The following is a 57671-nucleotide window of genomic DNA, read 5'->3' as shown; positions in this document are numbered from 1 at the left end:
CGTCGGTCCGTCCGGCTGCGGGAAGTCCACCACCCTGAAGATGATCAACCGGCTGATCGAGCCGACGTCCGGCCGGATCAGGATCAACGACGAGGACGTCACCGACATCGACCCGGTGAAGCTGCGCCGCAAGGTCGGGTACGCGATCCAGTCGTCCGGACTCTTCCCGCACATGACGGTCGCCGAGAACATCGCCCTCGTACCGAAGATGGTCGGCTGGTCGAAGTCGAAGGTGAAGGACCGCGTCGAGGAGATGCTCGACCTGGTCGGGCTGGACCCGCGGGAGTTCCACGGGCGCTACCCGCGCCAGCTGTCCGGCGGCCAGCAGCAGCGGGTGGGCGTGGCGCGGGCGCTGGCCGCCGATCCGCCGGTGCTGCTGATGGACGAGCCGTTCGGCGCCGTCGACCCGATCACCCGCGACCATCTCCAGGACGAGCTGATCCGGCTCCAGCACGAGCTGCACAAGACGATCGTCTTCGTCACCCATGACTTCGACGAGGCGATCAAGCTGGGCGACCGGATCGCCGTGTTGCGGGAGCGTTCGCACATCGCGCAGTTCGACACCCCGGAGGCGATCCTCACCAACCCGACGGACGATTTCGTGTCCGGGTTCGTCGGCGCGGGCGCGGCTCTGAAGCGGCTCAACCTCACCCGCGTACGGGAAGTGGAGATCGCCGACTTCCCGACGGTGACGGTCGACGACCCGCTCCAGGAGATCTTCAACAAGCTGCGCTCCGGCCCGCACAACGAGCTGCTGATGCTGGACCGCAGGAACCGTCCGTACAAGTGGCTGCGGCGCGGTGACCTGATGCGGGCCCGTGGCTCGCTGGCGCGTGCCGGGCAGCTGGTCCACGACACGGTGACCCGGGACGGCACGCTGCACGACGCGCTGGAGGCCGTGCTCATCGACAGCGGCGGGCGGGTCGCGGTGACCGGGCGGCGCGGCGAGTTCATCGGCGTCGTCGACATGCAGACCCTGATGAACTCCGTCCATGAACTCCTGGAGGCCGACCGGCTCACCGCCATGGAGCACCAGCACGATCTGGAGGAGCTGCGCGCCCATCAGGCCGAGCGGGACCAGGAGGGCGGTGCAGGCGAATGAACCCCAACCAGCCGGTCCCGCCCGACCAGCCGATTCCCCCCAACGGTTCGATTCCCCCCATCGTTCCGGTGCCTCCCAGGACCGGTGAGCAGTCGATGCCCGCCCGGCCGCCCGGCGAGCTCGAGGTCAGGGGCCGAGCCTTCCACGACGAGGAGGAGGAGCCCGCACCGCCGCCCGCAGGACCGCCGCGCCGGATCACCTGGCGCAAGCTGGTGCTGGTACCGGCCGCCCTGGCGATCGTCCTCGTCGCCACGTACCTGTGGATCACCAACGTTCCTCTCGACTCGATCGCGAGGAACTCGCTCTCCGGCGGCAATGTGCAACTGCGCTGGTGGCAGCACGTCAAACTGACCGCGATCTCCACCTTCTGGGTGCTGATCATCGCCATCCCGCTCGGGATCGCGCTCACCCGGCGCAGGTTCCGCAAGGGCGCCCCGTTGGTCACGGTGGTCGCCAACGTCGGGCAGGCCACCCCGGCGATCGGGCTGCTGGCGCTGCTGGTGATCTGGCTGGGCATCGGCCCGCGGACGGCGATCATCGGCATGGTGATCTACGCGGTGCTGCCGGTGCTCTCCAATACGGTGGCCGGCCTGAAGGCGATCGAACCGAACCTGGTCGAGGCCTCACGCGGCATCGGCATGTCGGCGATGGGAACGCTCACGAAGGTCGAACTGCCGCTCGCCGTACCGCTGATCCTGGCGGGCGTACGGACGGCCCTGGTGCTCAACGTCGGCACGGCGACCCTGGCGACGTTCGGCGGCGGTGGCGGGCTCGGGGACCTGATCACCTCGGGCATCCAGACGCAGCGGATGCCGGTGCTGGTGCTCGGTTCCGTGCTGACGGTGGTGCTGGCGCTGCTGGTGGACTGGATGGCCTCCCTGGTCGAGGTGGCGCTGACGCCACGCGGACTGGAGGTGGGGTGATGCGTACGGCGGGGGCGTCGCGCAAGATCCGGGCCGGTCTCGTCGGTGTGCTGGTACTCACCCCCGTGCTCGCCGGCTGCGGGCTCAAGAGCGGTTCGCCGATGGCCGACGACGTCCTGCCGGGCTCCGTCGGCCGGGGCCGGCCGCTGGACGGCGCCTCGCTGACCGTCACCTCGAAGAACTTCAGCGAGAACATCATCCTCGGCCAGATGATCGGCCTGGTCTTCAAGGCCGCCGGTGCCGAGGTCCTGGACCGGACGAACCTGCCCGGATCGATCAGCGCGCGCGAGGCCATCATCAAGGGCGACGCCGATGCGATGTACGAATACACGGGCACCGCCTGGATCACCTACCTCGGCCATGCGAAGCCGATCACCGACCCGCTGAAGCAGTGGGAGGCGGTCCGGGACGAGGACCGGAAGAACGGGGTGACCTGGCTGCCGCAGTCCACCCTCAACAACACCTACGCCCTGGCCATCAGCAGGAAGAACAACGCGAAGTACCACCTGAGGACGCTCTCCGACGTCGCCGCGCTGGCGAAGAAGAACCCGTCGGCGGTGACGATCTGCGTGGAGAACGAGTTCGCCTCGCGCGACGACGGGCTGCCGGGCATGGAGAAGGCGTACGGGATGTCGATCCCGCCCGGCAACATCAAGAAGATGGACGCCGGGATCATCTACACACAGGTGTCGAAGTCCAACTCCTGCCTGCTGGGCGAGGTGTTCACCACGGACGGCCGGATCAAGGCGATGGACCTCGACGTCCTCGCGGACAACAAACACTTCTTCCCCAACTACAACGCGGCGCCCGTCATCCACACCGCGACCTTCGACAAGTACCCGGAGATCGCGGGGCTGCTGGATCCGGTCAGCCGACGGCTGACCACGGAGGTCGCGCAGGAGCTGAACGCGAAGGTGGACGTCGACGGGCAGGACCCGCACGTCGTGGCCAAGGACTGGCTGATCCAGGAAGGCTTCATCAAGAACGGGTAGGGGCGTCCGGCCGAGAAGTTACAAAGAATTCGTTGCAAAGAAGCGTTGCAAAGAGACCTTTGCATGTCTATCTTCGAAGCATGGCAGCGAACGAAGCCGACGGCGGGAAGCCGCTCGACCCGAACATCCACCGCGTCGACGCCCGCACCCTGCGCGGGCTCGCCCACCCCCTGCGAATCCGCCTGCTCAACACCCTCCGGGAGTTCGGCCCCGCCACCGCGTCGGGACTGGCGGACCGGCTCGGCGAGTCCAGCGGCGCCACCAGCTACCACTTGCGCCAACTGGCCACGTACGGCTTCGTCGAGGACGACCCGACGCTCGGCAAGGGACGCGAGCGGTGGTGGCGGGCCATGCACATGGGCGTGGCCTTCGACAGCAGCGCGAACTTCCTCCGCGACCCCGACCCGGAGGTGCGCGGCGCCATGGGAGTCGTCCTGCACGAGATCGCCACCATGCACACCCAGGAGCTCAACACCTGGCTCGGCACCATGCACGAGTGGCCCGATGAGTGGCTGCGCAGCTCGGACCTCAGCAACTTCAAGATGCGGCTCACCCCGGAGCTCTCACTGGAGCTGGCCGAGAAGATCCACGACCTGATCGACAGCTACCGGGACCGGGTCCCCGAAGGCACCGAGGGCTCGGCCGTCGTCCGCACCCATCTGCACATGTTCCCGCGCCCCACCGACTGACCGCACCGCCCGGCCGCACCGCCAGACCTCACCGCCTGTCCGCACCGTGACCTCACCGCCCGAGAGGACTTCGCCATGCACTCCGACATGCACCTGCCGCTGCACCACCTCCGCTCCGCCGAACTGCAGCAGCGCGCCTCCGAGTTCCGCTTGTCCCGCCGGTCACCGCGGCAGAGCCTCCGCATGCACCTGGGTTGGGCCCTGGTCGAGTTGGGCCTGCACGTCCTGCCGAACCGCCACGGCCTGCCCGCCCCCAGCACCCCTCGCACGGCTTAGCCATGGACGGGGGGAACCGCAAACCGCTCGCCGCCCTTCTCGCGGCCAACTCCATCTCGACCGCGGGCACTTCGCTCACCCTGATCGGGGTCCCGTGGTTCGTCCTGCAGACCACCGGCAGCGCCGGACGGGCCGGCCTCGTCGCCTTCTGCGCCACGCTGCCGATCGTCGTCTCCGCGGTGATCGGCGGGCCCGTCATCGACCGAGCAGGACGGCGGCGGGTCTCCGTCGCCTCCGACACGGTGTGCGGCCTCGCCATCGCCGCCGTCCCGCTGCTGCACTACGCGGGGGCGCTCGAGTTCTGGATGCTCTGCGCTCTGATGGCGCTGAACGGACTCGTCCACACACCCGGTAACACCGCGCGCTACGTCCTCCTGCCGGATCTCGCCGAACACGCCGGGACCACGATCACCCGCGCCGCCAGCCTCTTCGACGCCACCTCGCGCGGCGCCAGGATGACCGGGGCGGCGCTGGCCGGGGTGCTGATCGCGCTCGTCGGCGCGGAGACCGTACTGCTGCTGGACGCTGCGACGTTCGGCGCGTCCGCACTGCTGATCGCGGCAGGCGTACGAGGTGTACGGTCGGCCGAGCCGCGCAAGTCGGCCGCGCCGGTCTCGCTGCGTACGTACCGCGCCGAACTGCGCGAGGGCTATGCCTACTTGTTCCGCAACCGGCTGCTGCTGGCCGTCGTGGTGATGGTGCTCTTCATGAACGGCACCGACCAGGGCTGGAACGCCGTGCTGCTGCCGGTGCACGCCGAGCGCGAACTGGGCGGCGCGACCCAACTGGGGCTGCTCACCGCACTGTTCGGGGCGGGCGGCCTGACGGGCGCACTGGTGTACGGGGCGGTGGGGCACCGGTTCTCACGGCGGGCGGTGTTCACGGTGTGCGTGGTGCTCTGCGGCGGGCCGAGGTTCGTGGTGGCCGCACTGACGGACACGACACTGCCGCTGGCCGTGACGATGCTGCTCGGTGGTCTCGCGGGCGGGGTGCTGAACCCGATCCTGACCACGGTGACGTACGAACGCGTACCGCAACGGCTCCGCAGCCGGGTCTCCGGGGCGATCACCGCGGGCTGCGAGCTGGCACTGCCGGTGGGCGGGCTGGTGGCGGGGCTGCTGGTCGAGAGCGTGGGTGTGGACGGGGCGCTGCTGGCGCTGGGCGGGGTGTACCTGCTGGCGACGGTGAGCCCGATGGTCTTCCCCGTGTGGCGCACGATGGACGACAGGCCGTCCGAGGGAGTGCGGGGCGGCGCCCCGGCCGCCGAGGTGAAGGCGGACGTCTCACGCGAGTAGGCGGGCGGCCCGCACGCACCGACCGGGTCGGACCGGGCCGGGTCAGGTCGGGTCCGGCCGGGTCAGGTCGGGTCAGGTCGGGTTGGAGCGGGTCGGCATCGGCCGAGTCGCGCCGGGCCGGGCCGGATCGCGGCCCGGCCATCAGCAGCTCGGGACCTTGTGGCCCTGCTCCAGCGCCTGCAGCGAGGACACCGCGCTCTTCAGCGTCGTGACGGGGATCAGCTTGAGCCCCTTCGGGAGCTCGGCGCCCGCCTCCTTGCACTCGGCCTTCGGGACGAGGAAGACGGTCGCGCCGTCGCGCTTGGCCGCCTGGGTCTTCAACGAGACCCCGCCGACCGCGCCGACATTGCCGTTCGCCTCGATCGTGCCCGTGCCGGCGATGGTGCGGCCACCGGTGAGATCACCACCGGAGCCGTTGCCGTCGAGCTTGTCGACAATGCCGAGCGCGAAGAACAGGCCGGCGCTGGGCCCACCCACATTGGCGAGATTCAGGGTGACGTCCACCGAGCCGGGGCGCTTTCCGAGGTACGTCAGGGCCGCGTCGACGGCGGCGTTCTGCGACTTCCTCATGTCCTCGAGGTTGTGCTTCTCGATCTCCTTCTCGGAGCCGCCGGTCGGGTAGACCGAGTCGCGGGGCAGGACCGCACGGTCCGTCCGGAACCAGCTGTCGATCACGTCTCCCATTCCGACGTCCGCGGTCGGCCCGGTCGCAATGATCGTCGTCATCCGCAGCTGACCGCTGGTGGACCGGGTCGGCGTGCCCTCGATGCTGATCACGGGCGTGCCGCGCACGTTCCCGAGCACGTTCGCGGTCGTACCGGGCTGCGCCAGCGTGAACGGCAGCGGCGCGAAGGCGGCGACGCCGAACAGGGCGACGACGGGCAGGGCGCAGAGGGCGACGGTGCGGGGGCGCGAGAGACGAGTGACCACCCGCCCAATCTAGCCGCCGGGGGCGGAGGGCGGGTGCGGCCACCCCCGGCCCGCCCGGCGCCCGAGGACACCCGACCGGCCGGACCGGCCGGACCGGCCCGTCCGGTGCTTCAAGGCCCGTGCCTTCCTTGAGGACAGCACAGCCACCGGACGGCGCCGGTCACTACCGCAGCGCCTCCGCCACCTCACGGGCCGCGTCGACGACCCGTGGGCCGACCCGCTCCGGTACCGCGTCCGTGAGCATCACCACGCCCACGCTGCCCTCGACCCCCGTCACACCCAGCAGCGCCGCGGCGGCGCCACTCGCACCCGCTTCGAGTTCGCCGTGGGTGAGGGTGAAGGCGGGTTCGGCCACCGGCTTCGCCCGGGCGGCAAGGATCGCCCGGCCCGCTGCCCCGCGGTCGAGGGGATGGCGGAAGCCGGCCCGGTACGCCACGTGGTAGTCGGTCCAGGTCGGTTCGACGACCGCGACCGCCAGCGCGTCGGTGCCGTCGACCAGGGTCAGGTGGGCGGTGGCTCCGATGTCCTCGGCGAGGGACCGCAGCGCGGGCAGCGCTGCCTCCCGTACGAGCGGATGCACCTGGCGGCCCAGGCGCAGCACGCCCAGGCCGACTCTGGCCCGGCCACCCAAGTCGCGGCGTACCAGGGCATGTTGTTCCAGTGTGGCGAGCAGACGGTAGACGACGGTGCGGTTCACGCCGAGTTTGTTGGACAACTCGGTGACGGTCAGACCGTGGTCGGTGTCGGCAAGCAGCTTGAGGACGCGTAGTCCCCGGTCGAGCGTCTGGGAGGTCTCCGCGGTCACGACGCCCTCTCCTCTTTGGTGAGTGGCGGCACTCTCACGGAGGTTGCGTCGCCGGTCCCAGCGGCGACGCACGGAGAGGCCGCCGGCGGCCAAGGCACCGGCTGCGCTCCGCGGCGGCGTTGCCACGGGGCGTTCACTTTTTTGGGACAGTAGCGAGCCAGTCCGCTCAGCGGAAGACCTCGTCCAGAATCCGGGCGCCCGCGGAATTGCGGTTGTGCCTCGGAAGCATAAGTGCCGGTCAGCGCGGCGCCGACCGGATTCTGGGCATCTACGCGCGTCCAGGTCGGCCGACGCCTTCGCGACGCTCCGTGTACGGAAGTGAACCATCGTTAACTCACCGTGAACGAATGTGGCGCAATTTCTCTGTCCGTCAGGACCTCGCCGGCCCGGATCACCGCCTCGCCGGGCCCCGGACGGCAGAGCCGGGCGTCGGTCCGGGGCCCCACAGCCCCCGCCCCGACCGACACCCGACACCCGTCAACCGGGCGGCCTCACGGCCTCACGTCATGCGCGTGGCCCACTCCTGCACCTTCTTGATCCGCTGCTGGATCTGCCCGGCCGTCGCCTCCGCGCTCGGTGGACCGCCGCAGACCCGCCGCAGCTCGGTGTGGATCACACCGTGCGGCTTGCCGCTCTGGTGCGTGTACGCCGACACCATCGTGTTGAGCTGCTTGCGCAGCCCCAGCAGCTGCTTGTGGGTGACCACCGGCCGGGCCTCGGCCGGCTTCTCCAGCAGGTCGGCCTCCCCGGCCGGCTTCTGCCTGCTGTGCGCGATCTGCCGGGTCTGCCGCTTCTGGAGCAGCAGCTGCACCTGGTCGGGTTCGAGCAGCCCGGGGATGCCCAGGTAGTCCTGCTCCTCCTCGCTGCCCGGGTGCGCCTGCATGCCGAACTCGGCACCGTCGTACAGCACCCGGTCGAAGACCGCGTCGGACTCCAGCGCCTCGAACGGCAGCTGCTCCTCGGTCTCCTCGTCCTCAAGCCGCTCCGCGTCGGCGAGGAGCTTGTCCTCCTCCGAGAACGGGTTCTCCTCGTCGCTGCCCTTCTTGGGCTTGTCGAGGACGTGGTCCCGCTCGACCTCCATCTCGTTGGCGAAGTCGAGGAGCATCGGGATGGTCGGCACGAAGACGGAAGCGGTCTCGCCGCGCCGACGCGACCGTACGAAACGCCCGACGGCCTGGGCGAAGAAGAGCGGGGTCGAGATGGTGGTGGCGTACACACCGACCGCGAGGCGCGGCACGTCGACGCCCTCCGACACCATCCGGACCGCGACCATCCAGCGCGAGTCGTCCTCGCTGAACTTGTCGATCTTCTTCGACGCGGCCTTCTCGTCGGAGAGGACCACGGTCACCTTCTCGCCGGTGACCTTCTTGAGGATCTTGGCGTATTCGCGTGCCGACTCCTGGTCGGTCGCGATGACGAGCCCGCCCGCGTCCGGAATGCCCTTGCGCACTTCGGTCAGCCGCTTGTCGGCGGCCGAGAGGACGTTCGGGATCCAGTCACCGGTGGGCGACAGCGCGGTCCGCCAGGCCTGCCCGATCGCGTCCTTGGTCATGGGCTCGCCGAGCCGGGCGGCGATCTCGTCACCGGCCTTGGTGCGCCAGCGCATGTTTCCGCTGTAGCTGAGGAAGATCACGGGACGGACGACGCCGTCGGCGAGGGCGTTCCCGTACCCGTACGTGTAGTCGGCCGAGGATCGCCGGATCCCGTCGTTCCCCTCCTCGTACGCGACGAACGGGATCGGGTTCGTGTCGGACCGGAACGGCGTACCGGTGAGCGCGAGCCGCCGGGTCGCCGGGTCGAACGCCTCCTGGCAGGCCTCACCCCACGACTTCGAGTCACCGGCGTGGTGGATCTCGTCGAGGATCACGAGGGTCTTGCGCTGCTCGCACCGGTTGCGGTGCAGCATCGGACGGACCCCGACACCCGCGTACGTGACCGCGACCCCGTGGTACTCCTTGCTCACGGGTCCCGCGCTGTACTCGGGGTCGAGCTTGATCCCTATCCGGGCGGCCGCCTCCGCCCACTGCTTCTTCAGATGCTCGGTCGGCGCGACGACGGTGATCTGCTGCACGACATGGTGGTGCAGCAGCCATGACGCGAGGGTCAGCGCGAAGGTGGTCTTCCCTGCGCCGGGCGTGGCAACCGCGAGGAAGTCACGCGGCTGCTCCTGGATGTACTTCTCCATGGCGCCCTGCTGCCAGGCTCGCAGCTTGCCGGCCGTGCCCCAGGGGGCGCGGCCGGGATAGGCGGGTGAGAGGTGGTGGGAGGCGGTAGTAGTCACGGTCTCCGGTTCGGGGCTCTCGGGTACGTGGGGCGCTGTCCGCACGGGCCGGGACGGGCTCGCACGCGATACGACAACCGGGCCACCCTACCGGGGGCCCGGCCGGAACCCCGTATGGACGAACCAAGGTTCGGCTCCGTTGAGACCCTCTTCACAGGGAGTTCTACGCGGCGAACACGGGCAGTTCCGCAGCGATCCCGGGCATGTCGAGGCGGCCCGGCGCTTCGTCGGTGAACCACGGATTCAGACCGGCCGTGCGTGAACGATATGCCGTGGGATCACGCGGCACTACGCCTTTTCCCGCACCCGGCCCGCCACCCACGCCCCCACCAGCGCCACCCCCGCCATCGGCAGGAACACCACCGCGAACGCCCCCGGATGCGCCCCGGACGCCCCCGCCTCCACGGCCTCGTGCGCCGCCCCCACCGCACCGCCGCCGAGCGCGGCGAACGCCGCGCCGCCCGCGGCCAGCAGCAGCACGTTCGACAGCCCGTCGGAGATCTGCAGCGCGGCGGAGTTGGCCCCCGCCTCCTCCGGCGCGGACAGCTTCAGCAGCAGCACGCTCGTCGAAGCGATCACCATGCCCATGCCGAAGCACCCGACGGCCCAGGCGACGGCCACCGTCCACACCGGCACCGACGCGATCAGCACCGACGGTGCGCCCGCGATCGCCGCCACGACCAGCACCATGCCGCCCACCATCAGCCGCTCCCGGTACGGCTCCAGGCGCGGCCGGGCCTGCACGTACGAGCCGAGCGCCCAGGTCCCGCCCCCGGCGGCGAGCGACAGCCCGGCCATCGTCGGGGACAGCCCGCGCTGCGTCACCAGCATCAGCGGCACGAAGGACTCGGCGGCGATGAACGACCCGGCGGCGATCCCCCGCAGCAGCACCACCGACGGCAGTCCGCGCGCCGCCCGCCCGATTCCCGTGGGCAGCAGCCCCCGTACGGCAGGAACGAGCAGAGCGACGCCCGCGGCGGCCGGAACCAGCGCAAACCAGTTCCGCTCCTGCCCCGCGTACTGCAGCAGACCGGCCCCCACCGAAATACCGAGCGCCAGACCGATGCGCCGGCGGTCGTACGGTTCGACGGGCGCCGACGGATCGGCAGGCCCGGACGCCATGCGCCGGATCGCGGGCAGCGCGAGGGCCAGCGGGAAGACCACCAGCACCGGAATCCCGACGAAGACCCAGCGCCAGCCCAGATGCTCGGTCACGCTGCCGGAGGCGAGCGGCCCGACGACGGACGGGACGACCCAGCTCGCGGCGAAAGCGGCCATGATCGCCGGCCGGATCCGCTCCGGATAGGCCCGGCTGACCACCACGTACAACGCCACGATCACCAGCCCGCCACCGAGCCCCTGCACGGCCCGCCCGGCGATGAACATCCACATGCTGCCCGCCGTCCCCGACAGCAGCAGCCCGGCCCCGAAAGCACTGATCCCGGTGGCCAGCGGCGCCAGCGGCCCGCGCCGGTCCGCCCACTGCCCGGAGAGCACCATGGCGAAGAGACTGGTCGTGAAGTACGCGGAGAACGCGAACGCGTACAACGGAATGCCGTGCAGCTCACGGGCGGCGACCGGCATCGCAGTCCCGACGGCGGTCGCCTCGAAGGCGATCAGGAACACGACGGAGACGATGCCGATGCTGAGCGCCCGATAGGTCCGACCCAGCAGCCCTTCGGATTCGGCGACGGGAGTGTCCACAGCATGGGGCGAGACATCGGCGTCACGCGGTTCGAGGGCGGTCATGAGCCCAAGAGTAAGGGTCAAGATCCGCTTTGGCCCCTGGCGCGAGTCGGTCGCGCACTGGTCCCTTGGTCGTAGGACCGTGGCGCGGAACGGGGCGCCGACCATGAACGGCGTATGGCAGTCGCATTGCACCGCGCCCCGCACGCTTGAGCACCCGCCCCCATCGCCCCTACGGTCGACACATCGGCAGGAAACGCAGGAAGCGCACGACCGTGTGCCCGAGTGGTTCAGGGGCTCGACTGCAACTCGAGTTACACCGGTTCGAATCCGGTCACGGTCTCCGGTCCGGGAGTCACGCGGATCTGCTGAAGGTGGGGAAGGGGCCCGTTCGGGCCGCTTCCCCACCTTCATTTCCCGCCCACGGTTCGACCCACGGCCAGGTCGGCCCGGAGCCAGAACCGGAGCTACGACGGCCCATCGGCAACGAACGAGCCGAGCCCGACCTCGGTACGGATGAGCCCTTCAGCCTTCAGGTGGGTCAACGCCTTCTGGGCCGTCGAGGCCGCAATCCCGAACTCCGTCGACAGCTCCACCACGCTGGGGACCTTTCCGCCCACCGGGTAAGCGCCCTCCGCGATGCGAGCAGTGATCACTGCCGCCACCTGGCGCCACACAGGGCGCGTTCGGTCAAGATCCTCACTCATGCAGTTGACGCTAGATATCCGCGGTACACCGCGCGACCGCAGTCTACCGCGGTAGATTGCGGTAGTCCGCGGCCAGCACTCGCCCCCGCGACCGTGCGACCGGCCCGGGGCATGGCCAGCAGCTACTGAGGAGCTGACGACGTGAGCCGGATTAGCCATGTGCGATTACTGCCCTGGTGCGGGGCGGACGGGCAACCTGCCCACCTGGTCACCGACGGCACCGAGAGCCGTCTTTCACGCCTCGCCGACAGCATCGAGGCCACCCAACTTGATACAGGAAGAGAGGTACTCGAGCTCTCCCGCGCCATGCTCCAAAGCCTTGAACGCCCCACGGCGGGCGAGCTCTTCTACGTGACGCAACGGCTCACGGAATGCTTGACCGATGCCCTGCGCGTCGCGGAGAGCCGTGGCCTGAGAATTCCCGCGTACGAGGCCTGACAGGTTCAAATCTCCGAGCAGTAGTCGCGGGGGTGGGGGGAGCATCTCGCCCGCACCCCCGCGACGGTGGACTTGCCGGAGACCATTACGCCGTCAATGAGAACGACTGCCCCTTGGTCTTTTTGCGTTGCCTGAAGCCCATGAAGCCAATCCGGCGATCGTGCACGCCGCCCCTCGCAGTGGCCACGAAGCTGCAGTAGCGGCGAGAACGAATGACCGTGACAGCGGCAGCTGCGCCGATCCTGGTCAGCCGGACCCAGTGACGTTAGTGAGTGGTCAGGTCCTCCGAAAACGCCGCGGGTCCGCGGGCGCCATGGCGCCCGCGGACCCGGGTGGTCGAGCAGCGGATCGGGTCAGTAGGAGAACTGCTGGATCTGGCTGCCGTCGCCTGCGTATGTCCAGCCGGTCCGGGTTGCCGGGTCGAGCTGCATGACGCGCTCGTGATGGAATTCGAGCCGACCGTTGTAGTTGCCGAACTTCGCGTACTCGACGCCGGTCACGGTGCGCACCGTCTTGCCCGTCTTCAGGTCGACGACGGCGATGCGGCCGGTGGCGTTGTTGTCGCTGAAGCCGTACTGCTGAATGCCGCCCGTCGGCTTCAGGTCCGGGTACCGGAAGGCGAACAGTGCCAGTTGGTGCTCGCCATCGACGGCGAGCGCGACGGGTGCCTGCTGCATTCCGAGATCCACCGGGTCCCCGCTGGGCAACTGCGCGAAGTACCCGGTGCCGGGGAAGTGGACGCTAACCGAGTGGTACCACGTTTCGTAGAGGTTGCCCTTCTGGTCGGAGGCGAGGCCCGTGGCGCAAGGGATTCCTCCCTGGCTGTGGGTGACCGTTCCACTGTCCAGGTTGATCGCTGCCATCGTGCCGGACCCCATCGAGGCCAAGCAGTTGGCGTCGAGCCCGAGCAACTGCGAGGAGAAGACGCCGGTCGACTCGTCCACGTCCAGCAGGCTGTACATTTCACGGCCTTCCGGAGGGGGGTCGAGCTGGAGGGCGGTGCCCAGAGCGCCGGTCGCCGTGTCCACGGGGAGCACGAAGCTCGCACGGTCGCTCGAACGGTAGGCAAGCACCGCTGCACGGTGGCGCTTGGTGTCCACCCGCCCGCCCGTCACGACGTACTGGTCGTCGACCCGGACGGGGCTGCCGATCTCGTTGCCGGTGCTCGTGTCGTAGGTCTCCAGCCACTGCTCGCCGGTGGTGGTCTGCTTGTGCAGGACCAGCGCGTGGTGGTCGGAGTCGACGCCGAACACCTCGTAGATGGAGCCGTACGCGGGGTCGCTCGTCAACTTGCGTCCGTAGGTTCCGGTGACGGTGTCGTAGTCGTACACCGAGCCTTCACCGGTGGGGCTCTCGACCGCCGCGACGGACGTGCCGCCGGGAACGATCTCGAAGTTGGTCAGGTTGGTGCCGTCGGGGGCCAGTCCGTCGTCGAATCCCAGCAGCGACGTCGGCGAGGCCTGCCCGACTATCTTGCCGTGCTCGTCGACGGCGAACACCCGCAGGTCGTAGTTGACCGATGAGGGCAGCTTGAGCGCCAGTGCGTCGAGCGTCACCGTGCCTCGCGTGCCCTTCAGCGAGCGGTCGAGCGTGGCCGGGCTGTCCACTCCGTTGTGGTCGCGGGTGGTGCCGTTCTGGTTGCTGACCAGGTTGTACGAGTAGTACATGTTCGGCCCGGGCGCGGAGAACTCCAGCAGCGTGCCGGCGGCACCCTCGACCTTCGATACGTCGTAGTGCACCGAGAACCGCGATGCCGCCCGGTTGGCCCACAGCAGGTGACCGAAGTCTCCGGAGGCCTTCGCGGCCAGAGTCGGCGCTTCCGGGCGTTGCGAGGGGTCACTGCCGTCGACCCGGATCGAGGCGAACTCGCCGTACAGCGGGCCCCTCTGGGAGTTGCCCGTGGGGTTCTCGAGGACACCGATCCCGTAGATGCCGCCACCGGCGGAGAAGGCGGAGGCCGGGACGGTGACCGTGCCGCGAAGTCCCGTCAGCGGGGTGGTGTAGGAGGCGGAGAAGATGGGCGCCATCGCGGGGCTCCAGTGGCCGACTCCCGACACGACCAGCTGGGGCGAGCTGAGGTTCCGCACTCCGGTGAGGTCGTAGCTCACCTGCACGGAGTGCCCCGCCTTGACGACGGGCTGGACCACCGGGGCGAGCGACTCGAGGTAGCTGCCGTCGGTGGGGCCGAAGGTCAGCTCGTGGGTGGCCGAGGCCAGCACCTGGTGGCCGCGGCGCACCTCGAAGGTGAGCGAGATCTGCCGGTCCGTCTCGGAGACGACCGGCAGTCCGGCCGCGGTCAGCATCTGCGTGGGGGTCAGCCGGATCGCCGGCACATCGGAGGTGAACTCGTGATTCCCGATGCGCAGCGCGTAACTGACGCCCTGCCGGCTGGACAGGCCGGTCACGTCGGCGCCGATGGTCACCGGCCCCACCAGGCCCTCCCCGGTGGCTATGGGGCTCGGCTGCCTGGTGCGGCCGTCCGCCTCCACCGGTCCGGCCAGGTCGATGTAGCCGGGGTCGGTGCCTTCGCTGTACGCGCCACCGAGTCCGCCCACGGTCTGGCGATGCGCCACGGAGAGCCGGACGATGCGGGGTGCGCCCGTGTCGGCACGGCTGCCGTCCGCCTTGGCCAGGACCGCTTGCACCGCGGCTGCGATGTCGAGCTGCGGGCCCACGTGCAGCGGCTGGTCGATCTGCGGCGGCGTGGGCACGGCCCGGCCGGTGCGCTCCAGCAGTGAACGGACGTCCTGGGGCGACGGGTGCTGCCCGGTCAGCCGGGAGGTCTGCAGCACGACCGCGGCGGCGGCCGCGATCTCGGGCGCGGACGCCGAAGTGCCTCCGCTGAGGACCTCGGCCACCGACTGCGCGGTAGCACCCTGGTGCTCGAAGGCGGGGATGCCGTCACTGGGCGCCGAGACGTCCACGCGCGTGCCGAATCCCGAGGAGAAGACCCCGGAACCGTTGAGCCTGGTGGTCGCCCAGGTCCCGTTGGCCGACGCGGCTCCGCCGTTCTGCGGCGGCACGGACAGTGTGTCGTCGGTCGTGGTACCGCCCGCAGCGATCGCTCCGGAGTCCAGCACCTTGCTGGGCGTGGTCGACAGCTCGTCGTCGTCGATCCGGGTGGTGTCGGCGGCCTTGCGGGTCACGTCGGTCGCGGTGCTGCCGCCGTCGGGCCCGACGGCCGCGTTGGTGAACAGCCTGGTGCCGTCGTTCGACGAGACCACCACGGTGATGCCGTACTGCTTCACGATCGATGCGATCACGGCTTGCTGGACCGGGTCGTCCTCCAGGTAGCGGCCGGGGAGCCCGAAGGCGTCGGTGCCGACGCCCAGGCTGGCAGTGATCACGTCAGGCCGCGGAGTCTGCCGGGCCGCGGCCAGCAGCGCCACCGCGATCTGGCTGAACGTCGGCTGCTGCGGGACGACGAGCCGGTATTTGGCACCCGGGGCGATGCCCAGCAGGTCGGAGGGCCCGCTGCCCTGCATGCCCGGGCGCTGCAGATCGTGCGGAAGCGGCGCCATCACGGAGAAGTCCAGCAGGACTTCACCCAGAACCGGGTCCTGCCCCTGGGTCGAGCCGGTCGGGTCGAGCGCGCCGGTCGAGTCCGCGGTGTAGGTGGGGATCAAGGGCATCGAGGGGATGTCCAGGTACCGCTGGCCGTTCTGGACGACGGTCGTCGGCCCGTAGTTGCTCGGGGTCGACGAGTCGATGAGGTCGCCGACCGAGACGTTGGTGATGGTCTCACCGGTGCCGGGCAGCTGGTCGAACTTCCGCTTCAGCACGCTGTAGGCGCCCGTGGCGTTCACGCCGCCGGCGTTGAGGAAGCTCTGCACCGAGGTGCCGAGAGCCTCGTTGCCGGGCACTCCGTCGGAGCCGGTCGCACCGCTGTCCTGCGCCTTCGCCGACAAGCCGGCCTTCCCCACCATGGCACTCGCCGCGGCGGGCAGCGGCACGGCACCGGTGTTCATGGGGGAGACGGTCTGGTCGGGCTCGGCGTAAACGACACCGGGTGTGGCGGCCAGCTTACGGGCGGCGGCCGCGGCGTCACCGCCGGCGAGCTGGACGACCTGAACCTTGGACAGGTCGATCGCCCCGGAGCCCAGCTTCGCCTGGGCGGCCGAGTGCAACTGCTTCGCCCGGGCGGCCGACAGCGCCGGCAGCAGGGGACGCATGGAGACCGCGTGGGCCCGCTTGAGCGCGGTGTTGACCGCGGTGTCCGAGGTCAGCGGGGTACGGACCTGCAGATTGCGCTGCTTGCCCAGCGACGTGCCCGTCACCTGGGTGGCCGAGCCGAGTACCACAAGGACCTGGTGAGGGCTGTTCTTCGCCGACTGCGCGGGCGTGGGCTTCAGGAACGAGCGCCACGGACCGAGCGCTGAGGATCCGGGTATGGAAGGCAGCGCGGCCCCCGCACCGGGCTGTGACGCTGATGAGCTGCTGCCAAGCGGGGTCTTGAGGGCCGGCGACTGGCCGGAATCAGTGGCTGCAGAGCCGGACCCGGGGGAGCTTGAGGGAATCGCTGCCGCGGGTATCGTTACGGCCGCGGTGATGGCCACGAGCGCGACACCGACGGCACCAAGCCGTCCGACGCGCGTGTGGGCATACGTCATGGGACACCTTTCTCAGGGAGCGAATCCGCGAGCACGGATCCACACCGAAAGGCGCTGCCCGCTCGAACGTGTCAGGACAGCGCCAACTTCAGCGTGAAAGATGTCAACCGCGACCAACGACACACAAGATTACGAGACCGGCGGATCTCTGCCGGGTGGCGGAAGCCGCCACAGAAATTGGCGGGACAGTATGGAATTTGACCTGCTCGGGCTTGCGGAAGAAACAGAACACGTCTACGTGGCACTGGTCCGGCAGCCTCGCTGCACCTCTTCGGAGTTGGCCGACGCTTGCGGCATGTGCGCGTCCACTGTGGGAAGACTGCTGTCCAAACTGGTCAAGCTCGGGCTCGCCGTGCAGGACGCCCGACGCCCGCCACGCTTCACCGCCACTCCCCCGGATGTCGCCGTCACCCCGCTGATAGACCAGCGCGAGCACCGGCTCAAGGAAGCACGAGCCCTGGTACTGCGGTTGACCGAGGCTCACCGGGAGGCGGCCCGGATCAGCCATCCCGACATGGCCGTCGAACTGCTCACCAGCCGTGAGCACATCAGCGCCGCCGTGCACCGGTTGACTGTCGACGCCAGCCACCAGGTGCGTGCGTTCGACCGCCCGCCCTATGTCGACGGCCCCGGCAGCAACCTCGACCGCCAGCTCCAGCAGCAGCGGCGCGGCGTGATCCACCGGGTGATCTACGACCGCGAAGCGGTGGCCTGGCCCGGCAGGCTGAACAACGACATCGTGCCCAGCATGAAGGCAGGCGAGCAGGCACGGGTACACCCTGAGTTGCCCCTCAAACTCTTCATCAGCGACGACCGGGCGGCCATCCTCCCCTTCAGCCTCGGACCCGGTGGCCAGTCAGTCGCCTACCTGGTCCACCGCTCCCCCGTGCTCGTAGCCCTGGAATCGCTCTTCGAGGCACAATGGGAGCGCGCAGTGCCGCTGTCGGACGCCCCACTGCCACCCGGCGACGCCACCACCGCGGCGGAATCCGAGGACGCAGAGCCCGATGAGGAGACTCGGTCCCTGCTTACCCTGCTCGCCTCCGGCCTCACCGACACGGCCATCGCGCGCGCCCAAGGCTGGAGCGAGCGGACTACCCAGCGTCGCGTCCACCAACTCATGTGCCAACTCGGCGCCTCCACCCGCTTCCAGGCCGGCCTCACCGCCATCCGACGCGGCTGGCTTTGAAACGAGCACCGGCAAGCCTGACCCCGGTACTACAGCCTCACTTCCTGAGCGGCCGATCGCGTCCGGTCGGAGGCGGTCACTGCCTCGGAGGCGTGATGCGGAACAGCGGCCTGCGGAGCATGCCTGACGCTGCCACCAAGCGCGAAACGATCAGGTTCTGTCACCAACTCGAAGATCTGCGGTGCAGTACTGGGCTGCCGCCGCTCGCATTGCCTCGATGGCTTCTGTGACGCCCCTAGCGCACAAGGCCGCGGGCCCAGTCCTCAAGGCCCCCACGACGGTCGATCAAGGTGTTGTCCAGGTCGGAAAGTGCCAGCACACAGCGAAGCTACGCGATGGGACGCCCGTCTCAGTTTCCGTCTCATTCACCGCCGTACGCGGCCGTCCGGAGCCGTTCCGGCTGCTCCATTGATCACAACGTCCGTACGAGATTGAACGCGCGCGAACGCCCTTGGATCATGCCCTGACCAGCCCGGACAAACCTGCAAAGCGAGTTACGCCGCTTCGATTCCGGTCGCGGCCTCCAGCGGGAGCACACGGGACGACCGCCCCCATGGTGCGAGGGCGGCCGTCCCTTGTGCTCCCTGCGTTACGCGGGGTCCAGTGACGGCTGCGCCTCGAGTCCCCCGTCCCCCTCACAGCCCAGCTGCTTCGCCATGGCCAGCGACACGGAGTGCGCCACGGTCGCGTAGGCCCTCTTCAGTGCCTCGACGTCACCCTCGGGCTCCTTCGGCATGCCCATACGCTCGACGTTCATCTCGACGTACGCAGGCTTCTGTACGGGTCCGGGCAGCTTCCGGCTCCGGCAGACAAACCGGACGTAGGCCTCGTCGTGGGCGGCCGCCGCCGACTCCCCGATCTCCAGCCGAGTAAACCCCGAGGGGGGCTTGGTGTCCGCCCCCGTGGCCTCGTAGGACAATCTCCAGGTAACGCGGAGTTCGTAGCCAGGCGTCCCGACCGGGGTATAGATGCGGCAGACGTCTCCCTTGTTGCCGACGGGTTCGGGGATGAGGCCAGAGACAATGCCGACCACCTCCTCTGCGGCGTGGGCCACCGTGGACTTCTCGGCGGACGCCTCGAACCGCGACGAGCCGGTGATGACCTTCAGCGCCTTCCCCGCCCCGGCGGACACGGCGGCGCCTCCGCAGAGCCGCTCGGGGGCCACGGACTGCTCCCGGGCCGCCTTCGCGGGGTCGTCCCCGTCCCCTCCGCAGCCGGCGGCACCGGCCAGCAGGGCGGCTGCGACAACCGTGCGGGAGAACCCTCTGCGGATACGCCTACCACTCATGAACATCAGCATCTTTCTGTGTCATTGCCCCCCTCATCACTTCAGCCGGGGAGGGCTGCCGGGATCTCCGGCGTGTCGGCGCATGCCGGCTCGCCCGTCAGGGCGCGCGCGAACGTCGTCAGCAGCTTCTTTCTTCGTCAGCCGGTTTCCGGGTCACTGCCCTGTTGGTCCTCGCGGGAGTTGCCGGTCGAATAGCCGACCCTCATCGATTCCTTGAGGTCCTGACCGAAATCGCTGTTGATATCCACATTGTGGTGGGACATGAACTGCTCCATGGGCGCCTCGGCCATGGATTCGCCGGAGGAGTACACCTTGGTTTTCTCCTCCCTGGTGAGTTCGTCAACCTTGTCCTTGTGCTCATCGACGGAGTTGTCGGACACATCTCCGATGACCTGGCCGATGACCTGCTCCACGGCCCCGCTGGCCGTGTCCGTCGCCAGCGGAATGAGAACTGCGGCGGCACCCACGGCCGCGGTGGCGGGCAGAAAGGCCACACCTGCGGCAAGCGCCGACGTGGCGCCGAATTCCACCCAGCCGGACCGCGCGGCCACGGCCTTCTCGTACTCCTCGTGCGTCTTCAGGTTCGTCGCCTCGACCTGGTCGGCACGCGACTGGTCCAGCATGCCCTGGACCTCAGCACCGACGTGCACCGTCGACCGCGCAGCCCCGGTGTCGATCTTCCCGTCCGGACCGACCTGCGCCTCCAGCACGCTGGACGAGTACACCTGCTCCGCCTTGGACAGGGTGGCGTACGCGTCCGGATGCTGGCCCAGGACGCTCAGGAAACCGCGCGCGGTCCTCCGGCCCTCCTCGACATCGTCGAAGCCGATGTGTCCGTCCGGATTCTTGACCGGCGCGAAGACACTGTCCGGGTTGTCCTTGTCCAGAGCCCAGTTGATGTCATCGATGTACCCGGCGCCCATGGTGCCGAGGCTGTCCGACATGGCTTCCTGCTGCTTGAGCAGCCCGGCGTCCGTGCCGTACTTCTCCATCACCTGCTGCATGACCGCCGCATTGTCCGCGTCCCGCGCCACATTCGCGTCCGGATGGTCGTACGGGTAACCGAGGGTCGCGGACTCCAAGGCGTGGCCCAGGGCGTCCGGCATGTAGTTGAGCGACGCCTTGAGTTCCTCCGGGTCCAGTGAGTCGACGTCTCCGTAGGACTCCCACTTCTCGTTCCCGAAGAAGTCGAGGTAGTTCCCGATGGCCTTGCCATCCTTGTCCTTGCCGAGGTCCGCCGTGGCACCCTTGTTGACTGTGCCGTCCTCGTTGTACGCGGTTGGCTGGTCGGTAAAGAAGTGCTTCGACGCATCCGGGCTGTGCCCCAGCGCCTCCAGCATGGAGACGGTCGGGTCATAGCCTGAGCCGTTCACGCCGGAGGGGTTGAACGGGTTCTTGAACGGACTGTTCACCACCTTGTTCTCGGCGAACATGTACGGGTCCTTCTGGTGCAGCTGCGCCACGTGCTCGGCGATCGGGTTCAGGAACTTCGCGTCGTAGTTCCCGTACCGCATGATCCCGCCCAGCAACTGGTAGCCGAACGGCCCACCGCTGTCGTGCTTGGCCAGCGGGATGCGCTCCGTACCGAGCCTACGCAGCTCCGGACCCCACTCGGCGGTGAAGTTCTTGTCCTGGGACGCAGTGGCCAGGTTGAGCCCCAGGTTCTTCTGGAGTGCCTGGACGTCCTTGAGCCGCTCCTTGTCGACCTTGCCGTACTCGTACGTGTCGGTCGAGAGCTGCCCGAAGAACGCGAGCGACTTCTCCGGACCGAGCTTCTCGTAGAAGTTCTTTGAGAACTCAAGTGACTTGCTGTTGTCGTGGAGCAGCTCGTTGAGCGCCTGCAGTTCGGTGTGCGTGATGTCGCGGCCCTTGGCTGCCAAGGCGGCGGCACGGGCCGCCTCCTCCTGGTCCATCTTCGTGTACTTCGGGGCGCTGAAGTCCTTACCCTTGGTCACATTGGCTTCGAGGGAGTTCTTGAAAGACACGTCGGTGTCATTGCAGTTGTCGACGATAAGGTCGATCTTCTTCTGCCACTCCTCGATCGCCTTCTTCTGCCGGCGTACGAGTTCGGGGTAGTCGGGGTCGTTGCGGCGTTGGGCAGGGGGAATGTCCTCCACAGGGTTCCGCGCCGTGACCTTCCCCCTGGCGTCGACGTGGACGCCCGCTGCGGGCCCCTCGTCGTCCCGGATGCCGATCAGGTCGTCCTTGGCCTTCTTGATGGCCGTGTAAGCATCTTCGAGGATCTGCTTCACACCCTTGGCCTCGGCCGCGGCGTCCTTGAACTCGTTGGCCGTCTTACCGATGAAGCCTTTGGTGACGCCGGCGTTGACGCCCTCCCACTCGGCCTTGTCGGCCTTGGCCTTCATGCCGTCATGGGCGTCCTCGGCCAGCTGGTCCAGCTTGGTGACCATGTCCGACCAGTCGTCGGCCGCCGTCTTGAGTTTGACGACGGGCGCGTCGACTATGTCCTCGAATGTGAGCATGTGCGTTCCCCCGCGGCCTACTTGAGGTACTCATTGAGCTTGGAGACAGAGATCAGATCGCCGCCGATCTGGACATCATCCTTCGCATGCGCGGCCTTGGTGTAGTTCAGATGATCCGAGATCTGCGCACAGGCATCGAGCAGTGTCTTCATGTGCGTATTCCACCGGTCGTGGACCTTGAGCAGCGCCGACCCGCTGGAGAAGTTTCCATTGGTGAGCGCGATCGCCGCGTCAAAGGTCGAGGGCCGAGCACGGTCGCCCTCCGTGGAAAGCCGAGTGCGCAGACCGTACGCATCGTGTCCGACAACACCCAGGTCGTCCTGGTTGACGCTCAGGTCCGGAGCATTCGGACCACTTTGCCCCGCTCTTCCGTCACCGACGCCATTGAGTCGCATATCGACCCGTTGCGTGGATTTTGTGCGAAGTGCCGCCCACTCTGCGTCAAACGTCACGAATTCCCCCATACTCAGCTTTCCGGCCGATGACAGCCTCGACCCCGCTTCCGCAGCTACCTACGCTATCCAGACGAATGCATCCGCTGGGCATCGGGGCACCACGACTTCCACAATCGAGATGAGTGACGCCATCCTCGCGGGTCTCGAAAGGGCATCTACGTGGGCCTATTGACGGCATCATGGAAATGCGAACTCAGAAGTTCGGCCCTTGCCCGGGCGCGCCACCATGCGGAGAGTCGGAGCCAGGAGCACCCGGTGGGGGTCCATAGGCCGGGTGCGGAGGCTGCCGATACGGGTGCGGAGGCCCATAGGGCTGCGGCACAGGTATGGCGGACTTGCGGCGGCGGGAGCGTATCGCCAGGACAGTGACCGCTGCACCGATGAGAGCGGCGACACCGATACCGAGGCCGATCCAGAGACCAGTGTTGCTGTCGGTGCCGGATGCCGGGGCCGCGGTGGCCGGCTTGTCGTCGTTCCCCGAACTTCCGGTCTCCTTGGAGGGCTCGGCTGAGGGCTGAGAGCTCTCGGCTGCCGCGAGATCGGGGAGTGGGTACTCATCGGCTGCGCCGGGGTCGCCGGGAGTCTTCAGAGCGATGCGGGGGCGAACGACGCCGTAACCGACGTAGTCGTTGCGGTCAGCACCGCTGGTCGGTCCGCCGGCCGTGTTGAGCATCACGCGCAGGACCTGGTTGTTGGTCCAGTCCGGGTGCTTGGACCAGATGAGCGCGGCGGAAGCGGAGGCAATGGCGGTCGCGTCGCTGGTCCCGTGTGAGGTGCAGAGATGCGTCTTACTCGGGCAGGCGTGGATCATCTCGTCGCCCGGCGCGGAAAGGTCCACCTGAGGACCGAACTGGGATTCGCCGGTCTTCTTCAGGTCCTTGCCAATGGCCCCGACTCCGACGGCTCCCGGCGTCGCCGCCGGATACTTGACGACGTTGCCGGTCCTCGCGTCATTACCCGTACCGGCGAAGACCAATGAGCCCTTGTCCAGGGCGTACTTCACCGCGTCCGTCAGCTGCTGCGAGCCCTCGCTCGCCGCCTGGGAAAGGTTGATGACCCTGGCGTCGTGATCCGCTGCGTATCGAATCGCAGCCGGAACGGCGGTATTGAACTGCTTGATGTCGTCCTCGAGGTTGGCGGCCTTGTCAGGAATCCGGAGAGGCAGAATCTTCACTCCGGGAGCGAGACCGAACGCACCATCCCCGCCGCGAGCTCCACCGGTGCCGGCGATCAGGCCGGCCATGCCCGTGCCGTGGCCGTCGTAATCGGTCTGCTCGTCACCCGATTCACCCGGGGCGAAGTCCTTGCCCTTGAGGACCTGCCCACGAAGGTCAGGATTGGACGCGTCCACCCCTGTGTCGATGACCGCGACGGTAACGCCCGTACCTGTGCTGGTCTGCCAGATCTCCTCGGCCTTCATGGCAGTCAGGTGCCATTGGTACGAACGGACCGATGCAGCGTGAGCCGACCCGGCCGTGGCAGCCACCAGCAGCATCCCAACGGCCGCCGACGCGGCGGTCCTGGTGCGGCCCTTTTGCATGTTGCTGGTAAGCATCTGCGTCCTTCACTAAATACTTTCAATCAGTCGATCACAGGGGGCACAACGCGTCGACCGCCCTGCTGCCAGGTCTCTTCGTCTTCCGTCAGGTAATCCGGTCGCTCGCCGTCGTCGCGACGGGGGGAGCCTGGGCGGGCGCCCGCAGCAGCGTTCGCTCCGCGTCCCGCCTGTCCGACCGCACGCGTGCCGTCACTCGCACCATTGCCCCGAACCAGACCAGAGCCGCCAGGCGTGAAGGGACGGCCGCTCGAACGCCCCGGCTGCTGAGGACGGCCGCCGACGACTCCGCCGGATTCTCCGGCCAGCCGACGACTACCGGGAAGCCCGCTCTGGCCACCGCTCGGGCCGCCGATGCCCGCACCGCGGCCCAGAAGGCCGCGGCCACGCGTACCTTCGCCGCCGACCACCGTGCCACGGGGAAGTCCGCCCGTTGGACGCCCACCGGTCTGGGTAACCGGCCTACCGCCGCTGATGCCGGTGTCACGGGGCATACGACTTGTCGGACCGCTGCCGAGCCCATTTGGACCAGACAACGACGGAGGACGGACGCCCGTGCCGGTGTAGCGTCCGGCGCCCTGCTGATTCGGGGTCAGCGTTGGATTTCCCCCGAATACGGGCGGCATAATGCTCGGACCCAGCGGGGAATTACCGTCCGGCTTGCCGGTCAGCGGCAGTCCCGTCGGCGAGCCGATAGGCGTAGACAACGACTCCGGCAAGGTCGCTACGCCGTCGATCTCCATACCCACAGGTGCTCCCGAGCGCGCGGGCATCTGAACCACCGCACGGTCCACGGCACCTGATGTTCCTGGATCGGACACCTCCGCGGGCGAGGTGTCCGTGGTCGCTGCGTACCCGACGCCGCCGCCAGCCCCTCCCGACCCGGAATCGCCACCGGGAGGTGCCCAGCCCTCCGAGTCGCCGATGCCACCTTCCCGCTCCGGCACAATCGCCTGCGGCGGTGGCGGAAACGCCGGCTTCTCCAGTCCGTCCATCTGCGACGCCGACAACGAGTACGTCTGCGCCAGCTTCCGCATCTGCGCAGCCGCCTCCTGGCGGTTCGCCTCCTGGGTTGCGATCAGCGTCTCCGCCGACTTCTGCGCCACCGCCGACGCGTCCGGGTCATTGCGCGCCGCCAACGCCGCGTCCAAGTTGGCCTGTGCACCCGCCTGGGTGCGCGGGATCGCCGCCTGGGCCGACGCGATCGCGTTCGAAGCCTGCGTCAGCCACTTCGACGCGCCCTCGCTGTAATCACCCAGGCGCAACGTGGAGTTGGCCAGATCCGCGCTCCATGTGCGGAATGCGTCGGCGCCCTCGCCCTTCCATTCGACCCACTGCGGGCGCACCTTCAGGTCTTCGGCGATCTTGCGGATCTCCGTGGCCGCGCTCACCAGCCGGTCGGCCGCACCCTGTATCGCCCCGCTGTTGGCCTGGTCCAGCCACGCCAGCATCTCCTCGTGGGACATGCTCTCGAACGGCGTACCCGAGCCGCTTTCCCCGTGGTCCATGCCCCGCCCCCGTCTAAGTCCGTCGTTCTCGTGCCATGTGCGTGTTCGTCGTCATCAGAGTCCGCCTACACCGGACGAGTCGCCCGTGACCGGCTTCGTGGCTGCCGGTTGTTCGGTGTGCTGCTTGGCCGGCACCGTCGGGTCGTACGAACCCCCGTAGTGCTCCTGCGCGTTGTCGTTGATCGCGAGCATGCGGCGCCGGATGTCCACGTCGAGGTTCTCGTAACCCTTGTGGGACGCGAGCACCGCGATGCCCATGCCCTCTATCGAGTCCGACAGCAGCTTCGACAGCGATTCGAGCTGGGTGATGACCGTCTGGTACGAGAGGAACAGATCGGCCGCCTCGGCCCAGCCGTTGTGGCCGCCGCCGAACTGGGGGCGGACCATGGGCTCTTCGCCCACCTTCTTCGGTCCGGCCGGCGATGCCTTCAGATCGCGCAGGAGTTCGTCGATCCGGTCGCGGAACTTCGTGAACGACGAAAGCTCGGTGACCAGTTCACCGGCCGCGTTCTGCGCGAAACCGACGACGGACCCGAACGGCCAGCCCGGTGTTTCCGCCGATCCCCCGGCGTCACTCGGCAGCACAGCACCCTCCCCCGTATGCAGCTGTGTTCAGCTTTGGGGATCACTGTAGTCAGCAGCGGCGACAGCTCGCATCTCCGTGTTGCATGTGCAACGCAAATCGGTCAGGAGTTGGCCGCCGCCACAGCCGCCTGCGGTCGGATCGGGAGGCGGTTTATCGGGCGGCCGGTCGCCGCGCGGACTGCCGCGGCCACCGCTGCCGGGGACGTCACCACCGGGACCGCCGAGGCGGGCTTGGCGCCGAAGGGGGCCACCACGTCCCGTTCCTCGACGAGTTTGACGATGCGAATGTCCGGCGCGTCAAGCGATGTGGGCAGCGCGTAACCCGTTAGGTCGGGGTGGCGGATCAGACCGCGGGCGGTGCGGAGGTTTTCGGTCAGTGCCGTGCCGATGCCCTGGGTGATGCCGGCTTCGATACGGGTGGCCAACTGGGACGGGTTGAGGACCCGGCCGACGTCCTGGGCGACGGCCATCTCCACCACGCGGATCGAGCCGAGTTCGATGTCGACGTCCACGACCGCGCGGACCGCGCAGAAGGCGAGGCCGACGAACGCGTCGCCCTGGCCGGACTCGTCGAGCGGCTCGGTGGGGTGAGGGCGGCACTGGGCGGTGGCCCAGAGCTCTTTGCCGTCCATCGCTTCTGTGACCGTCGTGGACAGCACTCCGTCGTACGAGGTGATCTTGCCGTTGGCGATCTGGAGCAGCTCCGTGGACATGCCGAACTTGTGGGCCAGCGGCTGGAGGAGCTGGGTACGGACCATCTTGGCGGCCCGTTCGACGGCCCCGGCGGAGACCCAGGTGTGGCGGCCGTGCGTGGCGGGGCCGGCCGGGGGCTGGTCGGTGTCGACCGAGGCCACGTGGACCTCCTCGATACCCAGGGTCTCCTGGACCACCTGGCGGGCCAGGGTCGAGAAACCCTGACCTGTTTCGACCGCCGCGCAGATGACTGTGGCGACGCCGTCGTGGACCTTGACCGTGGCCGTGGAGACCTCGTCCGCTCCCTCGGCGCCGAGCATGTGGACCATGCCCAGTGCATAGCCGACGCCGCGGCGCACCGCGCCGGGCTCGCCCGCGCCCTCCGGGCCGCCGGGCAGCAGCCAGTCGTCCTCGGGAGAATCCTTCGGGAGTATGGGGAGCGGGAAGTCCCGTACCGCTCGCAGAAGTTCGGCGACCGGGGCGGGGCACGTCACGGTCTGACCGGTGGGCAGGATGTCGCCGGTCGAGAGGGAGTTGCGCAGGCGGAGTTCGGCCGGTTCGATGCCCAGCTTCGCCGCCAGTTTGTCCATCTGGCCCTCGTACGCGGCGCAGACCTGCATCGCGCCCTCGCCGCGCACATGGCCGGACGGCGGGTTGTTCGTACGGACCGCCCAGCCCTCGATGAAGGCGTGCGGAACGACGTAGGGACCGCAGGCGAAGGCCACCGCTGCGGCGAGGGACTCGGACGAGGCGTCGGCGTACGCGCCGGCGTCGAGGAGGATCTGCGCCTCCACCTTCACCAGCCGGCCCTCCGCGTCCGCGTGATGGCGGTAACGGAGCAGCGTCGGGTGGCGGTGGGCGTGGCCGAGGAACGACTCCTCGCGGGTGGCGGCCAGTTTGACCGGGCAGCCGGTGCGCAGGGCGAGCAGGCCGAGCGGCAGCTGGAAGCCCGGGTCCTCGCGGTCGCCGGTCGCGCCGGGGACACCGGTGACGACAATCTTCACCCGGTCCGGTTCCAGACCGAAGCAGGCGGCGGCGAGGTCGCGGTCGGTGTGCGGGTCGGTGGAGGCGGTGTAGATCTCCACGCCGCCGTCCGGGCGGGGCACGGCGAGTCCGGCCTCGGCACCGATCGGGGCCGGGTCCTGTCGGCCGATGCGGTACAGGCCCTCGACGATGACCTCGCCCGCGATGTCCGGGTCGCCGTAGCGCAGCGGGATGTGACGGATCAGGTTGCCGTCGGGGTGCAGGGGCTCGGCCTCGAAGGCCTTCTCCGGGTCGGTGACCGGTTCGAGGATCTCGTACTCGACGACGATCGCCGCCGCGGCGAGGCGGGCCGTGTCGGGGTGGTCGGCGGCGACCGCGGCGATCGGCTCGCCATGGTGGCGGACCAGTTCGGACGCGAAGACCGGGCGGTCGACCACACGACGGCCGTACGCACCGTCGCCGGGGACGTCCTCGTGCGTGACGACCGCGCGTACGCCCGGCATCTCGGCCGCGGCGGTGGTGTCGATGGAAAGGATTCGGGCGTGCGGGTGCGGGGAACGCAGAACCGCCGCCCACAGCAGTCCCTCGGCCCAGAGGTCGGCCGCGTACGGGAAGGTGCCCTCGGTCTTGGCACGGGCGTCGGCGGGCGGCAGCGAGGCGCCGAGGCCGAACACGGGCGGCTCGGTGTCGGGGCTGTCGACCGGCGGGGTGGTGAGCGTCGTGCGGGTCGCGTTGGCCGCGGTGGCTGCGTCGTTGCTCACGCCATGCCTCCGTCCTGCAGATGTGGCTGGACACTACCGGCACCCGGGGCTGCCTGGTGCGGGATGCGCGCCTCGTCCGCGTTCGCTTCCGCGGACGGGGACGTTGGGCCGGGCACGGCGGCGGCTTCGGCGCTGGCCTCGCGGCCCGCGATGACCTCGCTCACGGCGCCGAGCACGCCGCGGTAGCCGGAGCAGCGGCAGAGGTTGCCGCAGAGCGCCTGGCGGGTCTCCAGCTCGCTGGGGGCGTGGTTGCCCTCCAGCAGGTCATGGACGGTCATGGCCATGCCGGGGATGCAGAAGCCGCACTGGACGGCGCCGCAGTTGGCCAGGGCCCGCTGGACGTCGGACGGCTCGCCGTCGACGGCCAGGCCCTCGACCGTACGGACCTCGCTGCCCGCAGCCGTGGCCGCGGGGACCATGCAGGAGGCGACGAGCCGCCCGTCGACCTGGACGTTGCAGGCACCGCACTCGCCCTGCGAGCAGCCGTCCTTGGCACCGGCGAGGCCGAGCCGCTCGCGCAGCACGTAGAGCAGCGACTCGCCGATCCAGGCGTCGGTGACCGGGCGGTCGGCGCCGTTCACATGCAGGACGTAGGAGGCGGCGGGGTGCTCGCTCGATGTGTCGAGGGGCGGCGGGTCGAGGGGTGGTGCGTCGGCCGGGGCCTCCTCCGCAGCGAGTGCGGGGGCGGGGATGTCGGCGTCGGCCTCGACGCCGGGGACCAGGTCCGTGGCGAGGTCGGGGATCAGGTCCGGGGCCGGCCCCGGCACGAGGTCCGCCGTCGGGTCGGCGGCCGGCTCCGTCGGCAGCTCGGCGTCCGCATCACGCTGCACGTGGACGCGCGTGGACTCGGGGGCAGGCGCCTGCGTGACGTCCACGCCGTGCGGCGGCGTCCCCACAGCCGTTTCGGGGGCCTCGGGGGCCGACTCCGGCTGCGTCGCCCACGGCGCGGGCGCGCCGCCCGGCAGCGTGGCCGGCGGCGTCCGGTCCCCGTACCACTCGGAGGCCAGCGCCGAGGTCGTGAACTCGCCGGACTCGTCCGGGAGGTCGCCCGCGGCGACCGGGATCGTCCAATGGCCGGTGTGGCCGAGGGGCTCCGCGGCCGTCGCCTCGGCGAAGTCCCACTGGCCCGTCGCGGCCGACGGCTCAACAAGCTGCTCGTGCTGGGGGTACTGCTCGCCCGCGGACTGCTGCTGGTGCTGGTGCTGCGGGTACTGCTCGCCCGCGGAGCGCTGCTCGTGCTGCGGGTACTGCTCGCCCGCGGACTGCTGCTCGTGCTGCGGGTACCCGTGCTGCTGGTTCGGATCCGGCCAGTGCACCGTGCCCTGCGCCTGCCGCTCCGCGCCGCCCTCCGGCAGGCCCTGCGTCCGGACCACCCAGCTGCCCGTCGCCGCCGGGTCGAGCCCGGCCGCAGGAGTCAGCGGCAGGATCATCGGCGGTACGTAGCCATGGCCGGGGGCAGCCAGCGGTGCGTTCGCCAGGTCCTCCGGCGGCAGGTGGACGAAGGCGGTCGCCTCGGAGTCGTACTCGCCGCCCTGTGGGGTCGGCTGCCAGCCCCCGTGCTGCTCGTCGTGGTCCTCGTGGTTGGCGTTGCTGTTGCTCACGACAGTGCCCTCCCCAGCGCGCGTCGGGCGAGCGCGGCGACCGTGCGCCGCAGATGCAGTACGGAGGGGGGCAGCGGTGGCGCCTCGCCCCCGTCGGCGGGCGGGGCCTGGTCCGGGATGCACGCCGCTGCGACGTACTCGCCGAACGCGGCCAGCGCGTCGGGTGCCAGACCCCGTTCACCGTCCCAGTCGATCAGCGAGGCGATCCACCGCTCGGCCTCCAGCGGGCGCAGCGGCATCGGCGCTATGGCGCCGACCGCACAGCGCACCCCGCGCCGGGCCGGGTCGAGGACGATCGCGACGGATGCGGTGGCGCGACCGGGGCCGGTGCGGCCGGTCGCCTTCAGGAAGACCTGCGGGGCGTGCAGCAGCGGTACGCGGACGAAGCCGATCAGCTCCGCGGGTTCGAGCATCTCGCGGCCGGCCAGCAGGTGCGAGACGGGGATCTCGCGGCGGGCGCCGCCGGGGCCCGCGATGACGAGCTCGGCCTCCAGGGCGGCGAGCACCGGCAGGGCGTCACCGGTCGGGGCGGCGGTGGCGATGTTGCCGCCGAGCGTCCCGGCGTTACGGATCTGGGGCGGGCCCGCAGCGCGCGCGGACGCGGCCAGGGCGGGAATCAGGGCGGCGAAGTCGGGCCGCCCCATGCGGGCGTGGGTGAGTCCGGTGCCGAGCAGGGCGTGACCGTCCTGGTAGTGCCAGCCGCGGAGCTCGCTGATCCGGCCGAGACCGACCAGCCCGGAGGGACGCAGGAGCCCCTTGTTGACGGCCGACATCAAGTCCGTGCCGCCGGCCACAGGAACGGCGGCAGGCATGGCGCCGAGCGCCGCCACGGCCTCGTCGAGCGAGGCGGGCAGCGTCACGGACTGCGCCGCCTGCGGTGCGTGCGTGGTCAACCCAGCTGCCCCTTCCCGGTGTCCCGGCGTCCGGCTTGTTTCGCCGTACGGTACGTGCTCGAAGCCCGGACGTGGCAACTCTGGCACATCTTCCGATCGGACCGACGCGAGGGTCCGCGAAGGGTGCATCTGTCCACGACCTGGAAGTTGGTCCCGTTTCGCACCTCTTCGGCGCAGAGTGTGAATTGGCACTCTTCAGCCATGTTTGTACGACTTGTTCCGTTCGTGCGGTGAACGCTTACCGGCCACCACGTTCCCAGGAACGGTGGTGGCCGGACCGGCACTGCGGCCGGGCTCACACGTTCGGGGGCGCCCCCTCGATCGGGCGTCCGAGAACGCCGGGGCGTCGCTGCCACGGCAACGGGCCGCCCGGCGGACGGTACTCGACGCCGAGCGCGTCAAGTCGGGCGTAATGCACCGTCATTCGCCGTTCGAAATCGGCGAAGTCCCGGTCGGCGGGGGCGGGCAGTGCCGACCAGGCGACCTCCGCGAAGGCCGCGAGCCGCGGAAAGACCTGGTAGTCGACGCGGGACCGGTTCTGCATGACCTCGGTCCACACGTTGGCCTGGGTGCCGAGGATGTGACCGGCCGCCTCCTCGGTCAGGCCCGGCGGTACGGGGTCGAAGCGGAAGACGTCCTCGAGGGTGCGGACGTACCCGATGGGCATCGGTTCGTCGGGGCCGCCGCCCTGACGGTGGTCCAGATACACCTGCTGCTCCGGGCACATCACGACGTCGTGCCCCGCCTCGGCTGCGGCGATGCCGCCCGCGTACCCGCGCCACGACGACACGGCCGCGCCGTCCGGGAGGCCGCCTTCGAGGATCTCGTCCCAGCCGATGAGGCGGCGGCCGCGCGCGGTGAGCCAGCGGTCGAAGTGCCGGATGAACCAGGACTGCAGCTCGTCCTCGTCGGCCAGGCCGAGCTCCCTGATGCGGGCCTGGGCGGTCGGGGACTCCTTCCACTGGTCCTTGAGGCACTCGTCCCCGCCGACGTGGATGAACGGCGAGGTGGCGGCCGGGAAGAGGTCGAGGAGTTCCTCGAAGACGCCCTCGAAGAAGCGCAGGGTGTTGTCGGTGGGCGCGAGTACGTTCGGACTGACACCCCAGGTGTCCCACACGGAGAGGGTGGTGGTGTCGATGACGTCGGTGTTGCCCAGTTCCGGGTATGCGCTGATGGCGGCCTGCGAGTGGCCCGGGATGTCGATCTCGGGGACGACGCGGATATGCCGCTCGGCGGCGTACGCGACGATCTCGCGGATGTCGTCCTGGGTGTAGTGGCCGCCGTACGGGGTCTCGTCCCACAGCTCCGAGGCCCGGTGCCCGTGCTTCGTACGGGAGCGCCAGGAGCCGACCTCGGTGAGCTTCGGGTAGCGCTTGATCTCCACGCGCCAGCCCTGGTCGTCGGTGAGGTGGAAGTGGAAGACGTTCAGCTTGTGGGCGGCGAGGAGGTCGAGGTAGCGCAGGACATCGTCCTTGGGCAGGAAGTGCCGCGAGACGTCGAGCATCAGGCCGCGCCAGGCGAAGCGGGGCCGGTCCTCGATATCCGTGAGGGGGATGACCCACTTCTTATCGGAGTGGACAGGCGCGCGGCGGAAGGCGTCGGGGCCGAAGAGTTGACGCAGGGTCTGGGCGCCCCAGAAGACCCCCGCCGCACTGCCGCCGCGGATCTCAATGCCCTGGCTCCGGACCACACCAAGCCTGTACGCCTCGGGCTCCAGTGCGTCGTCGATGAGCAGCGTGACCGAATTCTTGGCCCTTTCATCTCCCGGCGCCAGCGGCAGACCGAGGGCGGCACCGACATTGGAACGCAGCCAGCGCTCCGTGGTCTCCGTGCCAGGCGCCCCGTACAGCGTGGTGCCCCGGTCCAGCAGGAAACCATCGGGGGCCATTCTTTCGACGGCGACGGGCGCCGGGATCAGATCCATGGATTCAGCGTCCCAGATGAGCGTGTGCGTCCCTCAGTGCGGCTGGCGAGTGCGCGCAGCAGTCCCCCATCAGCGCCGATACACGTGTCTGGGCCTTCGCCCGTCAACCGGTGAAGAGCGACACCCGCTACCGCTGATTCATGCGCAGCGCTCAGTCGGAGGTGAAGGACATCTGGCGCATGCGGCGAGAGGAGCCGCCTCGAGTGAGCTGACTTGGCCGGCCGAACTCCCCGTGCAGTCCGGCCAGCAGGTGTTGCGGCATCTGGACGCGGCGTTCGACAACTTCTTCAACTCCGGACACCTGGCCCGGTTCCCGGCGTGACGAACTTGACCGCCGGCGCCAAGGGCGCCGCAAAGCAACCCGGCCGCAACGTAAGGCAGAAGGCCGGACTCAACCGATCCATGCTCGACAACTGCCCCGGTGAACGCAGGCGGCAGCTGGAATACAAGTGCCGCCCGTACGACTCCGAGCTGCGACCGGTGCCGCCGTTTCACGCCTCGCAGACCTGCGCGGCCTGCGGTCGGGCGGATCCGCAGTCCCGCAAGGGCTGTGGCCGACTGTTCGCATGCGCGCACTGCGGGCACGAGGACGACGCTGATCACAACGCCTCGGTCGAGATCGAGGCCCGAGCCCGCCAGGGGGGCACCTCCCATGCCCTTCGGGCTATGGGGGAGGGTGGCTCGGTCAACAACAGCACGCGCAGACACCCCTTGGTGCCGGAGTCCCGCCCTCCGGCGGAGGCGGACGCGTGACACCCAACCGGCCACTTCCAGGTAGCCAAAAGGGACTCTCCCGGCTTCGGAGCCGGGAGAGGATCGTCAATTCTTGTCCTTGCCGCCCTTGCCCTTGTCCTTGTCGCCACCGGCGCCCATGGACTCGTAGATCTCCTTGCACATGGGACAGACCGGATACTTCTTGGGGTCGCGCCCCGGTACCCAGACCTTCCCGCACAGTGCGACCACGGGGGTGCCCTCCAGGGCGCTCGCCATGATCTTGTCCTTCTGGACGTAATGGGCGTAGCGCTCGTGGTCGCCGTCGCCGCTCGACACCTGCGGCGTCGGCTCTACGAGGGTCCCCGTACCTGCCCCGCGCTCGGGCTCAAGAGTGCTCATAACAGCCAGGGTACTGAAAGGTCCGGGCTTCAGTTGAGCGAAGGGTCGTCCGGATAGGTGGCGATCATGGCGAGCTCGCTGCGCTGACGGCGCAGGACCGCCCGCCACAGCTGTTCCGGACGCGGCGAGGAGACGTCTCCGGGCTCCGACTCCACCACGTACCAGGCCCCCTCGGTCAGCTCCGTCTCCAGCTGTCCGGGTCCCCAGCCCGCGTATCCGGCGAAGATCCGCAGCGAGCCGAGCGCAGCGGCCAGCAGCTCGGGCGGGGCCTCCAGGTCCACCAGACCGATCGCGCCGTACACCCGTCGCCAGCCGAGCGGTCCCTCGTCACCGGGGATCACCGCGACGCCGAGCGCCGAGTCGAGCGAGACGGGGCCGCCCTGGAAGACGACGTCCGGCTCAGCGGTCAGGTCGGCCCAGGACACGAGGATGTCACCGACACCGACCGGGGTCGGGCGGTTCAGGACCACGCCGAGCGAGCCCTCCTCGTCGTGGTCGAGGAGCAGCACCACCGCGCGGTCGAAATTCGGGTCCGTCAGGGCGGGTGTGGCCACGAGCAGTCGCCCTGTGAGCGAGGACACCTCGGTCATGGCAGAAATGATCCCGCATCTTCGCCCTCCGTGGGGACCAAGTGGTGCGCCGGGTGCCGAACGGGGCCCGAGCGCAGCTCAGGGCGCACGGGTGCACGAAGAACGCAGGGTCCGAAAGGCACTTGCGGACGGTGACCCTCCGCAAGGCTCGGCAAGCAGAGCGTGTTGTGGCGGATTCATGACGTTCGTACACCGCCCGTAGCCTTATGGCAGGGGGGTACCTGCCCATTACCCTTTCGGTTGGCCCCCTGCCCGACCACTCCGGAACGCGAGATTCATGACCGGCACAGACGATGTCCTGCTTGTCCACGGCGGAACCCCGCTGGAGGGCGAGATCCGCGTCCGAGGCGCCAAGAACCTGGTGCCGAAGGCGATGGTCGCCGCGCTGCTCGGCAGCGGGCCCAGCCGGCTGCGCAATGTTCCCGACATCCGCGATGTGCGGGTCGTGCGGGGCCTGCTGCAGCTGCACGGTGTGACGGTCCGCCCCGGTGACGAGCCGGGCGAGCTGATTCTGGACCCCACCCATGTCGAGAGCGCGAACGTCGCCGACATCGATGCCCACGCGGGCTCGTCGCGCATCCCGATCCTCTTCTGCGGCCCGCTGCTGCACCGGCTGGGTCACGCGTTCATTCCGGGACTCGGCGGCTGTGACATCGGCGGACGGCCGATCGACTTCCACTTCGACGTGCTGCGGCGGTTCGGCGCGACGATCGAGAAGCGGGCGGACGGCCAGTACCTGGAGGCCCCTCAGCGGCTGCGCGGTACGAAGATCCGGCTGCCGTACCCGTCGGTGGGCTCCACCGAGCAGGTGCTGCTGACAGCCGTGCTCGCCGAGGGTGTCACCGAGCTGTCCAACGCGGCCGTGGAACCGGAGATCGAGGACCTCATCTGCGTGCTGCAGAAGATGGGCGCGATCATCTCGATGGACACCGACCGGACGATCCGGATCACCGGTGTCGACCGGCTCGACGGTTACACGCACCGGGCGATCCCGGACCGCCTGGAGGCGGCCTCCTGGGCGTCCGCGGCGCTCGCCACCGAGGGCAACATCTATGTGCGCGGCGCACAGCAGCGCTCGATGATGACGTTCCTGAACACGTTCCGCCGGGTCGGCGGCGCTTTCGAGATCGACGACGAGGGCATCCGCTTCTGGCACCCGGGCGGCGCGCTGAACGCCATCGCCCTGGAGACGGACGTACACCCCGGCTTCCAGACCGACTGGCAGCAGCCGCTGGTGGTGGCGCTGACGCAGGCCGCGGGCCTGTCCATCGTCCACGAGACGGTGTACGAGTCCCGGCTCGGCTTCACGTCCGCGCTCAACCAGATGGGGGCGCACATCCAGCTCTACCGCGAGTGCCTGGGCGGCTCCGACTGCCGCTTCGGCCAGCGGAACTTCCTGCACTCGGCGGTCGTGTCCGGGCCGACGAAGCTGCAGGGCGCGGATCTGGTCATCCCGGACCTGCGCGGCGGGTTCTCGTACCTGATCGCCGCGCTGGCGGCGCAGGGCACGTCCCGGGTTCACGGCATCGACCTGATCAACCGTGGCTACGAGAACTTCATGGACAAGCTGGAGAAGCTGGGCGCGAAGGTGGAGCTGCCGGGCGGGTCACTGGTCTGAGGGCGGGCGCCCGACGGTCAGGACCGACGCGGGGGTTCGGGGCACTGCCCCGGGCCCCCGCTTCTCGTTCGCCGTCGGGGCTCGCGCACACGGCTCTTCCGACGCCAGAACCTCGCACGGCCCGGCAGTGGCCCCACAGCGGCCCTGCAGCGGCCCTGCAGCGGCCTTGGAGCGGCCTTGGAGCGGATTCTGCGGTCCGTACGCCGAAGGGCGGTCACCCTGGTCGGGGTGACCGCCCTCCGTCGTGCCTACGGGGCTTACTTGCCCTTGGCGGCTTCCTTGAGCTTCGAGCCCGCGGAGACCTTCACGCTGTAGCCGGCCGGGATGTTGATCGGGTCGCCGGTCTGCGGGTTACGAGCGGTGCGAGCGGCACGGTGGGTGCGCTCGAAGGTCAGGAAGCCGGGGATGGTGACCTTCTCGTCGCCCTTGGCGACGATCTCACCGACGGTCTCGGCGAGCGCGGCCAGCACGGCGTCGGCGTCCTTGCGGGTCACCTCGGCACGGTCGGCCAGGGCGGCCACCAGCTCACTGCGGTTCATGTTGTTACTCCCGTGTTCTTCTTGCCTGTGAGGCGTGAGATCGAAGCCGATGCTGCCAGGGCCCTCGGACAGTCCCCGGACCCGGGTCTGACGTCAGACCCTCGCGCCCGAATACGCATCCTGCCCCCACCTGCGGCGGGAAAGCCAATCCGGCACCCTCCGGAGTCACACGAAAGCCGCCACTGCCTCGTCGTGGTGACGTTCCGTCGACTCCCTGAAGCGGCCCTCAGCAGATGCTGGAGCGCCCCGCGGCGGGTCCACAGCGGGTGCGGGGTCCTGCGGGGCTCGCTGCCCGCCCACCCTAAAGGGGCGTTTGGGGCCCCGCGACCCGCGACGCGCCGTGGGGCAGGCCGACGTGGGGCCCGCCACAGCCCGCCACGGCCCCCGACAGGGGCCGTGGCGGGTAAGGGAAGTGGTGGGTTCACATGGAGTTCGCCGCGCCCGTCACAGCGCCTCCAGCGGCCTTCGCGGCCGCGCGGACGGCGCCGGCGACCGCGCCCGCGACCTTGTCGTTGAAGACCGACGGGATGATGTAGTTCCGGTTCAGCTCGTCCTCGGCAACCGTCTCGGCGAGGGCACCGGCCGCGGCGAGCATCATCTCCGTGTTGACCGTGCGGGACTGAGCGTCCAGCAGACCGCGGAAGACACCCGGGAAGACCAGCACATTGTTGATCTGGTTCGGGAAGTCGGAGCGCCCGGTGGCGACAACTGCCGCGGTCTGGCGGGCGATTGCCGGGTCCACCTCGGGGTCCGGGTTCGCGAGCGCGAACACGATCGCGCCGTCCGCCATCGCCGCGACGTCATTGCCGTCCAGCACGTTCGGAGCGGAGACGCCGATGAAGACGTCGGCGCCGACGACGGCCTCCTTGAGCGTGCCGGTCATCGACTCCGGGTTGGTGTTGTCGGCGATCCAGCGCAGCGGCGAGTCGGGGTCGGCGGAGACCAGGTCCTCGCGGCCCGCGTGCACCACGCCGTGGATGTCGGCGACGACGGCGTGCTTGACGCCGGCGGCGATGAGCAGCTTCAGGATGGCCGTACCGGCCGCTCCGGCGCCGGACATGACGACGCGTACGTCCCCAATTCCCTTGCCCACCACGCGCAGTGCGTTGGTCAGGGCGGCCAGCACGACGATCGCGGTGCCGTGCTGGTCGTCGTGGAAGACGGGGATGTCGAGGGCCTCGCGCAGCCGTGCCTCGATCTCGAAGCAGCGGGGTGCGGAGATGTCCTCCAGGTTGATGCCCGCGAAGCCGGGGGCGATCGCCTTGACGATTTCGACGATCGCGTCGGTGTCCTGGGTGTCCAGGCAGATCGGCCAGGCGTCGATGCCGGCGAACCGCTTGAAGAGGGCCGCCTTGCCCTCCATCACCGGCAGGGCCGCCATCGGGCCGATGTTGCCGAGGCCCAGCACGGCGGAGCCGTCCGTCACAACTGCGACGGAGTTGCGCTTGATGGTGAGACGGCGGGCGTCCTCGGGGTTCTCGGCAATCGCCATGCAGACCCGCGCCACACCCGGGGTGTAGATCATCGAGAGGTCGTCACGGTTGCGGATGGGGTGCTTGGACGCCATCTCGATCTTGCCGCCGAGGTGCATCAGGAACGTACGGTCGGAGACCTTGCCCAGCACGACACCTTCGATGTCGCGCAGACCTTCGACGATCTCGTCCGCGTGCGCGGTGGACGAGGCCGCGATGGTGACGTCGATCCGCAGCTTCTCGTGACCGGAAGCGGTCACATCGAGGCCGGTGACCGAACCACCGGAGGACTCCACGGCCGTGGTGAGCTGGGAGACCGCGGTACCGCTCGCGGGCACCTCCAGCCTGACCGTCATCGAGTACGAGACGCTGGGCGCCGTTGCCATGGCCGAGTCCTTCGCTTTCCCTAGCTTCATTGCTGCGCGGCCGGGGCCCTCGCCTCGGATCACGCTTCCCGATGTTCGCACCTACTGGCTGGTAGCCGGTAATGACTGCCACTTTTCGGAAAGAGTTTTCCACCATACGAGATTTGATCTCTTCGCGGAACCCCGGCAGCCTCAGGACGCGGCTGCCGGACCGGGCCACCAACAAAAACAGACCCGCACCACCGGAAGGTGACACGGGTCTGTCTTTTTCACTTGAGCGGCACCGACCCGCCATGCTCGCCTCGCGGCAAGTGGTCGCTCGTAGCGACGAAGGTTGGGCCCGGGGGCTTGGATCGAGCCGGTGCCGACACCAGGCTAACAAAGTCCCCGGGATAAGTGATTCCCGCATGCAGGTTGACTTGCCCGTCAGTCCCTGAGCAGATCCGGAACGCCGTCCTCGTCGGGCAGGTCCCGCTCCCCCGACACCACCGTGAGCTGCTGCGTCGCGCGGGTCAGCGCCACGTACAGCACCCGCAGACCGGCCGGCGACTCGTCGGCGATCTCCGCCGGCGAGACGACGACCGTGGCGTCGTACTCCAGGCCCTTCGCCTCCAGGCTGCCGAGCGCCACCACCCGGTCGCCGAGCTCCGCGAGCCACTTGCGGGCCTGCGCGCGCCGGTTCATCGCGACGACGACACCGACCGTGCCGTCCACCTCGCCGAGCAGCCGCCGCGCCTCCTCCCGTACGACCCCGGCCAGATCGCCGTCGCGTACGGCCTCGAAGCGGGGCTGCACTCCCGTCGAACGGACCGCGGCCGGGGACTCCATTCCGGGCATGGCGAGCGCCAGGACCTTCGCCGCGAGCTCCGCGATCTCCGCCGGGTTCCGGTAGTTGACGGTGAGGGTGAAGCGGCGGCGCGGGCGGTTGCCGAGCGCCTCGTCGCGCGCCTCGGCCGCCTCGTCGGGATCGGACCAGGAGGACTGAGCCGGGTCGCCGACGATCGTCCAGGTGGCGGTACGGCCGCGGCGGCCGACCATGCGCCACTGCATCGGGGTCAGGTCCTGCGCCTCGTCGACGATGACGTGCGTGTACTCCGTACGCTCCGCCGCGAGCCGCTCGGCCCGCTCGCGCTGGGTCTCCTCACGCTGCGGCATCAGCTCCTCCAGACCCGAGAGCTGGTCCAGCGGATCGAACTCGCGCCTCTTCTTCGGCCGGTGCGGGGTGCCGAGCAGCGCGTGCAGCTCGTCGAGGATCGCCACGTCGTGTACGGACAGGGGGCCCCGGCCCGCACTGTCGAGCCGCTTCAGCGAGCGGGCGAGGCGGCGCACCTCACCCTGGTTGAGGACCCGGCGCGCCCAGCGGCCGAGCCGCTTCTCATCGGCCATCGCGGCGAGCACCCCGCGCGGGGTGAGCTCGGGCCACCAGGCGTTCAGGAAGTCGATGAACGGCGTCTCGGTGGAGACGTCCTCGTCGAAGGAGGAGCGCAGTTCCGCGGCCAGCTCGGGGTCGGTGTAGCGGCCCCGGCCGGACGACTTGTTCCACAGGGCGTCCAGCAGCAGCCTGCGGGCGCGGGGGCGCAGCAGGTTGACCGGGGTGGTGCCGCCGAGTACGGACTGCCGGATGCGGTGGAGCTCGTCGGCGTTCAGCTCGACGCGGGCGCCGAAGGCGACCACGCGCAGGCGGGTGAGGGTGGTGAGGGGCGCGGCCGTCTCGTCCTCGAAGACGTCGGTGCCGTCCGCGTCACCGAACGACAGCTGGCCGTCCTGGCCGCCCTGGGACATGCCCGGGGTCCGCGGTTGTTCCAGCGCCCCGCGGGCCGCCTTGCGCAGCACCTGGAGCATCCGGGAGGAGCCCTTGATCCGGGCGACGGCCGGTTCGTCGTACGTGGTGGCACCCTCGACGCCCGCCGCCTCGTCGGAGAGCGAGCCGACCGCGCGGATCGCGACCTGCCCCTCCTCGCCGAGCGAGGGCAGCACGCCCTCGGTGTACGCGACGAGCAGCGGGGTCGGCGAGACGACGAGGATGCCGCCCGCGTACCGCCGCCGGTCCTGGTAGAGCAGATACGCGGCACGGTGCAGGGCGACGGCGGTCTTGCCGGTGCCCGGGCCGCCGGAGACCTCGGTGACGGAGGCGGCGGGCGCCCGGATCACCAGATCCTGCTCGGCCTGGATGGACGAGACGATGTCCCGCATGGTGTGGCTGCGGGCCTGGCCGAGCGCCGCCATCAGCGCGCCGTCGCCGATGACGGGCAGTTTGTCGCCGTCCTTGTACGAGGTCAGCTCCGGGCGCATCAGGTCGTCCTCGACCCCGAGGACCTTGCGGCCCTTGGAGCGGATGACCCGGCGGCGTACCACCCGGCCCGGATCCTTCGGCGTCGACCGGTAGAACGGCGCGGCGGCCGGTGCCCGCCAGTCGATGACCAGCGGCGCGTAGTCGGAGTCGAGGACCCCGATCCGGCCGATGTGGAGCGTCTCCGCGATATCGGCCGTGCTGTCGTCGCGCACGGCGTTGTCGGCCGGTTCGACGGAGGTGAACGCGCCGTCCGGGCCGCGCTCGCCGTCCTTGCCGAGCAGCAGATCGATCCTCCCGAAGAGGAAGTCCTCGAACTCGCTGTTCAGCCGATTGAGGTGGATCCCGGCCCGGAACACCTGGGCATCACGCTCGGCGAGCGCGCCGGGCGTACCGACCTGGCCGCGCTTGACGGCATCGTTCATGAGAAATTCCGCCTCGTGGATCTTCTCCTCAAGGCGGTGATAAACACGGTCGAGATGTTCCTGCTCGACACCGATTTCCCGGTCCCGCAACGAATCGACAGCGGCATCCTGCGCGGCCACCGAGGCCCCCTTCTGACGTGCATTGGGCAGCCGTCAACCCTATGCGAAGGAAACCCCGCCGCGCACCTTCCACGAGCGCCGATATGGCTCGTGGGAGGTCTCGATTGTGCGTCGGGCCCCGGTCGGGCGGTTATGCGTCGATGTCCACCAGCCGCTTTCCGTCGAAGGTGCGCACCTCGAAATGGTCGATGTCGGCACGGTCCATCGCCGCGCCGCCGTGGACATAGAGCGGATATTGCGCGGTCGGGTGCGGGGAGTCCTTGATGCCGTAGCCCCACTTCGGTACGGACCAGGAGGTGACGACCTCCTCCTCGCCGGTCTTCGAGACGGCGATCAGGCTGCACTTCTCCGGCCCCGTGACGTTATTGAGCTGCAGCACGGCGTGCGTGCCCCACGCCTTCTTCTCCATGCCGACCGTGGCCTCGACCTTGGTGACGGGATCGGTGGCCTGCACCTTCTCCGTCATGTGGTGAAAGAACGCGTCCTCGGCGGGGCTGGTGGGGTGCGGGTCGGCCGCCTGGTTCGAGCCGCTGTCGCCGCCGGTGGCCACGACGGCGACCACCGGACCGCCGATGATCAGCGCCGCGGCGGCCGCCACCAGATACATGCCGCGGCGCCGCCGCCTGGCCCGCCTGGTCGCGACCTCGTCGACCAACCGGTCGAGCACCCGGGGGGCGGGCGGCTCGGGGACGTGCGGGACGGGACGGGCGCCCGGTACGGCGGCGGGGGCCTCGGCGAGCATCGCGAGCATGGGTTCCATGCCGGCGAACTCGTCGAGATGGGCGGCGCAGAGCGCGCAGCCGGCCAGATGCTCCTCGAACGCGGAGGCCTCGGCCTCGTCCAGGATGCCCAGGACGTACGCGCCGGCGGCGTCGTGCTCCGGGCCTTCGGTGGCTCCACCGGAACCGGGGCCGCGGGCTGCGTCGAAGCCGCCGGGGCCGCCGAAGCTGTTGGGGATTCCCGGGCGGCCGCGCGGAACTGTGGGACCGGTGGGGCCGGAGGGACCGGTCGGCCGGGGCCCGAAAGGCTCCCACTCGTGGTCGCTCATGCCGTGATCCCCCTCTCTTCGAGTGCGAGCTTCATCGAGCGCAGTGCGTAGAAGACCCGGGAACGCACCGTGCCGCTGGGTATGCCGAGCACCTCGGCAGCCTCATTGACCGTACGTCCCTTGAAGTAGGTCTCGACCAATGCTTCCCGATGGGCGGGGGTCAAGTCGTCGAGCGCATCCGAGAGCGTCATCAGCCACAGCGCCTTGTCAATCTCGTCCTCCGCGGGAATGACCTCCAGCGGCGACGGATCGACCTCGTGCGGCCGGGCCTGCCGGCTGCGGTGGCCGTCGATGACGATGCGCCGGGCGACCGTCACCAGCCAGGGGCGGACAGAGCCGGTCGCCCGGTTGAGCTGACCGGCGTTCTTCCAGGCACGGATGAGTGTTTCCTGCACCACGTCCTCGGCACGCTGACGGTCGCCGGCGACGAGGCGGAGCACGTACGCGAGCAGCGGTCCGGCGTGTTCGCGGTAGAGCGCCCGCATCAGCTCCTCGTCGGGGACGGCGGAGGGAGACGGGGGCGGTTCACTGCGATGTCGAGCCCTGTGCGGACGGTCATCGGCCACGGCCGCATCCTTGCGCACCCGAACCTCCCGGTCGAGACCCTGTAGAGCTCCTTGGCCATCGAATACGGAGACGGGGCCCGATCCATTCAACACAGTTCCGAGATTTTTTACGAGGTGAGCTCCGCCGGGACCGTGGCCTCCGCCGCCCGGCGCCGGTGCCGGGCCACGCGCTCCCGGTTCCCGCACACCTCGCTGGAGCACCAGCGCCGCCGCCGCCCCCGTGACGTATCGAGGTAGAGCCGCCGGCAGGTGTCGCCCTCGCAGCGTCGGAGCCCGGCCCGCGCGACCGGGTCGGTCAGGAGCTCCACGACGTCGCGGGCGACTGCGGACAGCAGCGCCCGGCATTCGGGGTCGGCGCTCAGTGCCCGTACCAGCAGACCGTTCCGGGCGCGCACGGCCTGCACCCCCGGCGGAGCTCCGGCGGCAAGTTCGTTGACGCGTTCCAGCGCGCCGTCGGCGTCGCGGCCGCCGAGCTCGGCGGTCAGCAACAGGTCGACGCCTGTGCGCAGCTGCCGGAAGCTCGCCAGCCAGGTGTCGTCGACGGCGTCGAGGCGGGTGTCCTCCGGTACGAGTCCGGTGGCCACCAGCCAGTCGGCGAGCCGGTCCGCCCCATCGAGCAGTTCGCAGGCGCCGGAGGTGCCGATCCCCGTCGCCACCAGGTCCAGGCAGAGCCGCCCTGAGTCGAACCGCCAGTCGTACGAGCCCTTGCCCGCCGTCATGCGCATGTCACCGCCTCGGAGTCACCGGTGGTAGCCACCACCAGAGTGCCCGTCGCCGGCCCGGCCCGGAACCCCTCCCACCGGCCGGGTCGTGGCCGGGCTCCCCCGTACGGTGAAGACATGAGCGACGATCTCCGGGCGGGCGCGTTCTCGGCCGGCCCCCTGTTGCTGCGGCCCTGGTGCCGGGACGACATACCTGCGCTGGTCGAGGCCTACCGCGATCCCACGATGCGCGACCGGCTGCGGGATCTCGTCACGGACGAAGCGGACGCGGAACGCTGGCTGCGAGTCCAGACCGAGGGCCGGGAGTCCGGCACCCGGTTCAGCTTCGCCGTCGTCGACGCGGACCTCGACGGCCGACCGGTCGGCAATGTGGCGCTGAAGTACCCGGCGCCCGGCTCCGGTTCGGCCGAGGTCGGCTACTGGACGGCGGCGCGGGCCCGGGGCCGCGGGCTCGCCCCGCAGGCGGTCGAAGCGCTCACCGGCTGGGCGTTCACCACCTTCGCCGACGACGGTCTGCGGCGGCTCGACCTGCTCCACCAGGAGGGCAACCGCGCCTCGTGCCGGGTCGCCGTGAAGAGCGGGTACGCCTTCGCGGAGATCCTCCCGGCCCGCCCGCCGTGGCCGCTCGACGGGCACCGCCACGTCCGGGAGGCGGACTGAGGGCTGACCGGGCCGGCCGTCAGCCGGCGGCCGGCCGGCCGGCCGGTCCTTCGACCGGACCGTCGTGGAGGATCCGCTGGAACAGCCGGCAGTCGCGCCAGTCACCGTTGATGTGCAGATAGCGCGGAGCCATACCGATCACCTCGAAGCCGGACTTGGCGAGCACCCGCTGCGACGCCTTGTTGTCGAGCAAGGTCGAGGCCTCCACCCGGTGCAGCCGCAGCACGTCCCTGGCCGCCGTGCAGACCTGCGCAACGGCTGCGGTGGCAAGGCCCCGGCCTGCGTACGCGACATCGACCCAGTAGCCGAGGCTGGCGCTGCGGAACGGCCCCAGCACGATGTTGGTGAGCGTGAACCCGCCCATCGCCCGGTCGTCGGCGTCGGCGAGCACCCACGGCATCACACGCCCGGCCTCATGATCCGCCAGCACACCGGCCAGGCGCTCCTGCTGCCCCTTCTCGGTGTAGAAGGCGTCGGGACGCACGGGTTCCCAGGGCTGCAGGTACGCGCGGCTGCGGGTCAGCGAATCGGCGAGAGAGGCGGCGTCGGCCATGGTGGCGGGACGGAGTCGTATCTCCGTGCCGAGCAGGTGGGTGTCGGTGGTCATCCCTGCACGGTAACGCCTCAGGATTCCGCGTACTTGGCGTCCGCCGCCGCCGGGTCCAGCGCCAGCCGGTAGCCGCGCTTGACGACCGTCTGGATCAGCCGGGGCACACCGAGTGCCGTACGCAGCCGGGCCATCGCCGTCTCCACGGCGTGCTCGTCCGTACCACTGCCGGGCAGGGCGCGCAGCAGGTCCGCGCGGGCCACCACCCAGCCCGGCCTGCGGGCCAGGGTGTGCAGCAGGGCCATGCCGGCGGGCGGCACGGGGCGCAGTTCGTCGTCGACGAGCACCGCGTGACCGCGGATCTCCACCCGGTGCCCGGCGACCGGCAACGTACGGGCGCCACCGGGCAGTTCGCGGCAGAGCAGCTGGACGAGCGGGCCGAGCCGGAAGCGTTCCGGCTGGATGGTGTCGATGCCGCGGGCCTGCAGCGGCAGTGCGGTGACCGGGCCGACGCAGGCCGAGACGACTTCGCCCTGCAGGGCGCCCAGGATCTCCGGGAGCAGCCCACGCTTCCCGGCCCGGTTCAGGAAGGAGGCGGCGGCCGGGGCGCTGGTGAAGGTGAGCGCGTCCAGGCCGCGGGCGGCGGTGATGTCGAGCAGCCGGTCCAGCGGGGCGAGGTCCTCGGGTTCCATCCAGCGGTAGACGGGTACGACGACGACTTCGGCGCCGCCCGCCCGCAGCGACTCGACGAAGCCCGGCAGTGGTTCGCCGTGCAGCTGGAGTGCGATGCGGCGGCCCTCGACGCCCTCGTCGAGGAGCCGCTCCAGGACCTCGGCCATGGACTCGGAGCCGGGCGACCAGGCCTCGGTGAGCCCGGCGGCCCGGACGGCACCCTTCACCTTCGGTCCGCGGGCCAGCAGTTCGACCGTGCGCAGCCGGTCCAGCAGCCGGTCGCCGATGCCCCAGCCGTCGGCGGCCTCGATCCAGCCGCGGAAGCCGATCGCGGTGGTCGCGACGACCACGTCGGGGACCTGGTCGATGAGTTCCTCGGTGGCTGCGAGGAGTTCGCTGTCGTCGGCGAGCGGCACGATCCGCAGGGCGGGCGCGTGTACGACGGTGGCACCCCGTCGCTGCAACAGGGTGCCGAGTTCGTCCGCGCGGCGTGCGGCGGTCACCCCGACCGTGAAACCCGCGAGGGGCCCGTGCTGTTCGTCGTCGCGCATGTGGTCTACCGGCTCTCGTCCCGCTGCTCGTTGATGCGGAGGACCGAGACTGCCAAAAAAGCGTGACAGGCTCGGTTCACCCGTATTTCCCGCCCGTTACGTCGTACCGACGCCGGACGGTCATGATCACACTTCGGCGTAGCTGAGCTGCGGCTTCGCGGGGACGGCGGCGGCGCGGCGAAGGTATACCGCCCAAGTGACCGTGAAACACACCCCGTAGAAGGCGAGGAAGGTCCAGAAGGCCGCCGTCCCCGTGCCCGCGGTCTGGAAGGACTGCCGGAACGCGAGGTTGATGGCGAGCCCGCCGAGCGCGCCGACGGCGCCGATGAGTCCCATGGCCGCCCCGGACAGCCGTCGCCCGTGGGCCGCGGCCTCCTCGCCCCGCAGCCCCTGGGCGATCGCCTTGGCATGGAAGATGCCGGGGATCATCTTGTACGTCGATCCGTTGCCCAGCCCGGTCAGGACGAAGAGGGCGATAAACCCGAGGAGGAACACGGCGAGCGACTCGATGCCGGAGGCGTACACGACGACGCCGGTCGCTGCGGCCATCGCGGCGAAGTTCCACAGGGTGATCCGGGCGCCGCCGTAGCGGTCGGCGAGCCACCCTCCCGCGGGCCGGATGAGCGAGCCGAGCAGCGGGCCGATGAAGGTGAGCGAGGCGGCCTGCAGCGGGGTCCGGCCGAACTGGGTCTGCAGGACCAGCCCGAAGGCGAAGCTGTAGCCGATGAAAGAGCCGAAGGTGCCGATGTAGAGCACCGCCATGATCCAGGTGTGCGGGTCGCGGACGGCGTCCTTCGCCGCCCCGGTGTCGTTCTGCACGGGCGCCAGGTTGTCCATGAAGGACGCGGCGCACAGCGCGGCGACGACGATCAGCGGTACGTACACGGCGAGCACGAACCGCGGGTGGGTGGCGCCCGCCGTGCCGATCACCAGCAGCCCGACGAGCTGCACGACGGGTACGCCGATGTTGCCGCCGCCCGCGTTGAGCCCGAGCGCCCAGCCCTTCTTGCGGAGCGGGAAGAAGGCGTTGATGTTCGTCATCGACGAGGCGAAGTTGCCGCCGCCGATCCCGGCGAGCCCGGCCACCACGAGGAAGGTGGTGTACGAGGTCCCGGGCTCCATCACCAGGTACGCGGCGACGGTCGGCACGAGGAGGGTCAGGGCGCTGATCACCGTCCAGTTCCGCCCGCCGAACCTGGCGACGGCGAACGTGTACGGGACCCGGACCAGGGCCCCGACCAGCGTCGCCGTCGAGATCAGGAAGAACTTCCCGGCCGGGTCGACCCCGTACTCCGGCCCCATGAACAGCACCATCACCGACCACAGGGTCCAGATCGAGAACCCGATGTGCTCGGAGAGCACGGAGAACCACAGATTCCGGCGGGCGATCCGCTCGCCCTTCTCCTGCCAGAAGATCTCGTCCTCCGGCTCCCACTGCTCGATCCACCTGCCGGCCATCACGCCTCCACGGTTCGCGTTCCACGGGTGTCGGGTCGTCTGCCTCGACGCTAGGGAGCGCTCGTTTCGGTGCGGTGCCGCGAGGTGACCGGTGGGCAACCTTGCTCTCACCGGGCCGGGGGCGGCCCGGTGAGGAGAAGGCCGGTCACTGCGGGGCCGGTGCGTTCTTCCGCCTCGTGGACGCGCCGGTGGGCCACAGCCGGGGGCTGCGCTTCGCCGCGACGTCCTCGACCCAGCCGACCGCGAGGATCATCAGCGCCAGCAGCGGCCAGACCAGAAGCAGCATCAGCACCGCGTACGAGGACTCGATGTACGTACCGATGCGGTCACCGACCCAAGGAATGCTCCACAGCTGGTCGATGAGCGGCGAGGTCGCCATGATCAGCAGGTTGTGCCAGAGGTAGATCGTCACCGCACGGTTGTTGGCGAGGGTGATCAGGCTGTCCCACCGGGCCAGCCTGCCGGGGAGCTGCTGCCAGGACGGTGCGTACTGGAGCAGAATCGCGCAGAAGCCGAGCGACCAGGCCGCCTGGGCCAGCGGGATCTCGTCGAGGTTCCAGCCCTCCTGCGTCAGATGCCCAGCGGCCCACCACAGTCCGAACGCCATCAGGAACGCGGCGAGCGAGACCGTCAGATAGCGCGGGACCTTCTTCAGAACTCCGTCGTGGTGGGCGAAGCCGAGGACCCAGCAGGAGCCGAACACCGCGAAGTCGACGAGCGCCTCGCCGGTCTCCCCGGGCACGGTGACCAGTCCGGTGCCGATCACGGCGGTGAGACCGAGCGGGGCGAGCAGCGTCGCCCAGGGCAGTCTGCGGAAGGCCCTCAGCAGCAGCGGCGAGGCGAGCACGAACCAGAGGTAGGCACGGATGTACCAGAGCGGCCCGACGGCCTGGTCCGCCCAGGACTCCTCCAGCCAGCCGCCCGGCGAGCCGCTCTCCCAGGGGTGGGGCGGGGCGCCGACCGGGAGGAGGTAGCAGCCCAGCTTGATGAACCACCAGATGCCCTGCTCCTTCAGGGGCTTCCAGCCGAGGGCGAACATGACCGGGACGACGACTGCGGCCAACGCCCACATCGGGGGCAGCAGACGGCGGAGCCGGGCCCGCACGACGGCCGGGGCGGGGCGGCCCAGCGAGCGCGCCATCAGCGAACCCGCAAGGGCGAACATGACGCCCATGGAGGGGAACACGACCGTCAGCCAGGCCCAGCCGAAGATGTGGAAGACGACGACGCGGACGAGGGCGACGGCGCGCAGCAGGTCGAGGTAGCGGTCGCGGCCCGGCCGCTTCGGGGCGGCCGGCGCGGACGCCTCCGGTGCCGGTGGGGCGGACCGGGCGGGCGCCGGGGCCGGGCGGGGCGGGGGGAACGCCGGGGTGTAACTGCTCGTCATGCGACGGGGCTCCGATCGTTGCTGCGCCGGCGCCAGCCCACCATCACGCCTGGCGCCTGCACCACTCCCGTACGGCGAAGCTTCTGCCAGCGCAGCCGGCCGCCGGTGAGCGCGGTGATCCAGGACTGGAGCAGCACCACGTACATGAGCTGCCGGTAGAGGATCTGCTGGAGGGGCAGCGAGATCAGATGCGTCATGCGTTCCCTGTCGAGCCGGAAGGCGTACGCGGCGCAGACGGCCTGCACCGCGAGGACGCCGAGCCAGGCGCCGACGGTCCTCTGGGTGGGGCCGAAGACCAGTCCGTACAGCAGGAAGACATCGATGAGGGGCCCGAGCAGCGGGGCGACGACCATGAACAGGGCGACGAACGGCAGACCGACGCGCCCGAAGCGGCCGGACGGGCCGCGCTCGACGACGGCACGGCGGTGCTTCCAGATCGCCTGCATGGTGCCGTACGACCACCGGTACCGCTGCGACCACAGCTGCTGCACGGTCTCCGGCGCCTCGGTCCAGGCGCGGGCGTTCTCCGCGTAGACGACCTGCCAGCCGTCGCGGTGCAGCGCCATCGTGACATCGGTGTCCTCGGCGAGGGTGTCCTCGCTCATACCGCCGATCCGGTCCAGCGCGTCGCGGCGGAAGGCGCCGACCGCGCCGGGGATGGTCGGCATGCAGCGCAGCATGTCGTACATCCGGCGGTCGAGGTTGAAGCCCATCACGTACTCGATGTGCTGCCAGGCGCCGATCAGCGAGTCGCGGTTGCCGACCTTGGCGTTCCCGGCGACGGCACCGACCTTCGGGTCGGCGAACGGCTGGACCAGCTCACGGACGGTGGCCGGTTCGAAGACCGTGTCGCCGTCCATCATCACGACGATGTCGTGGCGGGCGTGCGCGATGCCGTTGTTGAGGGCGGCGGCCTTGCCGGCGTTGCGCTGGCGGATGACGCGGACGTTCGGCAGCCGCATCGCCTCGACGATGTCCGCCGTGCCGTCCGCCGAGCCGTCGTCGATGACGATGATCTCGATAGGGTGCTCGCTCGCCACCAGGGAACGCACGGTGTTGGCGATGCACTCGCGTTCGTTGTACGCGGGCACGAGCACCGAGACGGGTCGGCGGAACGCGGGCCCCCAGCTGAAGTCCCTCCTGCGGACCTTCCGGGAGTGCAGGAAGGACAGCAGCAGCATCAGTCCGAAGCGGACGAGGACGAGCACCCCGATGACGGTGAGCCCGGCCACCAGCACGTCGGTGATTTTCTCCGCGAGATCGACGGTGAAGACGAACGCCCTGCCCTTCCACAGTGCGAACCCGGTCACAGGGGTGTGCGCGCTGGGGGCGCCGAGGGCGGTGGTGAGGTTGGTGAACGTGTAGCCCCGCTGCTGCATCTGCGGCAGGAACTCGCCCAGGGCGGCCACGGTCTGGGACCGGTCGCCGCCGGAGTCGTGCATCAGGATGACGGCGCCCTTGCCACCCTTGGGGGTGGCCTGTTCGATGATCGCGGGGATCCCTGGGCGCTTCCAGTCCTCGCTGTCGGTGTTGTTGACGACGGTGAGGTAGCCGCGCGTGCCGACGTACTGGGTGACCGGCCAGGACTTGTTGTCCATGGCGTCGGCGAACGACGAGTACGGCGGCCGGAACAGGGACGTACGGATGCCTGCCGCGCCCGCCAGTACCAGCTGGCTCTGGGACAGCTCCCAGTCGATACGGGAGTGCGACTGGTAGGAGAGATCCGGGTGGTTGAAGGTGTGCAGCCCGACCTCGTGCCCCTCGTCGACGATGCGCTGGACGAGGCCGGGGTAGCGCGAGGCCATCGTTCCGGTGACGAAGAAGACGCCGTGCGCGTCGTACTTCTTCAGCGCGTCGAGGACCTGCGGGGTCCACACCGGATCCGGTCCGTCGTCGAAGGTCAGCACGATCCGGTGATCGGGGATGCGCAGCGCCTTGGCGGGCGCGGTGGCGCTCCGGGCGTCGATGACCGGGCCGCCGTCGAGGATCGCGTCGGGCACCTGGTCGGTGGGCGCCGGGGCCTGGACCCGGTGGTCGGCGAGGATTTCACTGTGCACGTAGCCGCGCAACATCAGCATGGCGAGCAGGACAACGAGAAACACGGATGGCAGCAGATAGCGCATGGGGAGCCTGCGCCGCTGGTTCCGCTTCTGTCTGTTGTGCCTGCCCCGCGAGGCGGGGGTGGTCATTTACTGGGCGCCTTCTTGCTCTTGCACAGGAGTATCCGGGGACTCGACGGGCGATGTCGGCGTCCCGGTGGGACTGGGATCGACGGGGGGCGTCGTGGTGGCGGCGGGCGGCCCGGGGGTCGGGGTCCCCGGTTCCGGCTTCTTGCCCCCGCCGGTGGCGGTGCCGGCCTTCGGCGGTACGACGGCGGCCGGCTTCGACGGGTCCTTGCCGGGCGCGGACGCGCTGCCGGAACCGGCGCCGGCCGAAGGCGTCGCACTGCCGCCGACCACCTGCTCCGTCTCCACGGCGCCCGGTGCCGCGCCCACCGGCACGACCGCGTCGGCGCTGCCCGACGGAGCGGGCGGCACCGGGACCTCGTCCGCCTTCTTGTGCTGTTTCTGACCGGAGAGCGGCAGCCACGGCGCGCTGGAACTGCCGCCGAGCAGGGCCACGACCAGCGTCACCGCGTAGCAGGCGCAGACCGCGGCAAGGACCCAGCCCAGACGCCTGAACGTCTTGCTGCGCCGACCGCTCTCGTCGACGAAGACCGGACCGTCGGAGCCTTCGGGGACTCCTGGTTCGGCAGTTAGTTCGGAGAGCTGACGTCCGAGACCGTCGAGCTGGACGGTGACATCGTTCGACTCGTGCGTGTACCCGGTACGGGCACCTTCACGCCAATTTTCCACAGGTGTAGGCACATCCCCCACTCAGAAAAACGGGTGCGCACGTTTGAGCCAGTTACGTACCGACGGACAGGTGCCCCCACCCGGTCCGTGCGCCCCCCAGCACCTTGCACCCGGAGGATGAATGTAGCGCACGAAGCTGACGAAATTGGCCCTGAACGAGTGATGTCCTGGAATGGGGGACACACGGATTTCGCACAGCCTCGACCGAAAAGAAGATCCACCCTTACATGCACAATCCACGTTTATCTTTCCCGGAGTTGAGCCAACGTTGGCGAACAGTCGGCCACATGTCGCGTCAGCGCACCTGCGGCATCGGCACGCCTACGACATGAAGGCCAGGTCCCCCTCGGGAAGCCAGCTCCCGGCAGGCACCTCCAGCCCCCGTTCCGTCGCCGACACCCCCGCCGCGACCCGCCGCAGCGCATCCACCCCCGGGTGTTTCAGCCCCTTGCGCCACACCAGCGACACCGGTGACAGCGGCACGGGGTCGACCAGCGGCCGTACGACCATCCCCGGCACCTCGATGAACTCGGTGCTCGCCAGCACCGACCAGCCCTGCTTCCGTACCACCCGTACGAACTCCTCCTCCCCCACGATCTCCGGGAAGGGCGCCACCAGTTCGATCCCCCGCCCCGCGAACAGCCGCTCCGCAAGGTCGGTCCACTCCGCCGTGGCCGGGTTGCCCGCCGCCGCATACAGCCGCTCCCCCGCCAGCGCCGCCATCGGGACCCGGGCGAGCGACGCCAGACGATGGTCGTCGCGCAGCAGGACGGTCAGCCGCTCGAAACAGACCGGCTGATGCGCCAGCCCCGCCCGTACCGCCGGATCGAGCCCTGCCACCCGGCCGAAGGAGACATCGAGCCGCCCGGCCAGGATCTCCGCCGCCGCCCCCGTCAGCCCGCTCAGATAGCGCGCCACGAACTCCACCCCAGGCGCCTCGCTGCGGGCCAGCCCGAGCAGCCGGTGGCCCGTCCCGACCGGGGCACTGATGTCGACCAGCAGCGGGCGCGTCTGGATCGCCCAGGCGGCGCGCAGGTCGTCGTGGGCGGCGATCACCCGGCGGGCATGCGGCAGCAGCCGTTCGCCGTCGGGCGTGAGGGAGACCTGCCGGGTGGTCCGTACGAACAGTTCCGCACCGAGCTCGCGCTCCAGCCGCCGGATGTCGCGGCTGAGTGCCTGCTGGGCGACGTAGAGCCGGGCGGCGGCGCGGGTGAAGTGCAGCTCCTCGGCGACGGTGACGAAGGCGCGCAACAGCCGGGGATCAGTATCGGAGGAGGTCACGGGCCCGAACTTACAACAGATGTGCGTGAATGGAAGCGGAGCAGGTGTTGGACCGCGCCGGCCGGGCGCCGCGAGGGTTGACCCATGCCGTCCGACACGCCCACCACACCGCTGCCCTCCGTCTCCGGCGACCTGCTGGTGATCGCCCCGCGCACCGGAGCCCCCGTCCGCCGGGCCTCCACCAACCCGTACCGCCGCCTGCTCGCCACCCCCGGCGCCCGCGCCTTCACCACCGGCAATCTGATCGCGCGGCTGCCGATGGGGATGTTCAGCGTCAGCGCCGTGATCATGATCGCCGGGTCGCGCGGCTCGTACGCCCTGGCCGGGGCGGTCACCGCGACCGGGCTCGCCGCGACCGCGGTCGTCGCGCCCTGGACGGCCCGGCTCGTCGACCGGTACGGCCAGGCCCGGATCGCCGTGCCCGCCACCGCGATCGCCGCGCTCGGATCGCTCGCGCTGCTGCTCTGCGTGCACTACGACGCCCCGGCCTGGACGCTCTTCGCCGCCTACGCCGCCACCGCCACCACGCCCAACACCGGCGGCATGTCCCGCGCCCGCTGGGCCCATCTGCACCGCGGCGACCCGGCCGCGCTGCACACCGCGAACTCCTTCGAACAGGCCGCCGACGAACTGTGCTTCATGCTCGGCCCCGCCCTCGCTGCACTCCTGTGCGCGGCGCTCTTCCCGGAGGCCGGGACGCTGATCGGCGCGATCCTGCTGATGACCGGCGTACTGATCTTCGCCGCCCAGCGCGCCACGGAGCCCCCGGTGGCGCCGCACACCCGGGCCGGCTCCCCGCTGCGCACCCACGGCATGCCCGCGCTGCTCGCCACCTTTCTCGCCACCGGTGCGGTCTTCGGCGCCATGGAGGTCGTCACGATCGCGCACGCCGGGGGCGCGATCCTGGCGCTCCAGGCAGGGGGCTCGTGCGTGGCGGGACTGCTGTACGGATCGCTGCGCCCGGCCACGGACATCCGGCACCGGCTGCTGTGGTGCCTGGCGGGGATGACGACGCTGATGTCCCTGCCGCTGCTCGCCGCCTCCGCGAGCGGTTCGCTGCTCACGCTGGCCGGCAGTCTGCTGCTGGCGGGCGCGGCCACGGCGCCGACGATGGTCACCGGGATGACACTGGTGCAACGGCTGACCCCCGAGGGGCGGTTGAACGAGGGCATGACGCTCTCCGTCACCGCGCTGCTGGGCGGGATCGCGGCCGGTTCGGCGGCCGGCGGCTGGATGGTGGAGCACACGGGGGCGGTGACGGGGTACGTCGTCCCGGTGTGCGCGGCGGGAGTCGCCCTGGCCGTCGCAGCGGCCGGAATCCGCCGGACATGAACCCGGACACGAACGAGGACCCCGCTGCCGGTGGGCAACGGGGTCCTCGTTCACATGGGAATTGTGGAGATGGCGGGAATCGAACCCGCGTCCAACGGTGCAGAATCAGGGCTTCTCCGTGTGCAGTTCGCTGCGCTTTTCTCGGCCCCGGAGATCACGCGAACAAGCCTCCGACAGGCCCAGCCACTGTTTGATTTCCTTCCAGGCCCCGTGACCGGGCCTAGAAGTTTAGATCCCTTGATGATGCCAGGATCCGGGTCGGGATCACCCCCGGGCTGACACTTCGCAAGTCGCTACTTAGGCAGCGAGGGCGAAGGAATCGCGCTTGGAATCGGCGATTATTGGTTGCGACATATGGTTTACGAGATCATTGCCGCTTCCTCGACACGCTTCCCCTGCTTCGACATCCGCTGTCGAAACCGATCATCCCCATGTTGTTTTTTCAAAGGCGCACCCGCTGTGAGGTGCAGTGCCATCGTACGTGACCAACGCACGACGGTGCCAGCCTATTCCTGCCGGAGCGCGCTCAGGCGCTCCGCTGACGCCGCCGGGCCGCCGAGATCGCACGGTTCGTCTCCCGCAGGTCCTGCTTCTCCCGCAGCGTCTGCCGCTTGTCGAACTCCTTCTTGCCCTTGGCGAGCGCGATCTCGACCTTGACCCGGCCTTCCTTGAAGTACAGCGCGAGCGGCACGATCGTGTGCCCCGTCTCCTGCGACTTCGACTCCAGCTTGTCGATCTCGGCCCGGTGCATCAGCAGCTTGCGCTTGCGCTTGGCGGAGTGGTTGGTCCAGGTCCCCTGTACGTACTCGGGGACATGGATGTTGTGCAGCCACGCCTCGTGCCGGTCGATCTGGACGAAGCCGTCCACCAGCGAGGCCCGGCCCAGCCGCAGCGACTTGACCTCGGTGCCCATCAGTACGAGACCGCACTCATAGGTGTCGAGGATGTGGTAGTCGTGCCGCGCCTTCTTGTTCTGCGCGATGAGCTTGCGCCCTGTGTCCTTTTCCTTAGCCATAGTGCGGCCATTTTCGCACTACGACCCACCCCCGAGGCCACTCAATACTGTCTCGCCCCGCTGCAGGGTCCGGGAGGAGACCGCGAGGTCCGGGGTGATGCCGTGCCCGTCGACGCTGCGCCCCGCCGGGGTGCGGTAGTGGCCGACGGTCAGCTCGGCGACCGAGCCGCCCGCGAGCTTGCTGGGCATCTGGACGGAGCCCTTGCCGAAGGTCCGCGAGCCGACGGTGACGGCGCGGCCCCGGTCCTGGAGGGCGCCGGTGAGCAGCTCGGCCGCGCTCATGGTGCCGCCGTCGATGAGGACGACGAGGGGCCGTACGGTGTCGCCGCCCGGCTCGGCGTAGAGGGCGCGCTGCTCGCCGTGCACGTCGTACGTGGCGACGAGCCCGCCGTCGAGGAACGCGGAGGCGGCGACCACGGCCTCGGTGACCAGGCCGCCGGAATTGCCGCGGAGATCGAGCAGCACCCCGGCGCCCGCGGGTGCGCTCCGGACCGCGTCGCGGACCTTGGCGCCGGCGCCCTTGGTGAACGAGTCGACCTTGATCAGTACAGCTGCGGAGGAATCGGAACGGTCCGGTCCGAGCTTCTGGACGGTGACGGCCTCGGTGATGAGCCGGGCCCGGGTCAGCATCAGCGTCCTCGTCGGGCCGGTGGCTCCGCGCTGGACGCCCAGCACGACGGTGGTGCCCGCGGTAGCGCTCGTACGGTCCCCGCGCAGCAGGGCGACGACCTCGGCGACGGGGCGTTTGTCGACCTGGTGGCCGTCGATCGTACGGAGCAGGTCGTCCCGCTCGATGCCGGCCCGGTCGGCGGGGCCGCCCGGCTGGACCCGGGCCACGGCGACCCGCCCGTCGGCCGAGCGCTTCGCGGCCAGTCCGACCCCCGTGTACAAGCCGTCGAGGGCCTGCTCGAACTCCTCGTACTCCCGCTCGTCGTACACCGCACCCCAGCGGTCCCCGCTGCGGCTGACGGCCTCCTCGGCCGCCTCCGTGGCGGACTTGCCATCGGCCAGCGCCTCGGCGGCCGCGTGCGCGACCTCGTCGCGGTCGGTGGTGGAGGCGACGGCACGGGCCTTTATCGCGGCGCTCGTCCCGTGCCCGTGCCCGTGCCCGTGCCCGTGCGGCAACGATCCGGTGGCCGCCCCGGTGGCCAGGACGCTCGCGAAGACCAATGTCAGGGCCGCCCCGCGGCAGAGGCCGCGGGGCCCGTAACCGTCCGTGGGGCCCGACATGGCGATGAGTCTAGGACAACACTCCGAGAGCGCACGGCGGGTTCACCATCCGCCCTACGGGGCGCATGTCACACCTTGAGGTACTTGCGCAGCGCGAAAAGTGCGGCAACGGCGGGCATCAGCAGCCCGATCGCAAGGACCAGCGGCAGCTTGGTGAAGACCGCGTCCCAGCCGATGAAGTCGATCAGATTCAGCTTCGACTGGAGGGCCAGACCGCCGTCGATCAGGAAGTACCGCCCGGCCAGCAGCATGACGCAGGCGAGCACGCCACCGATGAGCCCGGCGAACGCGGCCTCCATGATGAACGGCATCTGGATGTAGAACCCGGACGCACCGACGAGCCTCATGATGCCCGTCTCGCGGCGCCGGCTGAACGCCGAGACGCGGACGGTGTTCACGATCAGCATCAGCGCAATGACCAGCATCAACGCCATCACGAAGAGTGCGGCCACATTCATGCCGTTCATCAGCCCGAAGAGGTTGTCCAGGATGGATCTCTGGTCCTGGACGGACTGCACCCCGGCGCGGCCCGCGAAGGCGGTGGCCACGACCTTGTACTTCTTCGGGTCGTGCAGCTTGACGCGGAACGACTCCTGCATCTGGTCCGGCGTGATGTTGCCGGCCATCGGGGAGTCGCCGAACTGCTCCTGGTAGTGCTTGTACGCCTGATCGGCCGACTCGTAGGTGACCTTCTCGACGGCCTTCATCTTCCCGAGGTCGGTCTCGATCTGCTTCTTCTGCTCAGCGGTGACGGCACCCTTGGAGCAGTTGGCCGCCGACTCCGCGTCGTTCTTGCTGCAGAGGAAGATCGAGACGTTGACCTTGTCGTACCAGTAGTCCTTCATCGTGCTGACCTGCTCGCGCATCAGCAGCGCGCCGCCGAACAGGGCGAGCGAGAGGGCCACGGAGACGACGACGGCGAAGGTCATCGTGAGATTGCGACGGAGACCGACGCCGATCTCCGACAGGACGAACTGGGCGCGCATGGCGTCCTTTCAATACTCGATGCTCAGCGGGTCCGGCGCGGCCGGATCCGCTCAGTGCTGGTAGCCGTAGACGCCGCGGGCCTGGTCGCGTACGAGACGGCCCTTCTCGAGCTCGATGACGCGCTTGCGCATCTGGTCGACGATGTTCTGGTCGTGGGTCGCCATGATGACGGTGG

At 69.7% G+C, this 57671-nt stretch carries 47 protein-coding genes, 1 tRNA gene and 1 other RNA gene (2 of these 49 cut by a window edge); 13 read left to right on the top strand and 36 right to left on the bottom strand.

Features of this window, described 5'->3' with window-relative positions; translation table 11 throughout:
- From ACWCP8_RS28745 to ACWCP8_RS28720, 6 genes are all read left to right on the top strand, one after another.
- On the top strand, positions 1-1102 hold the 3' portion of the coding sequence (locus tag ACWCP8_RS28745) for an ABC transporter ATP-binding protein (protein ID WP_352262606.1). The gene continues 155 nt to the left of window position 1, outside the view; only the last 1102 of its 1257 coding nucleotides appear in the window; its start codon lies beyond the left edge, outside the window; its stop codon occupies positions 1100-1102.
- Positions 1103-1197: 95 nt separating this feature from the next.
- The gene (locus tag ACWCP8_RS28740) at positions 1198-2025 is read left to right on the top strand and encodes an ABC transporter permease (protein ID WP_326608471.1); all 828 of its coding nucleotides are present in this window, start codon (positions 1198-1200) and stop codon (positions 2023-2025) included.
- Positions 2025-3017, top strand: a complete 993-nt coding sequence (locus ACWCP8_RS28735; RefSeq protein ID WP_352262608.1) for a glycine betaine ABC transporter substrate-binding protein — start codon at positions 2025-2027, stop codon at positions 3015-3017. The genes ACWCP8_RS28740 and ACWCP8_RS28735 overlap by 1 nt, the downstream gene beginning before the upstream one ends.
- Before the next feature lie 80 nt (positions 3018-3097).
- Positions 3098-3706 carry an ArsR/SmtB family transcription factor gene (locus ACWCP8_RS28730; protein WP_451118999.1) on the top strand — a complete coding sequence of 203 codons (609 nt, stop codon included), beginning with the start codon at positions 3098-3100 and terminating at the stop codon, positions 3704-3706.
- A gap of 75 nt (positions 3707-3781) precedes the next feature.
- Complete coding sequence (locus ACWCP8_RS28725; RefSeq protein ID WP_451118997.1) at positions 3782-3982, top strand: hypothetical protein; 201 nt, start codon at positions 3782-3784, stop codon at positions 3980-3982.
- 2 nt (positions 3983-3984) lie between these two features.
- Entirely contained in the window at positions 3985-5277 is a 1293-nt protein-coding gene (locus ACWCP8_RS28720) for an MFS transporter (RefSeq protein WP_352262613.1), read from the top strand.
- Positions 5278-5418: 141 nt separating this feature from the next.
- Here ACWCP8_RS28720 and ACWCP8_RS28715 read toward each other — a convergent pair whose 3' ends face one another.
- From ACWCP8_RS28715 to ACWCP8_RS28700, 4 genes are all read right to left on the bottom strand, one after another.
- The gene (locus ACWCP8_RS28715) at positions 5419-6207 is read right to left on the bottom strand and encodes a S16 family serine protease (protein WP_451118995.1); all 789 of its coding nucleotides are present in this window, start codon (positions 6205-6207) and stop codon (positions 5419-5421) included.
- 163 nt (positions 6208-6370) lie between these two features.
- On the bottom strand, positions 6371-7012 hold the full coding sequence (locus tag ACWCP8_RS28710) for an IclR family transcriptional regulator (protein ID WP_352262616.1): 642 nt from the start codon (positions 7010-7012) through the stop codon (positions 6371-6373).
- A gap of 499 nt (positions 7013-7511) precedes the next feature.
- Positions 7512-9293, bottom strand: coding sequence for a DEAD/DEAH box helicase (locus ACWCP8_RS28705; protein ID WP_352262618.1), 1782 nt, complete (start codon positions 9291-9293; stop codon positions 7512-7514).
- Positions 9294-9581: 288 nt separating this feature from the next.
- Positions 9582-11042 (bottom strand): MFS transporter, encoded by a 1461-nt coding sequence (locus ACWCP8_RS28700; protein WP_451118992.1) that lies wholly within the window; start codon positions 11040-11042, stop codon positions 9582-9584.
- Positions 11043-11250: 208 nt separating this feature from the next.
- On the opposite strand from ACWCP8_RS28700, the gene ACWCP8_RS28695 reads away from it, so the two are divergent.
- Positions 11251-11322: transfer RNA gene (locus tag ACWCP8_RS28695), tRNA-Cys, on the top strand.
- Positions 11323-11446: 124 nt separating this feature from the next.
- Here the strand turns inward: ACWCP8_RS28695 and ACWCP8_RS28690 are convergent.
- Positions 11447-11686, bottom strand: coding sequence for a GntR family transcriptional regulator (locus tag ACWCP8_RS28690; RefSeq protein WP_326629937.1), 240 nt, complete (start codon positions 11684-11686; stop codon positions 11447-11449).
- A 141-nt stretch (positions 11687-11827) separates the two neighbouring features.
- On the opposite strand from ACWCP8_RS28690, the gene ACWCP8_RS28685 reads away from it, so the two are divergent.
- On the top strand, positions 11828-12124 hold the full coding sequence (locus ACWCP8_RS28685; protein WP_352262622.1) for a hypothetical protein: 297 nt from the start codon (positions 11828-11830) through the stop codon (positions 12122-12124).
- Positions 12125-12477: 353 nt separating this feature from the next.
- Here the strand turns inward: ACWCP8_RS28685 and ACWCP8_RS28680 are convergent, their stop codons facing one another.
- Positions 12478-16401, bottom strand: a complete 3924-nt coding sequence (locus ACWCP8_RS28680; protein ID WP_451118989.1) for a S8 family serine peptidase — start codon at positions 16399-16401, stop codon at positions 12478-12480.
- Positions 16402-16924: 523 nt separating this feature from the next.
- Here ACWCP8_RS28680 and ACWCP8_RS28675 point away from each other — a divergent pair.
- Positions 16925-17923: a helix-turn-helix domain-containing protein gene (locus ACWCP8_RS28675; protein WP_355993954.1), complete on the top strand. Its 999-nt coding sequence runs from the start codon at positions 16925-16927 to the stop codon at positions 17921-17923.
- Positions 17924-18512: 589 nt separating this feature from the next.
- Here ACWCP8_RS28675 and ACWCP8_RS28670 read toward each other — a convergent pair.
- The 10 genes from ACWCP8_RS28670 to ACWCP8_RS28625 all read right to left on the bottom strand — a co-directional run bounded on the left by ACWCP8_RS28670 (position 18513) and on the right by ACWCP8_RS28625 (position 32653).
- On the bottom strand, positions 18513-19211 hold the full coding sequence (locus ACWCP8_RS28670) for a hypothetical protein (protein WP_451118987.1): 699 nt from the start codon (positions 19209-19211) through the stop codon (positions 18513-18515).
- Between the two features lie 137 nt (positions 19212-19348).
- Positions 19349-21694: a hypothetical protein gene (locus ACWCP8_RS28665; protein ID WP_451118985.1), complete on the bottom strand. Its 2346-nt coding sequence runs from the start codon at positions 21692-21694 to the stop codon at positions 19349-19351.
- Between the two features lie 17 nt (positions 21695-21711).
- Positions 21712-22089, bottom strand: a complete 378-nt coding sequence (locus tag ACWCP8_RS28660) for a hypothetical protein (protein WP_451119013.1) — start codon at positions 22087-22089, stop codon at positions 21712-21714.
- A gap of 253 nt (positions 22090-22342) precedes the next feature.
- Positions 22343-23704, bottom strand: coding sequence for a type VII secretion-associated serine protease mycosin (gene mycP / locus ACWCP8_RS28655; RefSeq protein ID WP_451118983.1), 1362 nt, complete (start codon positions 23702-23704; stop codon positions 22343-22345).
- A gap of 26 nt (positions 23705-23730) precedes the next feature.
- Positions 23731-25212 carry a WXG100 family type VII secretion target gene (locus ACWCP8_RS28650; RefSeq protein WP_451118981.1) on the bottom strand — a complete coding sequence of 494 codons (1482 nt, stop codon included), beginning with the start codon at positions 25210-25212 and terminating at the stop codon, positions 23731-23733.
- A 54-nt stretch (positions 25213-25266) separates the two neighbouring features.
- Positions 25267-25797 carry a hypothetical protein gene (locus ACWCP8_RS28645; RefSeq protein WP_352262636.1) on the bottom strand — a complete coding sequence of 177 codons (531 nt, stop codon included), beginning with the start codon at positions 25795-25797 and terminating at the stop codon, positions 25267-25269.
- Between the two features lie 101 nt (positions 25798-25898).
- Positions 25899-28235 carry a xanthine dehydrogenase family protein molybdopterin-binding subunit gene (locus tag ACWCP8_RS28640; RefSeq protein ID WP_352262638.1) on the bottom strand — a complete coding sequence of 779 codons (2337 nt, stop codon included), beginning with the start codon at positions 28233-28235 and terminating at the stop codon, positions 25899-25901.
- Positions 28232-29836: a 2Fe-2S iron-sulfur cluster-binding protein gene (locus ACWCP8_RS28635; protein ID WP_451118979.1), complete on the bottom strand. Its 1605-nt coding sequence runs from the start codon at positions 29834-29836 to the stop codon at positions 28232-28234. Before ACWCP8_RS28635 ends, ACWCP8_RS28640 begins: the two co-directional genes overlap by 4 nt.
- Entirely contained in the window at positions 29833-30729 is an 897-nt protein-coding gene (locus ACWCP8_RS28630; protein ID WP_352262642.1) for an FAD binding domain-containing protein, read from the bottom strand. The genes ACWCP8_RS28635 and ACWCP8_RS28630 overlap by 4 nt, the downstream gene beginning before the upstream one ends.
- A 295-nt stretch (positions 30730-31024) precedes the next feature.
- A complete protein-coding gene (locus ACWCP8_RS28625) occupies positions 31025-32653 on the bottom strand; it encodes a beta-N-acetylhexosaminidase (protein ID WP_451118977.1) in 1629 nt (542 codons plus the stop codon).
- A gap of 318 nt (positions 32654-32971) precedes the next feature.
- On the opposite strand from ACWCP8_RS28625, the gene ACWCP8_RS28620 reads away from it, so the two are divergent.
- Positions 32972-33406: a zinc ribbon domain-containing protein gene (locus ACWCP8_RS28620; RefSeq protein WP_451118975.1), complete on the top strand. Its 435-nt coding sequence runs from the start codon at positions 32972-32974 to the stop codon at positions 33404-33406.
- 66 nt (positions 33407-33472) lie between these two features.
- Here ACWCP8_RS28620 and ACWCP8_RS28615 read toward each other — a convergent pair whose 3' ends face one another.
- Complete coding sequence (locus tag ACWCP8_RS28615; protein ID WP_352262647.1) at positions 33473-33766, bottom strand: DUF3039 domain-containing protein; 294 nt, start codon at positions 33764-33766, stop codon at positions 33473-33475.
- A 29-nt stretch (positions 33767-33795) separates the two neighbouring features.
- A complete protein-coding gene (locus tag ACWCP8_RS28610) occupies positions 33796-34356 on the bottom strand; it encodes a YqgE/AlgH family protein (protein ID WP_352262648.1) in 561 nt (186 codons plus the stop codon).
- Positions 34357-34633: 277 nt separating this feature from the next.
- Here ACWCP8_RS28610 and murA point away from each other — a divergent pair, with 277 nt between their 5' ends.
- Positions 34634-35974, top strand: coding sequence for a UDP-N-acetylglucosamine 1-carboxyvinyltransferase (murA, locus tag ACWCP8_RS28605; protein WP_352262650.1), 1341 nt, complete (start codon positions 34634-34636; stop codon positions 35972-35974).
- Positions 35975-36231: 257 nt separating this feature from the next.
- Here murA and ACWCP8_RS28600 read toward each other — a convergent pair whose 3' ends face one another.
- The 6 genes from ACWCP8_RS28600 to ACWCP8_RS28575 form a co-directional block, all read right to left on the bottom strand.
- The gene (locus ACWCP8_RS28600) at positions 36232-36513 is read right to left on the bottom strand and encodes an HU family DNA-binding protein (protein WP_003968811.1); all 282 of its coding nucleotides are present in this window, start codon (positions 36511-36513) and stop codon (positions 36232-36234) included.
- 421 nt (positions 36514-36934) lie between these two features.
- On the bottom strand, positions 36935-38371 hold the full coding sequence (locus ACWCP8_RS28595; RefSeq protein ID WP_352262652.1) for an NAD-dependent malic enzyme: 1437 nt from the start codon (positions 38369-38371) through the stop codon (positions 36935-36937).
- A 405-nt stretch (positions 38372-38776) separates the two neighbouring features.
- A complete protein-coding gene (locus ACWCP8_RS28590; protein WP_451118972.1) occupies positions 38777-41185 on the bottom strand; it encodes a HelD family protein in 2409 nt (802 codons plus the stop codon).
- A 130-nt stretch (positions 41186-41315) separates the two neighbouring features.
- Complete coding sequence (locus ACWCP8_RS28585; protein WP_352262655.1) at positions 41316-42233, bottom strand: anti-sigma factor family protein; 918 nt, start codon at positions 42231-42233, stop codon at positions 41316-41318.
- On the bottom strand, positions 42230-42817 hold the full coding sequence (locus ACWCP8_RS28580) for a sigma-70 family RNA polymerase sigma factor (protein ID WP_093776749.1): 588 nt from the start codon (positions 42815-42817) through the stop codon (positions 42230-42232). Before ACWCP8_RS28580 ends, ACWCP8_RS28585 begins: the two co-directional genes overlap by 4 nt.
- A gap of 89 nt (positions 42818-42906) precedes the next feature.
- A complete protein-coding gene (locus ACWCP8_RS28575; protein ID WP_451119011.1) occupies positions 42907-43518 on the bottom strand; it encodes a CGNR zinc finger domain-containing protein in 612 nt (203 codons plus the stop codon).
- 120 nt (positions 43519-43638) lie between these two features.
- Here ACWCP8_RS28575 and ACWCP8_RS28570 point away from each other — a divergent pair, with 120 nt between their 5' ends.
- Positions 43639-44181 carry a GNAT family N-acetyltransferase gene (locus tag ACWCP8_RS28570; protein ID WP_352262657.1) on the top strand — a complete coding sequence of 181 codons (543 nt, stop codon included), beginning with the start codon at positions 43639-43641 and terminating at the stop codon, positions 44179-44181.
- Positions 44182-44200: 19 nt separating this feature from the next.
- Here ACWCP8_RS28570 and ACWCP8_RS28565 read toward each other — a convergent pair whose 3' ends face one another.
- The 7 genes from ACWCP8_RS28565 to ACWCP8_RS28535 form a co-directional block, all read right to left on the bottom strand.
- The gene (locus tag ACWCP8_RS28565; RefSeq protein WP_352262659.1) at positions 44201-44788 is read right to left on the bottom strand and encodes a GNAT family N-acetyltransferase; all 588 of its coding nucleotides are present in this window, start codon (positions 44786-44788) and stop codon (positions 44201-44203) included.
- Between the two features lie 17 nt (positions 44789-44805).
- Positions 44806-45951 carry a uroporphyrinogen-III synthase gene (locus ACWCP8_RS28560; protein WP_352262661.1) on the bottom strand — a complete coding sequence of 382 codons (1146 nt, stop codon included), beginning with the start codon at positions 45949-45951 and terminating at the stop codon, positions 44806-44808.
- A gap of 126 nt (positions 45952-46077) precedes the next feature.
- Positions 46078-47409 (bottom strand): nitrate/nitrite transporter, encoded by a 1332-nt coding sequence (locus tag ACWCP8_RS28555; protein WP_352262663.1) that lies wholly within the window; start codon positions 47407-47409, stop codon positions 46078-46080.
- Positions 47410-47554: 145 nt separating this feature from the next.
- Entirely contained in the window at positions 47555-48796 is a 1242-nt protein-coding gene (locus ACWCP8_RS28550; RefSeq protein WP_451118969.1) for an acyltransferase family protein, read from the bottom strand.
- Positions 48793-50985: a bifunctional polysaccharide deacetylase/glycosyltransferase family 2 protein gene (locus ACWCP8_RS28545; protein ID WP_451118967.1), complete on the bottom strand. Its 2193-nt coding sequence runs from the start codon at positions 50983-50985 to the stop codon at positions 48793-48795. Before ACWCP8_RS28545 ends, ACWCP8_RS28550 begins: the two co-directional genes overlap by 4 nt.
- The gene (locus ACWCP8_RS28540; protein WP_352262669.1) at positions 50986-51651 is read right to left on the bottom strand and encodes a hypothetical protein; all 666 of its coding nucleotides are present in this window, start codon (positions 51649-51651) and stop codon (positions 50986-50988) included. It lies immediately after the preceding gene.
- Positions 51652-51972: 321 nt separating this feature from the next.
- The gene (locus ACWCP8_RS28535) at positions 51973-52932 is read right to left on the bottom strand and encodes a LysR family transcriptional regulator (protein WP_352262671.1); all 960 of its coding nucleotides are present in this window, start codon (positions 52930-52932) and stop codon (positions 51973-51975) included.
- 84 nt (positions 52933-53016) lie between these two features.
- Between ACWCP8_RS28535 and ACWCP8_RS28530 the strand changes: the two genes are divergently transcribed.
- Positions 53017-54264 carry an MFS transporter gene (locus ACWCP8_RS28530; protein WP_451118965.1) on the top strand — a complete coding sequence of 416 codons (1248 nt, stop codon included), beginning with the start codon at positions 53017-53019 and terminating at the stop codon, positions 54262-54264.
- A 61-nt stretch (positions 54265-54325) separates the two neighbouring features.
- Here ACWCP8_RS28530 and ssrA read toward each other — a convergent pair.
- The 5 genes from ssrA to ftsE all read right to left on the bottom strand — a co-directional run.
- Positions 54326-54695: a transfer-messenger RNA gene (gene ssrA / locus ACWCP8_RS28525) on the bottom strand.
- 95 nt (positions 54696-54790) lie between these two features.
- A complete protein-coding gene (gene smpB / locus ACWCP8_RS28520) occupies positions 54791-55279 on the bottom strand; it encodes an SsrA-binding protein SmpB (protein WP_352262675.1) in 489 nt (162 codons plus the stop codon).
- 18 nt (positions 55280-55297) lie between these two features.
- Positions 55298-56509: a S41 family peptidase gene (locus tag ACWCP8_RS28515; protein ID WP_352262677.1), complete on the bottom strand. Its 1212-nt coding sequence runs from the start codon at positions 56507-56509 to the stop codon at positions 55298-55300.
- 68 nt (positions 56510-56577) lie between these two features.
- On the bottom strand, positions 56578-57495 hold the full coding sequence (gene ftsX, locus ACWCP8_RS28510) for a permease-like cell division protein FtsX (RefSeq protein WP_352262679.1): 918 nt from the start codon (positions 57493-57495) through the stop codon (positions 56578-56580).
- Positions 57496-57546: 51 nt separating this feature from the next.
- Positions 57547-57671 carry the 3' portion of a cell division ATP-binding protein FtsE gene (gene ftsE / locus ACWCP8_RS28505; protein ID WP_352262681.1) on the bottom strand. Its footprint extends 565 nt past the window's final position, so the window shows 125 of its 690 coding nt (coding positions 566-690); its start codon lies off the right edge, out of view; it ends in the stop codon at positions 57547-57549.

It is taken from the genome of Streptomyces sp. NPDC002206 (assembly GCF_053593595.1).
Note: the sequence above shows the minus strand (reverse complement) of the source record. Positions and strands in the feature narration are given on the sequence as shown.

Bases quoted from the DNA above. Each gene is read 5' to 3' on its own strand.
- ACWCP8_RS28740 (WP_326608471.1), top strand. From the start codon at position 1,198: ATGCCCGCCCGGCCGCCCGGCGAGCTCGAGGTCAGGGGCCGAGCCTTC.
- ACWCP8_RS28735 (WP_352262608.1), top strand. From the start codon at position 2,025: ATGCGTACGGCGGGGGCGTCGCGCAAGATCCGGGCCGGTCTCGTCGGT.
- ACWCP8_RS28730 (WP_451118999.1), top strand. From the start codon at position 3,098: ATGGCAGCGAACGAAGCCGACGGCGGGAAGCCGCTCGACCCGAACATC.
- ACWCP8_RS28725 (WP_451118997.1), top strand. From the start codon at position 3,782: ATGCACTCCGACATGCACCTGCCGCTGCACCACCTCCGCTCCGCCGAA.
- ACWCP8_RS28720 (WP_352262613.1), top strand. From the start codon at position 3,985: ATGGACGGGGGGAACCGCAAACCGCTCGCCGCCCTTCTCGCGGCCAAC.
- ACWCP8_RS28700 (WP_451118992.1), bottom strand. From the start codon at position 11,042: ATGACCGCCCTCGAACCGCGTGACGCCGATGTCTCGCCCCATGCTGTG.
- ACWCP8_RS28690 (WP_326629937.1), bottom strand. From the start codon at position 11,686: ATGAGTGAGGATCTTGACCGAACGCGCCCTGTGTGGCGCCAGGTGGCG.
- ACWCP8_RS28675 (WP_355993954.1), top strand. From the start codon at position 16,925: ATGGAATTTGACCTGCTCGGGCTTGCGGAAGAAACAGAACACGTCTAC.
- ACWCP8_RS28670 (WP_451118987.1), bottom strand. From the start codon at position 19,211: ATGAGTGGTAGGCGTATCCGCAGAGGGTTCTCCCGCACGGTTGTCGCA.
- ACWCP8_RS28665 (WP_451118985.1), bottom strand. From the start codon at position 21,694: ATGCTCACATTCGAGGACATAGTCGACGCGCCCGTCGTCAAACTCAAG.
- ACWCP8_RS28660 (WP_451119013.1), bottom strand. From the start codon at position 22,089: ATGCGACTCAATGGCGTCGGTGACGGAAGAGCGGGGCAAAGTGGTCCG.
- mycP (WP_451118983.1), bottom strand. From the start codon at position 23,704: ATGCTTACCAGCAACATGCAAAAGGGCCGCACCAGGACCGCCGCGTCG.
- ACWCP8_RS28650 (WP_451118981.1), bottom strand. From the start codon at position 25,212: ATGGACCACGGGGAAAGCGGCTCGGGTACGCCGTTCGAGAGCATGTCC.
- ACWCP8_RS28625 (WP_451118977.1), bottom strand. From the start codon at position 32,653: ATGGATCTGATCCCGGCGCCCGTCGCCGTCGAAAGAATGGCCCCCGAT.
- ACWCP8_RS28615 (WP_352262647.1), bottom strand. From the start codon at position 33,766: ATGAGCACTCTTGAGCCCGAGCGCGGGGCAGGTACGGGGACCCTCGTA.
- ACWCP8_RS28610 (WP_352262648.1), bottom strand. From the start codon at position 34,356: ATGACCGAGGTGTCCTCGCTCACAGGGCGACTGCTCGTGGCCACACCC.
- murA (WP_352262650.1), top strand. From the start codon at position 34,634: ATGACCGGCACAGACGATGTCCTGCTTGTCCACGGCGGAACCCCGCTG.
- ACWCP8_RS28600 (WP_003968811.1), bottom strand. From the start codon at position 36,513: ATGAACCGCAGTGAGCTGGTGGCCGCCCTGGCCGACCGTGCCGAGGTG.
- ACWCP8_RS28595 (WP_352262652.1), bottom strand. From the start codon at position 38,371: ATGGCAACGGCGCCCAGCGTCTCGTACTCGATGACGGTCAGGCTGGAG.
- ACWCP8_RS28585 (WP_352262655.1), bottom strand. From the start codon at position 42,233: ATGAGCGACCACGAGTGGGAGCCTTTCGGGCCCCGGCCGACCGGTCCC.
- ACWCP8_RS28575 (WP_451119011.1), bottom strand. From the start codon at position 43,518: ATGACGGCGGGCAAGGGCTCGTACGACTGGCGGTTCGACTCAGGGCGG.
- ACWCP8_RS28570 (WP_352262657.1), top strand. From the start codon at position 43,639: ATGAGCGACGATCTCCGGGCGGGCGCGTTCTCGGCCGGCCCCCTGTTG.
- ACWCP8_RS28565 (WP_352262659.1), bottom strand. From the start codon at position 44,788: ATGACCACCGACACCCACCTGCTCGGCACGGAGATACGACTCCGTCCC.
- ACWCP8_RS28560 (WP_352262661.1), bottom strand. From the start codon at position 45,951: ATGCGCGACGACGAACAGCACGGGCCCCTCGCGGGTTTCACGGTCGGG.
- ACWCP8_RS28555 (WP_352262663.1), bottom strand. From the start codon at position 47,409: ATGGCCGGCAGGTGGATCGAGCAGTGGGAGCCGGAGGACGAGATCTTC.
- ACWCP8_RS28550 (WP_451118969.1), bottom strand. From the start codon at position 48,796: ATGACGAGCAGTTACACCCCGGCGTTCCCCCCGCCCCGCCCGGCCCCG.
- ACWCP8_RS28545 (WP_451118967.1), bottom strand. From the start codon at position 50,985: ATGACCACCCCCGCCTCGCGGGGCAGGCACAACAGACAGAAGCGGAAC.
- ACWCP8_RS28530 (WP_451118965.1), top strand. From the start codon at position 53,017: ATGCCGTCCGACACGCCCACCACACCGCTGCCCTCCGTCTCCGGCGAC.
- smpB (WP_352262675.1), bottom strand. From the start codon at position 55,279: ATGGCTAAGGAAAAGGACACAGGGCGCAAGCTCATCGCGCAGAACAAG.
- ACWCP8_RS28515 (WP_352262677.1), bottom strand. From the start codon at position 56,509: ATGTCGGGCCCCACGGACGGTTACGGGCCCCGCGGCCTCTGCCGCGGG.
- ftsX (WP_352262679.1), bottom strand. From the start codon at position 57,495: ATGCGCGCCCAGTTCGTCCTGTCGGAGATCGGCGTCGGTCTCCGTCGC.